Here is a 55926-nt window from a genome sequence, read left to right on the forward strand (position 1 = left end):
ATGTGTAAGGCATGCCGCCAGCGTTCAATCTGAGCCAGGATCAAACTCTATAGTTCGATCTTGAATTTTTTGCCCCTGACTTTTACCACCAGAGGCCACTCATAAATTGGAATTGACATGAACTTCATTTCTGATATTCACATCTTTTTTACTTCATGAGCGTTTGTAGTGCTATGCACTAGTTCCGAAGAACTTGGCAATCGCATTCAAACACCCACGCTTATCGGCTGTATATTTTTAAGGATCAGCACCGCGATTTTTACTTCGCTTTGCTTGACTCGCTGTGATCAGCGAAGCCTTGTATTCTAGCATGCTTTTTTGAAGCTTGCTGCAAAAAACTTTGTTTTTTGCCCGCCTGCCGCAACTCGCTTTTGTTTAAAACTTGGCGCTTGCTGCGTTTAGCAGAGCCTCGAATTATATACTGGTTTTCACCAACTTCCGAGCCATCTGCAACCTTTTGACTTACTTTCGTATCTTGCATATTTCTACGCATCATCAGGGCAGCCCATGACTTTAGCACCGTTTTGACGCGCTGCGCAATGCATATGGCAATTTCTCTCAACTACACCGGTATCGCAGCTCCATCTATATGAGACCTGTTTAACAGCCCTAGGCAGGCACAAACCCGTAGGCCGGATAATCCCCCCAACATGGCACTCATTACCCTACTCGACGCCCAACTGGCTTTTGGACACGTCGCACTTCTCGATAAAGCCGCTTTTTCCCTTGAAACCACGGAGCGCGTGGGCCTGATCGGCCGCAACGGGGCGGGCAAGTCGTCCATGCTCAAGATCCTGGGCGGGCTGGAGAAGCCCGATGACGGCACTATGCACGTACAGCAAGGTCTGCGTATCGCCTATGTGGCGCAGGAACCGCTGCTGGACCCAGAAGTCAGCGTATTCAAAGCGGCCAGTGTCGGCCTGGCCGCGGTGATTGAGGCACGCGACCAGTATTTGTCAGGCGCCGATGGCGTGGACCTGGATGCACTGCAGTCGCAGATTGAAGCCTTTGATGCCTGGAACTGGGAACAACGCGTCGAAGAAACCCTGCACCGCCTGCATCTGGACCCGGAGGCGATTGTCGGCACCCTGTCGGGTGGCACCAAGAAACGCGTGGCCCTGGCCCAGGCACTGGTCGCCAAGCCCGACGTGCTGCTGCTCGACGAACCCACCAACCACTTGGACCTGGACTCTATCGAATGGCTGGAAGACCTGCTGATCGACTTCAATGGTAGCCTGATCACCATCACCCATGACCGCAGCTTCCTGAACCGCGTAGCCACCCGGATTGTGGAACTCGACCGCGGCAAGCTCAACTCCTACCCCGGCAACTTCGAGCAGTACGTGCTGCAAAAGGAAGAGCAACTAGCACAAGAGGCAGTCATTTCCGCCAAAGCCGACAAGCTGCTGGCACAAGAAGAAATATGGATACGCAAAGGTGTGGAAGCCCGTCGCACCCGCAGCCAAAGCCGCATCAGCCGCCTGGAAGCGCTGCGCGACAGCCGCGCCAAACGCCGCGAAGCCCAGGGCAGCGTGAACCTGGATGTGGCCTCGGGCCAATCCAGCGGCAAGATCGTCGCCGAGCTCACCGATGTCAGCAAATCCTTTGGCGAGAAGATCATCGTCAAGGGCTTCAGCGATGTGATCCTGCGGGGCGACAAGGTCGGCTTTCTGGGCGCCAACGGTGCCGGCAAAAGCACCTTGCTCAAGCTCATCCTGGGTGAAATCCAGCCCGACAGCGGCAAGGTACGCCAAGGGGCGAACCTGCAAGTCGCCTACTTCGACCAGATGCGCAACGCCCTGGATCTGGACGCCACACTGGAAGATTTCATCAGTCCGGGGAGCGAATGGATCGAGATCGGCAACCAGCGCAAGCACGTGAAGAGCTATCTGAGCGACTTCCTGTTCTCCCCGGCGCGCGCCAACTCCCCGGTGCGCTCGCTGTCGGGAGGCGAACGCAACCGCTTGCTACTGGCACGCCTGTTCGCCCGTCCGGCGAATGTGCTGGTGCTCGACGAACCGACCAACGACCTGGACATCGACACGCTGGAGCTGCTGGAAGACCTGCTGCAGAACTACGACGGCACCGTGTTCCTGGTCAGCCATGATCGCGCGTTTCTGGACAACGTGGTGACCAGCATCATTGCCCACGAACCCGAGGAGCGGCCCGGTTTCTGGCGCGAATACGAAGGCAGCGTGCAGGACTGGCTGATCCAGAGCAAGCGCGCCAAGCTGATCGCCGAAACCAACCGTAAAAACACGCCACAGCGCACAGCAGATGCGCCCGTGGCGCTAGCAAATGCAGAGCAAAAGCCAGTTGCTGCGGTTGCCGCTACAAAAGCCCGCAAGCTAAGCTTCAAGGAACAGCGCGAACTCGACGGCCTGCCGGAGCAGATTGCGGCGCTGGAGCTGGAGCAATCCGCCATCACCGCCGAACTGACCGATGGCAGCATCTACAGCAAGGACGCCGCCCGTGCTGCGACCCTGGTGCAGCGCAATGCCGCGATCGACGAACTGCTGCTGGCGGCGCTGGAGCGCTGGGAAATGCTGAGCGCCTAAAGCTATTATTTACATAGCTGGTAGCGCTCATGGAATAAGCGCTAGATGCCGATTTTCCTCATGAAAGTTGGCATCAAATCCGGTTATGTAACCGATCGCCGCTCGCCCCGAGCTTGGCCAGCAGGGCCGGTGCGATCTTGTCGAGCGGCAGCACTTCATCCGCTGCGCCATGGGCAATGGCTTCGCGCGGCATGCCGAACACGACACAGCTGGCCTCATCCTGCACGTAGTTGTAGCTGCCCTTGTCGTGCATTTCGCGCATGGCGCGCGCACCATCGTTGCCCATGCCGGTGAGCATGATGCCGTAGGCGTTGCGGCCGACCATCTCGGCACAGGACAGGAACAACACCTCGACCGAGGGGCGGTGGCGGTTGACGGGTTCAGCATCTTCCACCACGGCCACGTAATTGGCACCGCTGCGGTTGATGCGAAACTGCTTGCCGCCCGGCGCGATGTACGCATGGCCGGGCAGGATGCGCTCGCCATGGGCCGCTTCTTTGACGGTGATCTGGCACAGGCTGTTCAAGCGCGCAGCAAAGCTGGTAGTAAAGCCGGGCGGCATGTGCTGAGTGATGACAATCGCCGGAGAGTCGGCTGGCATGTGGACCAAGATCTCCTTGATAGCTTCGGTGCCGCCCGTGGAGGCGCCGATGCAAATCATCTTCTCGGTCGACAAGCGGCCTATCAATGAGTTGGTGGAGCGCGCGGCCGAGGCCGCAGCAGGTACAGCCGTAGACCCGGGAGGGGTGAGCACGGGCAACAACGGACGGCGGAACTTGGCCACCGCGGCAACGCGCACCTTGTCGACGATTTCCGAGGCCAGCTCCCGCAAGCCGCTGGCCAAGCCGATGCGCGGCTTGGCGACAAAGTCCACAGCCCCCAGCTCCAGCGCGCGCATGGTGACTTCGGCGCCTTGGGCCGTCATGGTGGAAATCATCACCACCGGCATGGGCCGCAGGCGCATCAAACGGCCCAGAAAGTCGATGCCATCCATGCGCGGCATTTCCACGTCCAGCGTGATCACGTCGGGATCGAGGTCGCGGATCATTTCGCGCGCGATCAGTGGGTCGTTGGCCGCACCGATGCACTCCATATCAGGCTGCCGGTTAATGATTTCGGTCAGCAGACTGCGCACCAAGGCCGAGTCGTCCACCACCAACACACGGATCTTCTTCATCACTCTACCTGGCTAAAACAAATCGACAGAACCACCGGACGTTGACTGCACCACCGTGGCCACGTTGCCACGCCGCTCGTTGACCGCCTGGTCCGGATGGGCATGGGCCAGTCGCTTGACCATGGCCTTGCCGGTCACCGGAAAAAAACACACTTTGCGCGGATAAATATCCAACACGTCTTGCGACAACAGCGGAATCCGCTCGGTGTGCAAATAATCGATGACGAACTGGGTGTTGCGCTCGCCCACATTCATGGTGGTGAAGTTGGACATCACCTGGCCGCCACCAAAAATCTTGGCCTGCATGGTTTCACGGCGGGCGCCGTTCTTGAGCATTTCGTTGATCAACAATTCCATAGCGTAGGAGCCGTAGCGCCCGGCACCGATACCGTCTTCGCCATCGGGCAACATGAAGTGGTTCATCCCCCCCACCTGCGCCCGCGTGTCCCACAGGCAAGCGGCAATGCACGAGCCCAGCACCGTCATGATGACCAGGTTTTCGTCCGACACAAAGTACTCACCGGGCAAGACCTTGACGGCGTTGAACTGGAAGTGGTGGTCGGCGTAGAAAAACGACGCTTCCCCCGGCTTGCGCGGACGGGACTTGAGCTGCTCTATCGTACTGTGGCGCTCGCTCTGGGGCCGCCCAACGGGCGTGCTGCCTACGCGCAGCGCACGCCGGCGATCCGCGTCGGGACCAATCGGGAACTCGCCCGCCGCCATGCGCTGGGCAAGCGTGGGACCGGAGGTTCTAGGAATGTCCATAGTCTTTATTCGTCCAACGCAGCCGCGTGGCCCGCACATGGAAAGCCAGACCAGCGGGGGCGGTTGTTAGCAACGCTCATAGCTGGTCTTTCCCCGCAAAGTAAACAGATCGCGCGACTCACTGAAGTTTTCAGCGTGGCCCACAAACAACATCGCTCCCGGTTTCATCACGCGGTGGATGCGTTCCAGCACTGCGCGCTGGGTGGGACCATCAAAGTAAATCATGACGTTGCGGCAAAACACCACGTCGAACGGCTCACGAAACGGCCAATCGTCGCGGATCAGGTTGACGCTGATGAAATCGATCATGCGGCGCAGCTCGGGCTTGATACGCACCAGACCCGCGTTATCGCCTTTGCCGCGCAGCAGAAACTTCTGCATGCGCCCCTGGTCCAGCCCTTTTAAGTTCTCCAGTCGGTAAATGCCTTGCGCCGCCGACGCCAGGACCTTGGAATCAATATCACTGGCCACCAATTTAAAACTAGCATTCGTCCCCAGGGACTCCAACGCCGTCATGGCAATCGAATACGGTTCCTCTCCCGTCGACGAGGCGCTGCACCAGACATTCCACGGCGCCCCCGCAGGCTTGGACTTGAACAAGGTGGCCAGAATTTCGAAATGGTGCTGCTCACGGAAAAAGGCCGTGAGGTTGGTGGTCAAGGCATTCACAAACTCTTGCCACTCAGGGCCATCGGTTTGCTCCAGCCACCCCAGGTAATCCCGAAAGCTGCTGTGCCCGGTATCGCGCAGGCGGCGCGACAGGCGGCTGTACACCATGGCATGCTTGCCATCGTGCAGCTTGATACCGGCGTGCTTGTAGATCAGCGACTGGACGCGGGCGAAATCGGCGTCCGTCCAAACGAATTCACGCCCCTCCAGAATGGGGCCATTGCCGGCCGCGGCAGGGGAGTGGCTAGGCAGCATAGGCTAGGCAGCTCAGTCGGCCGACAAACCCATTTCCGGCCCGGACATGAGGCGCTCGATGTCCAGCAAGATCAGCATGCGGTCGCTGACCGAACCCAGGCCCAAGATGCAACCGTTGTCAATAATGCTCTCGATATCGGGGGCGGTTTTGATGCTGTCTGCCGCGAGCTCCAGCACATCGCTGACCGAGTCCACCACGATGCCGACGATGCGGCTGCGCAAATTCAGAATGATGACAACGGTGAAGCTGTTGTACTCGGCCTCGGAGCAGTTGAACTTCAGCCGCATGTCTACGATGGGCACGATGGTGCCGCGCAAATTGACCACCCCTTTGATAAAGGTGGGTGCATTGGCGATCCTTGTGGGCGGCTCGTAGCCCCGAATTTCCTGCACCTTCAGAATGTCGATGCCGTACTCTTCCTGGCTGAGCCGGAAGGTCAAATACTCGCGCGCTGCGGTGGTCAAATCACCAACCCGTTCCATTGCACCCATGTCACTCTCCTTCAACATCTACTCGTTTGTACTGCTTGCCCTGGCGCTCAATGGCGGGACCGGCGCACCAAGGCTCCGATGTCCAGAATCAATGCAACCTTGCCGTCGCCCATGATGGTGGCGCCTGACACATTCGACACCTTGCGGTAATTGGATTCCAGATTCTTCACCACCACCTGGTGCTGGCCCAGCAACTCGTTGACCAGCAAGGCCACCCGGCTGCCCTCCGACTCCACCACCACCATGATGTTGTTGGTCTTCTCGGCATCGGCGATAGGCACCTGGAAGATGCGTTCTAGGGCGATTACGGGCATGTATTCTTCACGCACCTTGACCAGCTGCGAACCTTGGGCAACGGTGCTTACCGCCTCGTCGTTGACCTGGAACGACTCGACCACGGACGACAGCGGCAGGATGTAGACCTCGTCACCTACGCTGACCGACATACCATCCATGATGGCTAAGGTCAGGGGCAAACGAACCGACACCTTCATGCCAAAGCCTTCGCTGGAATCAATATCCACCGTGCCATTCAGCGAGGCAATATTGCGCTTCACCACATCCATACCTACGCCACGGCCCGACACATCGGTCACGGTTTCAGCGGTAGAAAAGCCGGGGGCGAAGATCAGCTGCCACACCTCGGCATCGGTCATGCTGTCGCTGACATCCAACCCGCGTTCGCGGGCTTTGCGCAGGATTTTTTCACGCGACATGCCTTTGCCGTCGTCACGCACCTCGATCACGATGGAGCCGCCCTGGTGAGCCGCCGACAAAGTGATAGTGCCGTTCTCCGATTTGCCGGCAGCACGCCGCTCTTCGGGCATTTCAATACCGTGGTCGCAGCTATTGCGCACCAAGTGGGTAAGCGGGTCGGTAATTTTCTCGACCAGACCTTTGTCCAATTCGGTGGCTTCACCTTGAGTCACGAAGTCCACCTTCTTACCCAGGCGGTTGGCCAGATCACGCAGCATGCGCGGGAAGCGGCTGAACACGATGGACATAGGGATCATGCGAATCGACATCACCGACTCTTGCAGGTCGCGGGTGTTGCGGTCGAGATCAGCCAAACCGGCAAACAGCTGCTGGTGCATCGCCGGATCCAGCCCCTGGCTGTTTTGCGCCAGCATCGCCTGCGTGATAACCAATTCGCCGACCAAGTTGATCAACTGATCAACCTTTTTGATATCGACCCGGATCGTGGTGGCTTCCAGCGGGGTTTGCGCGGCCGCTTTAGGCTCAGCCTTCGCGGCTTTGGCGGCAGCATCTGCCGCAGGCACCACGGCCAGAGACTCGGACGGATGGCCGGGTGCGCCAGCGAAGAATCCATACTCCTCTTCGCCCGCCGCAGGAGCTACAGCAGCCAACTCTGGCTCCGGCGCAACAGCAGCCACTGCATCAGGAGTAGCCACCGCATCATCACGGTCGGAAATCTTGACAATTTCTTTGGCGACGTGGAAAACAAAAAGGTCCAGCAAATCCTCATCCGAGGAAGTTGTCTCGACCGCAAAAATACGAGTATCAGGGCGGTCGCTAGGCAGGCTGGACATGCTGCCCAAACCCGGAATGTCCCGGAAAAGCTCTTGCACCGCATCGGCCTGGTCAGGCCGTTCCAGCGGCCCAATGTGGATTACCAACGAGCGCGGACCGCCCGCCTTTTTGCTTGCAGCAACTGGCGCTGGCGCCGGAGGCGCTACCACGACCGGTGCTGCGACTGGAATCTCACCAGCAGCCAACACGCTGATGCGCTTGACCAAGGCCGAGGTGGACACAGCAACCCCCTCGCCGCCCGCCTGGTGGCGCGCGAGCAAACTGCGGGAAGCATCGGCCGACTCCAGCAAGGCATCGACCATAGGAGGAATCAACTTGAGCTCATGGCGGCGCAAGCGGTCTAGCAGCGATTCCATCTGGTGGGTCAACTCGGCCACGTCCGAGAAACCAAAAGTGGCAGCCCCGCCCTTGATGGAATGGGCGCAACGGAAAATACCGTTCAGCTCCTCGTCATCGGTATTCGCAAGGTCCAGATCCAGCAACATTTGCTCCATCTGGTCCAGGTTCTCCCCGGCCTCTTCAAAGAATATTTGGTAAAACTGGGTCAGGTCAAAATCGGCGCCTGAGCTCTCTTGGTGCATTTCAGCCATACGGACTCCTGTGTTGCCTCTATCCGAGCGCGTCGAATTTAGCGAATAACTTTCTGGATCACTTCAATCAACCGTGCCGGATCAAACGGCTTGACCAGCCAGCCCGTGGCTCCTGCGCTCCGCCCCGCCTGCTTCATCTGATCACTGGATTCCGTGGTCAAGATGAGGATGGGGATGGTCTTGAACTTAGGATGCTCCCGCAACAGGCGCGTCAAGCCAATGCCATCCAACCTGGGCATGTTTTGATCGGCAAGGACCAAATCGATAGAGTGCGACTGCGCTTTCTCAAAAGCATCCTGCCCATCCACCGCTTCAATCACTTGGTAACCCGCTCCGGTCAACGTGAATGACACCATCTTTCGCATTGAGGGTGAATCGTCAACGGCAAGAATCGAATGCATGAAAAGCTCCAGCTAAAGAAGAGAGTGCTTGAAAATTTCGAAGGATAGGCGTGTCAAAACAGCTCAATGGAACCTGCGTCCATTTCGCTTTGGGTCACAGGGTTAGGACGGTCGGGAACCATCGCCCCAAAGGGCGCAGCCTCTTCACCATCTTCCTGTCCCATGCTTTCTGATGCCAAGCGGAACGCACAGCCTTGCAGCATAAGCGTTGTGTGCACAATTAATTGCGAGGCCATATCTTGGAACTGCAGCTCTGTGACTGCTGCGCGCAGGTTGCTGCGCACATCGTCCACAGCGGGCAAATCGGGTAAAGCAACAGCATCCAGGCCTTGGTTCACGCTGTTGAAGCGCGCCATCAGGTTGTCCATGGTGTGACTCAGCAAACTTTCGAGTCGACTCAGGTCGTGCATCACCACCATCAGGGAGTCCTGTACCTCAGCGACCAACATCACCGGTAACTGGACGACAGGTCCCGTAGACATGGAAGGCTCTGTTTGCATGTATTCTCCGTCGCTGCAGGAAAGCCCTAGACAAATTGCCTCGTTATAGCCGGATGTTAATTCTATTTCACATTCTGTTACGAACAATCTGCAAATTGATTCGCAAGGCCCCAGCATATAACAGCCACCAGCTTATAGGTATTTGATTTTTATGTGGCTCATTTTTCCATGGATTTGAGGTTGGCATGACACCCTGGCTTGAGGCTCAATCTATCCGCATACTGCACTTAGAGGACTCCGTCATCGACCACCAAATTGTGGTGCATGCCTTGAAGAAACAAGGGCTTGCCTGCACGGTCAATCGGGTGGAAACACTGCCGGCCTTCGAACAGCTGACACGCAGCACACAGTTCGACCTCATCTTGGCCGACTACCGCCTGCCGGGCTTCACGGCCATTGATGCCTGGAACGCACTCCAACAACAGGAACAGCAACCACCGTTTGTGTTGCTGTCAGGCGCCATTGGTGAGGCAGCTGCAGTGGATGCGATTCGACTGGGGTTTAGCGACTACCTGCTCAAGGATGACATCAATAAGCTGGCGCACGTCATCGCCCGAGCCATCGAAGTAAGAGAGATCCGCCAAGCCAAAGAGCGCGCAGACAAAGACCTGGCCGCCTCTGAACGCCGTTTGGCAGAGCTGGCAGAACACCTGCAAAGCTCCATAGAACAAGAAAGGGCCGCGATTGCCCGGGAAGTGCATGACGATATTGGCGGCTCATTGGCCGCGGTCAAACTCGATCTTGCCTGGTTGGCCCGGCACCACAAAGACGTAACCACCGCCGCACATATTGGCTCGGCCTTGGAAATGCTGCAGCATGCGCTCGGCGCCAGCCAGCGCATCATGATGGATCTGCGCCCGCCCATCCTGGACCAAGGCCTCAGTGCAGCGGTACAGTGGCTGGCACAAAGCTTTCAAAAGCGCACCGGCATCAGCACCACGTTTCATGCAACCCATGAAAAGATCAATGTCGACAAGGCGATCCAGCTGGTGGCCTACCGCACAGCACAAGAAGCTCTGACAAATATATCGAAACACGCTGAATGCAGCGCCGTCAGCATTGAGCTGACCGACGGAGAGGGCGTTTTAACCCTCGAAGTTACCGACAATGGCCGCGGTGTACAAAAAAGCCAGCTCGACAAGCCGAAAGCTTTTGGACTGCGAGGCCTGCACGAAAGGGCCAAAACCGTCCAGGGCTGGCTGGACATCAGCAATCGGGGCGGCGTCGGCACATCCATTATTCTGTCTGTGCCGCTGCCCTCCGAGACAGCAGACCCAGCCAACGGGAATCCCCCATGATCCATGTAGTTTTATGCGATGACCATGCCATGGTCCGCCGCGGTATCCGCGACACCTTGTCCGAGGCAGTCGATATTCAGGTTACAGGCGAAGCGTCGGGCTACGCAGAAGTCAGGGGGCTGCTGCGTTCCGTCGCATGCGATGTACTGGTACTGGATTTGAGTATGCCCGGTCGAGGCGGCATGGAAGTACTGGCGAGCCTGCGGGAAGCCGATTCGCCTATCAAGGTGCTGATTGTGTCGATGTTCCCAGAGGACCAATATGCGATTCGCTGCCTGCGCGCAGGCGCACAGGGTTATCTGAACAAAGCCGGAGACCCCGAAGAGCTGGTGCTGGCAGTGCGTACCGTGATGCAGGGACGCAAGTATGTAACGCCCGAAGTCGCGCAAATGCTGGTTGAAAGCTTGTCGAAACCGGTACTTGAAGTACCGCATGCATCTCTGTCCGAGCGGGAAATGCAGACTCTGTTGAAGATTGCCTCCGGCAAGCGCCTGTCTGATATCGCGGAAGAATTGCTGCTGAGCCCTAAGACCGTCAGCGTCTACCGCACGCGGGTGCTGGAAAAACTGAAACTGACCAACAATGCAGAACTGACGGTGTACGCTATTCGGAACAATCTGGTCTGAGCCACATTACCGATAGAGATAGCCCTAACGTCGGGCGGAGAACAGGTCGATAGCGCGCTCCATCAAAGCCATCGTCGGCTGATCCAGCATGGGCAGGGTGACGGTAACCCCCACCAAACCCATGGTCAACGTCACGGGAAAGCCAATCGCGTAAATATTCATCTGCGGTGCGACCCGAGAGATCACCCCCATCGTCAAGTTGACGAACAACAGCATGCCCACCATAGGCAGTGCCATCCACAAAGCACTGGCAAACAGATCTGCTCCCAGGGTGTACATCTTGATGTGCTGCAAGGTGACCAGAAAATTGCCATCGACTGGAAAGCTGTCAAAACTCTTGATGACGGCCATCAACACCATCAGGTGACCGTTCATCACCACAAACAGCAGTATCGACATGTGGCCCAAAAAACGGGATACCGCGCTCACCTGGGCATTACTGGCGGGATCAAAAAAGGAGGCGAAATTCAGCCCCATCTGCAAGCCGACCAGTTCGCCCGCCAGCTCCACGGAAGCGAATACAAGGCGTACCGCGAAGCCGATCGCCAAGCCGACACCAACCTGCTGAACTACGGCCGCCAAGGCCTGGGGGCTGTTCAGGCTGATCATGGGCTGATTGGCCAGACTTGCTTGTGCGGCCAAGGCGACAAAAAAAGCCAAGGCCACTTTGGCACGCTGCGGTATGGCTTTCAACGAGAACACGGGCGCCACACTGAACATCGCCAGCACGCGCAAGAATGGCCAGACGATGGGAGACAGCCACCCCGCCAACTGCGCTTCGGTAAAAGTGATCACCGATAAGCCTTACGCTACAACACCAAGGTAGGAATGGATTCGATGGTGCGACGGATGTAGTCCACCAAGGTACTGAGCATCCAGGGGCCGGCGATAGCAAACACCAGTACGGCCGCAATCAGCTTGGGCACAAAGGACAGCGTGGCCTCATGGATTTGGGTGATGGCCTGGAAGATGCTCACAACCAAGCCCACCACCAGCACCGTCACCAAAATCGGGGCCGACACCATCAGCAACAACCACATGGCTTCCTGCCCTGTGGTGAGAACCATTTGCGAGTTCATACAACCTACTTCTTGCTACTGGATAAAGCTGGCAGCCAAGGAGCCGATCAACAGGTTCCATCCATCCGCCAGCACAAACAGCATCAGCTTGAAAGGTAAAGCGACCAAAACCGGAGACAGCATCATCATGCCCAAGGACATCAGCACACTGGCGACAACGATATCAATCACCAGGAACGGGATGAAGATCATGAAGCCGATCTGAAAAGCCGATTTCAGCTCGCTGGTCACAAACGAAGGCACAAGCACCCGCAAGGGTGCAGTTTCTGCCGTGACGCCCGCATCGAGTTTGGCCAATTTGGCGAACAAGGCGAAGTCCGACTGGCGGGTCTGCTTCAGCATGAACTGGCGCACAGGCGCCTCGCCTTTCTCCAGCGCCTGCTCAAACGACAAGGCATTGGTCGTGTAGGGGACGTAAGCATCGGTGTACACGCGGTCCAGCGTTGGCCCCATCACAAAAAAAGTGAGAAACAACGACAAGCCAATCACGATTTGATTCGGAGGCGCGGACTGGGTTCCCAGAGCTTGGCGCAGCAACGACAGCACGATCACGATGCGGGTAAAGCCCGTCATCATCAGTAACACCGCCGGCAGGAACGACAGCGCGGTAAAGAACAGCAGCGTCTGAATGGGTACGGAATAGCTGACCCCTTGACCCGGGGCGCCAATCAACAGCGGCAAAGTGCCGACAGCCTGGGCAAATACAGGAGCATGAATAAGACCCGCCAGCGCAAGCCCCCAGGTACGGACACGCAACTTAAACATTCGCCGTCCCACTCTGCACAGCAGATGCCACGGCTGCATAAGTCGCAGCTTGCCCCGCCACAGGAGCGGTATGCAGACAGGTGATGGCTTGCCCGGTAACCCCCAGCACCAGCCAAGCCCTCGCGCCCTCAGGCCCCACCTCGACCGTTACCACCCGTTGTTGCGGACCTACCGCCAAAACAGACACCAGGCGCGAAGCATTTAATGTTGCATTTGCGCCGCCCAGGGCACGCCGCTGTATCCACTTAACTGCGAAAGGAAGCATCGCCAAAACAATGACGAACAGCACCGCCGCGAGCAGCGTCTGGCTCATCATGCGCTATCAGCCTTTGCTCAAGCGCTTCAAGCGCTCAGAAGGCGTAACCACGTCGGTCAAACGGATACCGAACTTGTCATTCACCACGACGACTTCACCCTGGGCAATCAGGTATCCATTGATCAAAACATCCATGGGTTCACCAGCGAGCGCATCCAGTTCAACCACCGAACCTTGCGCCAGTTGCAAGATGTACTTGATAGGAACCTTGGTACGACCCAACTCCACCGACAAGGTGACAGGAATATCCAAGACCATATTGATGTCTTGAGAGGTTCCATCTTTAGCCTGTACGTTTCCGCCAAACAGAGGACCGCCCTGCCCGATATCCTCCACCTTGGCATCGGAAACCTTTTGCTCTTCCAAGGCCTCGGCCCAGGCGGCCATTGGATCTTCAGCTTCGTCGTTCTTGTTATCCGTTGCCATTTAAATCTCCTGGGGAATTGCTTTCACTGCCTCGCAAACACTCTTCAATACGAATCGCATACTTTGAATTGTGCGTTCCGTACTGGCACTCAAATATCGGCACTCCGCCGATAGAAGCCCGAATCCGAGGCTCCCTCTCCAGTTCTATGAAATCACCTGGCTTCATGCTCAAAAGCTGCTCCACCGTGGCTTCCGCCTGGGCCAACTCCGCTACCAACGTCACTTCAGCCGACTGGATCTCCCGGCTCAGCAAGGTAATCCAACGCCGGTCCACCTCGACGGAATCACCTTGCGTGGACGAATACAACACGTCCCGAATGGGCTCCAGTGTCGAATACGGCATGCAAATATGGATCGCGCCGGCGATATCGCCAATTTCGAGCTGGAACACAGTCGAAACCACGATCTCGCTAGGCGTTGCAATATTGGCAAACTGGGGCTGCATCTCTGAGCGCTGGTAGTCCAGCTCCAAGGGGTAGATACCATGCCAGGCTTTTTTGTACTCTGCGCAGACTACATCCACCAGGCGATTGATCACCCGCTGCTCCGTCATGGAAAACTCTCGCCCTTCGATGCGCGTTTGGAACTTGCCGACACCGCCATACAAGGTATCGATCACCCCGAACACCAAAGAGGGCTCACATACGATCAGGCCGCTGCCACGCAAGGGGCGGATCGCCATGATGTTGAAATTGGTGGGAACCGCCAGCTCCCGCAAAAATGCGCTGTAGCGCTGCACCGAAACCGTACCAACGGAGATTTCAGGGCTTCTGCGGATGAAGTTAAACAAACCAATTCGAAAATTGCGGGCAAACCGCTCGTTGACGACCTCCATGGTCGGCATGCGGCCCCGGACAATACGCTCCTGACTGGAGATATCGTAGTTGCGGATTTCACCCGCCTCAAAAACTTCCTCTGCCGCCTTTTGGCTTTCGCCAGTGACACCCTCCAAAAGGGCATCAACTTCTTCTTGCGATAAGAATGATTCACTCATGAAGCGACTCCATGGTGGCCCATCATTGGATGATGAAACTGGAGAACAGAATGCTCAGCACCGGATTGGCTGCTGCAGCAGATTTCTTCTTAGCCGCGCTCTTCTTCTTGGGGGGGGCATCTGCGGCAGGCTCTTCCTCGTGCTCTTCCACCTCGTAGCCCAGAGGCGTAGAAACCTCGCGCAGAATATCGCGAGCCAGCTTCTCTTTGCCTTCTTTGGTCAGGAGTTCGTCCGATGTGTGCTGCGAAATTAATAGCAAAACACCGCTACGAATGGTGGGTAAATTCGCCTTTACGGCATCCGAAGTCTTCTGGTCCACCACGCCAATGGTGATACCAATCTGCACAAACTTCTCCCCTCCAGGATCGGCCAAGTTCACGACCATATTGTCCATGGGAAGAAATACGGGGGGCACCATGTGCTTGGCTTCGGCATGGGCCGCTGGAGCGGCATCCTCTCCATCCTCTGAGGCTGGGGCGCGCAAAAAGACAAACCACCCACCACCGGCGAGCACCAATAACAAAATGACCGCCACAATAATGACGATCATTTTTTTGCCCTTGGCCTTAGGGGGCGCGGACGCTTCAGCGGCAGCAGGTGCAGACACAATAATTCCTTCCGGGGTGGGGCTTTTTATGGCCCACATTCGCCATCAACTCAACATGTATGGATGCATTATTTATCCAAACAAGTTTAGCGGCAGCCAGATAAGCGGTACAAAACCGCCGCATTCACACCACTCAGAACAACAAGAGCACTGACTACTGGCGCACCCAGCTATACAAATAAATCAACGGCACGCCCAGAAGTGCGCGCAGGCACCACTGCCCGAACCGCCACTTGATCCGACACATTGCGCGCAGCATTCTGCCGGTCTTCGGAAGGCGCACGACGCTCACGCGCTCCGGCACCACCAGCCCCCGAGGAGCCCACAGACAGACCAGAAAGCACCATGCCCTCTTGTTGCAGCAAATCCTTGAGGTGCGACGCGGCTCCAGTCAGCAGCTCCCGGGTTTCCACCTGGTCCGTACGAAACTCGACGTGGGCCTCGTTACCAGACAGGGAAATGCTGACCTGCACAGGCTCTGCACCCGCGCCATCAAATGTCAGCTCCGCATTCTGAATACCCTGGGATATCCAATAGTTGACCTGGTCAGCAATGGCCGCCTCCGGAGCCATTTGGGTGGCGTCCACCGCCACAGCCGTGCTGTCAAATTGCACCGTGGGGGTAAATTGATGCAGCCCCATGCCGCCCTCGTAGCTCTTCTCGCCCTTCACTGCCGAAATATCCTTGGTTTCCAGGGCGGCAGCCTTCAGCGCGGTAGCTGCATCGGACGCCAACTGGGTTGCCGAGGGCTCCGTCACCGGCATCACCCACATACCGCCTTCCGCCAAGCTAGCCAGGCGATCCGCGCGGACATCCGCAACCGCCGTACCCAATACGGGTTTGGCAGAACCCTTTTTACCTGCCTCCGCCAGACCAGCTGTTGGCTGCCCGGCCTCTACCGCAGCAGTACTGCCGACGGCCAAGCGACTTTGAATCTGCTCAAAAACCGAGGCGTAGTTCGCCAAATTGGCCGACTGGACCCGGTTATCCGGCGCCGTCAATTGCGGACCGCCCTTACCTGTATCTGCCACACCCGAAGCTGCTGCCTCAAGCTCGCCAACGAGATTTGAGGTCTCAGGCTGGCTAACCCCGGCTTGTGGCGTTGTCACCGGCGCGACTACTGGTACGGCTGGAGCCAGCCAGGTAGCGTCTGGCACCACTGTATCTTTCGCCGGTTTGCTAATGCCGGCTGACTTTTTGCGTGCCAACCCTTTCGCCTCGGAATCCTCGTCCGACGAAGCTTCTCCCACCTTCTCTGGCGAAGCCTCAGGCTCTTTATCCAGCCCATTCAACAAGTTGGAAAAAGCGTCCGGCTCCTTGTCGCCGTTTGCGCTGTCGGCTTTGGCCCTCGCGCCGCCTTGCTGGATCTCACTAGCCTTTGGCACCAGCGCAACGGGAACACTTTCGATACTCATGACAACCCCTCACCAAATTGCTGGTCTATTGATTTTCCAAACCGTAACGCCGCAAACTCATCAATTTGCTTTTGTTCACGGCGACTCTGTAGGCGATCCGCCTCCAGCTGCTTGTTTCGACATACCTGCTTCAACGTGGCGACCCGTATTTCTGCATCCGCCAATTGCTTTTTCGCAACGTCGACCCATCGGGCCTGGTCGGCCAAAATACCTTGCTGCATCTGGATCGCCTGCGCCAAACGCTCCATAAACTGGTAGTGGTGGCGCATCATCTCCGGCAATGCACAGTTCTGCGCCTGCACCATCCAGCGATCCTCGGTTTCGGTGGCGTAGGTTTCAAGCTGCTCCAACTGGTTCTTCGCCCCCAGGTACTTTTGCTGCGCCTGTCCCAATGCACGGCTTGCCTCGTCGCGCTTGAGATGCGCCACGTCAATCGCCACCGCCAATGTTTTCAGAAGCGTCATAGTGGCCCCAATTTACGCTTTTGCGGGCTCATCGGCTACCCGGAGCTTTGGAAATGCTCCGCTCCATATCGGTCAAACTCTGCTGCAGAGAGGCAGATACATACATGCCCTGCTGCAAGAAATCGGTCATGCCACCATTTAAGCGAATGGCTTCGTCCAGCCCAGGGTCCGATCCGCTCGCGTAAGCCCCGATTTGCACCAGATCCCGGCCCTTCTGGTAGCGTGAATTGATCACCCGGAACTTTCGGGCAATCTCGAAATGCGCCGGCGACACCACGTTGTGCATGACCCGCGATGCCGACTGCTCTATATCAATGGCCGGGAAGTGCCCCGCCTCGGCCAGGGAACGCGACAACACAATATGTCCGTCCAGAATTGCCCGGGCCGCGTCGGCAATCGGATCTTGCTGGTCATCCCCCTCCGACAGCACGGTATAAAAGGCTGTGATGGACCCCACACCGTTCAATCCATTGCCACTGCGCTCCACCAGCTGTGGTAACTTGGCAAAGCACGACGGCGGATAGCCCTTGGTAGCCGGAGGTTCGCCAATGGCCAAAGCAATTTCACGCTGCGCCATGGCAAACCGGGTCAGCGAATCCATCAACAATAAGACATGCTGGCCTTTGTCCCGGAAATGCTCGGCCACAGCCGTCGCATAGGCCGCTCCCTGCAAACGCAGCAATGGGGGCGCATCGGCCGGCGCAGCCACGACCACGGAACGGGCCCGGCCCTCCTCACCCAAAATATCTTCGACAAACTCTTTGACTTCGCGGCCCCGCTCGCCGATCAAACCGACCACGATGACGTCCGCCTTGGTATAGCGGGCCATCATGCCCAGCAATACGCTTTTGCCTACCCCGGAGCCAGCAAACAAGCCAATCCGCTGCCCCCGGCCTACGGTCAACATGGCATTGATCGCGCGCACACCCGTGTCCAGCGGTTCACGCACCGGATCGCGGTCCATGGCATTGATGGGCTGGCGATCCAAAGGCACGGCCATCACATCTTGTATCGGACCACCGTGATCCAAAGGAAACCCTTGGGCATCCACGACACGCCCCAGCAAGCCGTCACCCAGTGGCAAGCGCAGCACACCGGCCGTCGCAACTTTGTCCCGCGGCGCATCCCCCAACCGAGGTACTGCTATATAAGGCGCTGCAGGCACCACGCTGGCACCGCTGCGCAGGCCATGCACATCACCAGCGGGCATCAGGTAAGCACGGTCATTCGAAAAGCCCACCACCTCCACCAGTACGGAGGGGCCACCGTCCATGGAGACATTGCATTGCGACCCCACAGGGGTACGGATACCTACCGCCTCCAGCACCAGGCCGGCCAAACGGGTCAGCGTGCCACGTACCTCCAGGGTGCTTCCACTATCGACGCGCTGCTGCGCATCCGCCATAAAGCGTGACCACAGGGGTGCGGCTTCAGGCTCCATCGTCAACATCCGTCCAGGCCGATACCAGCCCTAGATTGGCGACCGCACGCTCCCAACGCTTAGACAAGGTGCCGTCGATGACCGTGCCGCCAGACTCCACCAAACAGCCCCCGCGCTCAACCAGCTCATCAGCCAGCCAGGTCAATGTCGGAGAAGGAAAAGCTTCTTGCAATGGTTCGCGCAGCACCTCGAGATCCAGGGGGTGCAACTTGATGACGGCCCGCTTACCGTCCATAACCAGCATACCGAGTGCTTCTCGAATCACGGGCTCCAAGGCAGCCTTGTCGATCGCCAGCTCACGTCGCACTACCTGGCGGGCCAAACTGCACGCAAGTGCCAGTACCTGTTGCGCAATGTCCTGTTCTGCCTGGGTCAAACGCTCCTGCATGCCAGACAAGATTTCCGCCAAAGCGCGCGCCGTCTCGACGCCCTGCCCCTGCACGAATGCGTCCAAGCGCTGGTTTCCCTCGTTCATTGCCTCGGTATGGCCTTGCGCATACCCGGCCGCATGGCCATCCTCCCAGGCCCGGTCCAGACGGACCTGCTCGGGCTCTTCTGGCTCTGGTTCTGGTTCTGGAAGTTGCTCTACCACCAAAGCCGGCGGGCCAACCGAACCAAACTGCCACTCCGATACAACACCCAATTCTTCACTGCGAATGAAGCGGGAGTGGGTCCGGGCTTTAGACGAAGCTGTCATCGCCACCCGTTCCCAATACAACCTGGCCTTCATCCACTAAGCGGCGCACAATTTTGAGCACTTCCTTCTGCTGGGTCTCAACTTCCGACAGCCGCATCGGGCCACGGGATTCCAGATCTTCGCGCATCGTTTCTGCCGCGCGGGACGACATATTGGCCAAAATTTTCTCTTTCAGCTCGGGGCCCGCGCCCTTCAGGGCCACGATCAAGGTCTCCGATGCCACTTCTTTCAGCACCAGCTGGATCGACTTGTTATCCAGCTTGATGACGTCGTCAAAGACAAACATCTTGTCGACAATTTTCTGCGCCAGATCGGAATCAAAGCCTTTGATCGACTCGATGACCGTACCTTCGATATTGGCACCCAACAAATTGATGATTTCAGCCGCCGCCTTGACGCCACCCAGGGAGGTCTTGCGAATCTTGTCGCCACCAGCCAGCACCTTGAACAAGACCTCGTTCAAATCCTTCAACGCAGTAGGTTGGATACCCTCCAGCGTGGCCACCCGTAGCAGCACCTCGTTGCGCTGGCGCTCCGTCAACTGCTTCAGCACCGCCGCTGCCTGTTCATAGTCCAGATGCACCAAGATAGCCGCCACGATTTGGGGATGCTCATTGCGCAGCAGCTCGGCGACAGACAGCGGATCCATCCACTTCAGGCTTTCAATACCCGATACATCACCGCCCAGCAAAATGCGGTCAATCAGCAGCGAGGCCTTGTCGTCCCCCAGCGCACGCCGCAGCACCGCCTTGACATAGTCGGCGGTATCGGTCACCAGCAGGCTTTGGGCAGCCGCCGCGCTGGTGAACCGCACCAACACTTGATCGACCTTTTCCCGCGTCACGACCTTGGTCTTGGCGATCGTTTCGCCCAGCTTCTGCACCTCTTTCGGCGACAAATGCTTAAAAACCTCGGCCGCCTCTTCTTCGCCCAGAGACATCAGAAAAATGGCTGCGTCGGTGAGACCTTGTTCATCCATGGTGCTCTTTCATACGCCGGCCTTTCAGCCCGCGGACTCCCCGTTGATCCAGTTTTTCACGATATTGGCGACTGCCGTAGAGTTGGTTCGGGCCAGTTCCCGCGCATCTTCCAGCCGCAACTGGTGCTCGGTGGGTGCCAATACCTGCACACCGTCTTCGTTAAAAGTCGTCGGCCGCTGCGTATCGTTGGCAACCAAGGCATCCAATGGCCCACCCAGAGAGCCCATCGCCGGCGAGCCATCGGGCCCGAAGCCACCACCCACAGGGCCGCCTGCAGGGGAAGCCTTGGGCGCCGCCATGGCCTTCAAGCCAGGGCGCACCAAGCCCAGAATGACCAGAGCCGCCAGCAACAGCGTGCCCACCGGCCAAGCCAGACTGCGCGCCATCTCCAGCGTCTGCGGTTGCTTCCAGAGAGGGGTGTCATCCACCACCGGGGCTTGCACCATAAACGGCGCATTCATCAGGTTCACAGAGTCGCCACGGTCTTTGTTGAAGCCTATCGACTCCCGCACCAAAGCAGTCATTTGTTCGATTTGCTGCTCGCTCAGGGCCTTGGTGACAGGTTTGCCTTTGTCATCTTCGGTAGTGGCGTGGTTCACAACCACGGCGGCGCTCAAGCGCTTGATAGCACCAGAGCCACCCCGCACCACCCGCACCGTCTTGTCCACCTCGTAATTGGTAACAGACTCACGCTTCATGGTGCCGCCATTGGCACCTGCCGCCGCATTGGCACCGCCGGCTGTCAAAGGCACAGCCGCCCCATTGATAGGCGCCGCTGCAGATGCTGGCGGCTGGTTAGAAGTTGCACCAGGAACACCGCTCGGACCCGCGTTGGCCGCGTTACCGCTGCTTTCCACCACTTGCTGGCTACGTACCGCGCTTGCATCGCTGGCCAGATTCGGCTTGTGCATCTCGGCAGTCGACTCGGTCTGCGAAAAATCGACTTCCGCGGTGACCTGGGCTTTTACGTTCTGCCGCCCGACGATAGGCTCCAGCATGTCCAGAATACGGCGGCTGTATTGCTGCTCGATCCGCTGCACATACTGCAGTTGCTCAGCATCGGCACCACCGGTGGTGCTATCGGGCGACTGCGACAGCAGCTTGCCCGTGTCGTCCAGCACACTCACGGCACTGGGCTGCATCTCGGGCACGCTGGAAGCTACCAGGTGCACGATGCCCGCCAACTGGGTACGGTCCAAGGACTGGCCCGGGTGCAGACTCACCAAAATAGATGCCGAAGGCTTTTGCTGTTCTCTGAAAAAACCATTCTGGTTGGGCAACGCCAAGTGCACGCGGGCACTGGAAACCGAGGACAAAGCCTGTATAGAACGGGTCAGCTCCCCCTCAAGCCCCCGCTGAAACGCCAAACGCTCCTGGAACTGCGTCATCCCGAAACGGTTGGCCTCCATCAGCTCGAATCCAGAGACCGAGCCCTTGGGCAAACCCAGCGACGCCAGCCGCAAGCGGGTGTCGTGCACACGATCGGTAGGCACCAAGATGGCTCCGCCACCCTCGGTGTACTTGTAGGGGACATTCATTTGCGACAGTTGCGCCACGATGGCACCGCCGTCTTTGTCTGCCAGATTGGCATATAGCACCTTGTACTCGGGTTGCCGGCCCAGCACCAAGGCCGCAATCACGACCACCACCAGCAAGGCGACACCCGCACCCAAGCGCATACGCTGCGGGCGGTCCAAATTGGCCAGCCTTTGCGTCAACGGTGAACTAACGGGTATTTCGGCGACTGCAGACATCATGCTTTCCGGATCGGTATGGCGCGAGCTTGCTCCACGGACAATGGAGATTATTCGGGCTGGCCGCCAAACCATCGACCCAATAAGCTGGGGATTTGGCAACCATTTCCCCGCAATGCTACAGCGTCGGTGTCGCTACGATCCAGGCATTGCATCCATCACCAGGAGGAACCGCCATGGATCTCCGCTTGTCACCCATTTCTCCCAGCCTGCCCAGCCGTACCGGGGCTACCTCGCGCATCGGCCCAGCAGCCACGCCAGACACCAAAAGTGCAGGCTTTGCAGGCGCACTGAAAGGCGCACTCACCGAGGTCAGCGCAGCGCAAAACAACGCCACCCAGCTGCAAAAAGAAGTGCAGATGGAAAACCCGAACGTCAGCTTGGAAGAAACGATGGTGGCGATCCAGAAAGCGCAAATCGGCTTTCAGGCCACGTTGCATGTACGCAACCGCATGGTGCAGGCGTACAGCGACATCATGAATATGCAGGTCTAACACCTGCTTGACTGGGCCCTCCCTGGTGGGAGTGCCCTCCCGTCCCTCAATGCAGCAGTTGGGGGCGGCGCTCCAGAATCTGTTCAAACTGCTGAATCCAAGGCTCGGTCAAACAACGGATTTGCGCGTCGTTGCGCAAAATGCGTTGCATGATGCGGGCCTTTTCTGTTTTGTGCTCAGGGGTCAGCTGTTCCGCCAAGGACTGGTGGCGCAGTTGCTCGATCAACACCGCACAAGCCCCCTCATAGCGCACCACCTCATCCCAGTTTTCGTGCTGGGCAGCCTGCAGCATCTTGTGGCTGCTGTCTTCAATGGCTTTGTAGTAGTCAATCAGAATTTGCGACATAGTCTGGGTCCGGCACGATAGGTGAATTTAGATTTTTGCGACAGGAGACACAGCGATGCTTTTCCAGGCATCAAATACAGGGGCAATCAATTGCACGACCTCATCAACCAAAGCCGCATCATTTTTGAGATTGGCCGTCGTCAGCTGCAAGATGCTGTAGTTGTATACACCACGCAGATTGAGCGCCAGGTCACCGCCAGACTCGATGTCCAGCGATAACTTCAGACCCTCATCCAGAATGCGCACCGCCTTGGACAGCGCATTCCCCTTGCCTTCCAGGTCGCCGCGGTCAATACAACCGCGGGCTGCATACAGGGATTGCATCAAGGCTTCAAACAACAAGCAAACCACTTGGTGCGGACTGGCTCCCTCTACGCTGGTTTGAGCGCCGACTCGCTTGTAAGCAGATGCAGCTCGGGCGCTAACTGGAGTAAACATGGTCGTGGATTCCATTGGACTTGATACTTTAGTTATCGGCATTGCCCATAGAAACTCAAATCAAAAATTGGCATTTGGAAAAATTCAGGCAACCGAGTGCACAACAGCGAGCAGCGCTGCTGCTTAATTAGAGTTGCTGCTATTCCAGACCTCCACCTGCTGCGTGATGTAGGTGCTGAGCGCACTCAAGGTTGCCATCTTGGTATCCAGCGCGGTATAGGTGGCACGCAAACGCTTCTCCACAGCCGCCGCGCGCGCAGTCACCTTGTCTTGCTCAGCTGTATTGCGCTTGGTCTCAGCGGCCAGCGCATCTGCCTTGTTGTTCATCGCACCACTGAAGGACAGCAAATCCGTCGTGAAGGCCTTCACCTTGCGCGCCAAGCCATTGCTGGCGGTGTCGTTGTTGTTCTGGGCAAAAAAGGTTTTGACCTTGTCCGGGGTATCCAGTGCCGTACTCAGCTTGGCTGCATTCACAGTCAAATTTCCGTCTTGACCCATGCTGATGCCCAGTTCATACAAGCGGGTCACGCTGCCGCCTGTCGTAGCCGTTCCCATCATCGAACGCAAGCTGTTGCGCAGGCCAATCGCCGTCGCATCACCCTGCAAATCTCCTGATGTTTTCGAGGTAGAGTCGTAAGCCGTGGCATCGGCCAGGTATTTGTTAATAGCGTTGTAGGCATCCACAAAAGCCTGGATATTGGTCGTCAATGCCTCTTTGTCGTTGGTGGCGGATATCTCCACATTGCTACCGGTCACCTCGGACGCAGTGATCGTCAAGCCCGCGATCACGTCCTTGAACTTGTTGGTCGTGGAGGTCACGGCAATGCCGTTGATCGTGGCCTTGGCGTTCTGCCCGGCCTGGTAGGTGTTGGCGCCCATGCCGTATGCGGTAGTCGCGGATAAATCAAAGCCCAGGCGCGACAAACCACTGCTGTCCGTGTCGTTACCATCGCCATCGGTGGCCAGAATACGAAAACCTGCGGCCTCCCCCGTGGCAGACGAACGCAGCATCAAACGGTCGCCCGATGCATCGGTCAACACTGTGGCCACCAAGCCCGAGCCGGAATCATTGATTTTGGTTGCGATCTGGGCCATGGTGTCGGTAGCTGCCACGGTCACGGCGACACTGGGAGCCGATCCCGCCGTGAAAGCATTGCTGGCCCAGGTACCCAGTTGCAAGGTCAGGGTGCCCGAAGATCCGAGCGCCGCGCCAGCCGTCACCGCTGTAGACACCGTAGACTGGGCTTTGGCCAGCTGCGACACCCCCACGCTGAAACTGGTCGCCGTGGCCAGCCCGGTCACCGCAGCCGACACCGCCGCGCTATTCGAGGACGACACCGACAGGCTGTTCCAGCCGCTATCCAGCGTCATTTTCGAAGCCGCGTCCGACAAGGTAGACACCAGCGACTTGATCTGCGAATAGTCCGAGATTTTGGTCTGGATAATCGCAGCCTTGGTCTGCAGCGTGGTTAACGGCTGCTTTTCCAAAGTCACCAGTTTGGTGATGATGGACTCCACCTCCAAACCACTGCCAATACCGGTTGATGAAATACCCATGATGACCTCCGAGAGCGGTGCCTGCCACGCTGAATGCGAATAGCCGTATTTGTATCCGCATTCCAGAAGGCAAAACGGCGGATAAAGGGGGTTCCTTTATCCGCCTTCGAGTTTTAGCACCTTTTTACCAATAAGCAACCTGCATATCGGGGTCGCCTTGGCAACCCGAACCTGCAGACCGCGGTGCTTACAAACTTATTGCAGCAGAGACAGCACGCTCTGTGGCAGCTTGTTGGCCTGGGCCACCATGGCGGTACCAGCCTGTTGCAGGATCTGCGTACGCGACAGATTGGCGGTTTCCGACGCGAAGTCAGCATCCACAATCCGGCCACGTGCAGCGGAGATGTTTTCCACGCTGATCGCAATATTGCCCACGGCGCTTTCAAAGCGGCTTTGCAAAGCACCCAGATCCGCACGTGCCGAGTTCACCTGGTCGATAGCGGCATCGATCTTCTTCAGGGCCACCCAAGAATTGCGCTGTGTGTCCACCGACAGGGTGTCAATACCCAGGGCATCGGTAGTGGTATTGGTCGCATTGATATTGGATGCCAATGCGCCGCCGGCCAGGCCGGTGGTGGCGGTGGTGAAACCAGCCAGCGTCACGACCTTGGCATCGCCAGCCGAATCCAGCTCGCTGGACATCAGATCGATACGATAGGTCTGGTCGTCGTTTTGCGACAGGAAAGCCGTCACACCGGTATCGGCAGACTTACGGTTGATCGCTTCAACGACTTGACCCATGCGTTCTTCGCCAGAGCTGGCTGCGGCAATCGCACCCAAATCGAAGGCAGCAGCATCACCGGTCACCGACACCGTCAACACGTTGGTTGCGATGGAAGCCAGTGTGCTCACAGCAGAAGCGTCCACGTTGCTGGCGGTTTGGTCGAAGGCGTAAGACACATCGGCCAAGCCCTTGGCGCTGGAATTGGTCAAAGCGCCCACAGAAATGTTGTCGCCGGCATTGGCGCCCACTTGGAACACCGCACCAGCGAACGAACCGTCCAGCACTTTTTTGCCGTTGAAGGTGGTTTGCTTGGCAATCCGATCCACTTCGTCGGTCAGCTGGGAAACTTCAGATTGCAGCGCGGCGCGGTCGGCCTTGCTGTTGGTGGCATTGCTGGCCTGGACAGCCAGTTCACGCATACGTTGCAGCATGTCGCCAACCTTGCCCAAAGCGCCTTCAGCGGTTTGCGCCAGCGAGATACCGTCGTTGGAGTTACGGGCACCGACCGTCAAACCTTTGGCCTGGGTCAGGAAACGCTCGGAAATCGCCAAACCGGCGGCATCGTCCTTGGCGCTGTTCACCCGCAAACCCGAGGACAAACGTTGCATAGACGTCGCCAACGAGTTGGCCGACGACATCAAATTGCGCTGCGCATTGAGCGAATTGATGTTCGTATTGATAGAGGTGGACATTTCAAAGCTCCTGAAGGGTTGAGTTCAATGACGAACCAGTGAAAAGGCCCGTTGAGTATGTTTTCGGGTGTCCCACAGAAAACTTTAGGCCTGACATGTAAATAACCCGGCTTTTCTGCCGCTTATCGCGCCACTGCATTTTCCCCCGATGTCCACAATTTACTTACCGCTCATGGTCGTTGGCCAGCTGAGCTGACCCGAACTGGCATAGGCCAACTTTCATCTGAAAAAGGAGCTCCGTAATGGCTGCAACGATCAACACGAATATCAATTCGCTCAATGCGCAGCGCAACCTGGCAACCTCGGCCAACTCGTTGGCGACGTCTATGCAACGCCTGTCCTCCGGCTTGCGGGTGAACAGCGCCAAGGACGATGCCGCCGGTTTGGCCATTTCGGAGCGCATGACCACCCAGGTGCGCGGCCTGACTGTCGGCGCGCGCAATGCCAACGACGGTATTTCGCTGGCACAAACCGCTGAAGGCGCTTTGGGCAAGGTTGGCGACATGCTGCAACGTATGCGTGAACTGGCTGTCCAGGCCAGCAATGCCACCAATAGCAAGGCCGACCGTGCCGCGCTGCAGGCCGAAGTGACCCAGTTGACCGACGAAGTGGACCGGATTGCCAAGCAAACCTCGTTCAACGGTAAAAAGATTCTCGACGGCTCGTTTGCCGGCGCAGTGTTCCAGGTGGGCGCCAACTCAGGCGACGTGGCATCGCTGGGCGCCTTGACCAACTCGACCGCCAAGGGATTGGCCGACGTGGCCTACGCCTTCGACCAGACCGCCAGCAACGTGGACGCTTCCGGCGTCAGCACGCTGACCTCCCTCGCCAGCAACACTTTGACGATTTCGGTCACCGGCGACACCGCAGCCTTTGATCTGGGCGCGATTGCCGCCGCCAATTCCGGCGAAGAACGCATGGGCCAGGTCATCGAAGCGATCAACCGCAAATCGGCTGACACCGGCGTCACCGCCTTCCTGTCGCAAAACGACGACCAGACCTACCGCATCGATCTGATGTCCAGCGAGCTGGATTCGGCGGGCGATGCCAAGGTCGTGACGCTGGCTGGTTTCACCACCGCCACCACCGGTCTGGCCGGCGGCGTGCTGGCTTCCAACATCAATTCCACCGACACCACCACAGACGCCTTGGGTATCGACACCTTGACGGTGGACACGCAGCGCAACTCCTGGGTGGCGCTGAAGAAGATCGACAAAGCCATCGACCAGGTGAACTCGGCCCGCGCCGGCCTGGGTGCTTTGCAAAGCCGCTTTGAAAGCGCGGTCAGCAACATCAGCATCCAGATCGAAAACCTGGCTGCTGCCAAGGGCCGGATCGTGGACGCTGACTTCGCCCAGGAAACCGCCAATCTGTCGCGCACCCAGATCCTGCAACAGGCCGGTACCGCCATGGTGGCCCAGGCCAACAAGCTGCCACAAAGCGTGCTGACCCTGCTGCAACAATAATCAGGCACCCGCGCCCCCAACAAAAAAGACCCCTCGGGGTCTTTTTTTGTTTGGGGCTCAGTTTTTAGACAAAATAGGGCTCCAGCGCTTATTTAGATTGCACCAGCAGCTATGGATAACATAGCAACTGGCGCTTTTGCATACAAACGCTTGCCTAGCCCACGCGCTTCAGGAAGCCTTCGGGCGCCACCGTCACCATCAACCGCGCCTCGGCGGTCGGGTCCACCGCAAACTCCGGGTGGCTCTTCAGCCACTGGCGGGTGGCGGTCTTGGGGTTGTTGCCGATGTCCCAGGGGCGGTCGGCAAAGAATTTGGGCGGCATGTCTTCCACAAAGGTGTCGAACACCACGCAGTAGCTGCCCGGGGTGACCAGCGGCGCATAAGCATCCAGCTCGCCCAGAACATGGTCGTGGGTGTGCATGGAGTCCAGAAACACCATCACTTTTTTATAGCCCTGCGCCGCTTCCCGTACCTGGGCCACCACATCGGGCGCGATCGACGAGCCTTGCACCATCTGGATACGGCTGGCCATGGGGTGGGCTTCGATGGCCGCACGGTTGTGCTCGCGGATGTCGATGTCGATGCCAATCACCTTGCGCGCCGAAACCCGCGGATCGATGCTGCTGCCGCTTTCAATCGCATCGCACATATCGAGCATGGCCAGCATGGACGCGCTGAGTATCAGCGAGCCACCGTGGGCAATGCCGGTTTCGATGATCAGATCGGGCCGCACCGTCCACACCAGCTCCTGCATGGCCACCATGTCCTGCGGATACTGGATGATGGGCCGACCCAGCCAGTCAAAGTTGTATACATACTTTTTATCCATCGACGTTTGCAGCCATTGGCGCGACAGGTCTTTGAACGCGGCGTCTTGCGCGTAGGCGCTGAGCCGCTCTTGGCGCTCGGCAGCGAATTGCTGTTCTGGGGTCATGTTTGCTCCTAATATCAACGCTTAATAACCAGGCCTTGGCCTGTGGGGAGCTCCAGCACGTGGTAGCCCCGGGCCGCAAACCAGGAATCTTCGGCCAGCTTTTGGCCGCGGTAGGCAATCCAGCCGTAGTCGTCCAGCACCAGCAAGGCGCCGGGCACCATGCGTTCGAACAAGACCTCCAGCGCGCTGACCTCGGCCGGAGCATTGTTCATGTCCAGATGCATGAAGGCAATTTTCTCCGGTGCAACCTGTTCCAGCACATCGGGAATTTTGCCTTGCGTCACCACCACGTTGGGCATGTCGGCAAAGCGGTCGACCACCGACTTGGCCAGCTGTTTGCTGTGCTCGGGCATGGCATGGTGGGGCATGGTGGGGTCGTGGTCGAACAAGTCATACAAAAAGTAGCGCTTGCCCACCTTGGCGAAGTCGACCGTCTCGCAGACGATGCGCACGCTCGTGCCTTTGTAACAGCCACCTTCCACAAAATCGCCCTCCAGCCGCAGGCCGTTGCGCACGCCCCACAGCAGCACGGAAGTCCGCCAGATGATCGCCCGCTCGACCTCGGTGGTCACGTTTTTCTCGACCGCTGCCATGAAAGGCGCGTCTTCCAGAAAGCTCAGGTTGCGGTTGTAGGTAAAAAGATTGTCGCCCGCATAAATGCCAACCTGCGCCTTGACGGCATTGATGCAGTGCTGCACGCCCTTGGTGAAGTCATCCGGGTCGGTGGTCCCCCAGAACATGGTGCTCAGGTGGTTGTTTGTCAGATTCGCCATAGTGGGTCAGGTCCTCGTTAAAGATGGGTGCTCAACCAGGGCGGCCAGGCCCTGCTCCAGCGTAAAGGCAGGTCGCCAGCCGGTGGCCAGCAAGCGGGTGTTCTCGCCGACCAGCATCGGCGGGTCGCCAGGGCGGGCGGTCGCCAGGGCCAGCACCGGGGCCGGGTCGGCGTTACATAAACCGGCCAGGGTCTGCACCACGTCGCCAATCAGCGCCGGCTGGCCCGAGCAGATATTGAAGTTGCCTTTGCAACCCTGCACCAGCAGGGTCACCAGCGCATTCGCCGCATCCGGCACGTACAGCATGCCGCGGTAAGCCGCCAGATTCACGCCGAACGGCGCCGCCTGACCGCGGAACACCCGCAGCAGCGAGGGCAGCATGCGCTGGCTGGCCTCGCCCGGGCCGAACGGAAAGAAGATATGGCCCCAGGCCAGCGACACACCACGGGCTGCACACAGCGCCGCGGCCATGCGGCGGGTCGCATCCTTGGCCACACCGTACAAGGTGGCGGGCGCATAGGGCGTGGCGTCTTCGCGCAGATAACCGGCTGCCCAGTCGTATTCGGCACAGGTGCCGGCGATGGCCGCATGCCGGCCACCGGCGTCGCAAAAGGCCTGCAGCAGGCGCAGGGTCGCATCGACCCAACGGAAGTTCAGCGGCGACGCCCAGTACACGCCGTATTCGGTGGTCCAGGCCAGGTGCATTAGGTGGGTGGCGCCGGCCTGCTGTACCGCCGCAGCCAGATTCGTGCCGTCGAGCAGGTCGCAGTGCACCAGCGGCACATCTTCAAAACCGGCCGGCAGGCTGCGCCCCAGCACCACCACCTCGCAGCCCTGCGCGCGCAGGCTGGCCAGCACGTAGCGGCCCAGGTAGCCGCTGGCGCCGGTGAGCAGTACCTTCACGGCCACACGACCAGTCCCGGCACCGCGGTGATGAAACGGCCACCCCAGTCGCGGATATAGGCCAGCTGTTCCATCACCTCGGCCTGCAGGTTCCACGGCAGTATCAGCACATAGTGCGGCTGCTGGGCGCGCAACTGGGCTTCATCGACGATGGGGATGCGGCTGCCAGGCAGGTACTTGCCCTGCTTGGCAGGGTTTTTGTCCACCACATAGGGCAGCAGGTGCGGGCGCACGCCGGCAAAGTTCAGCAAGGTATTGCCCTTGGCTGCGGCTCCGTAGGCCGCAATGCTGTGGCCGGCATGTGCGGCACTTACCAAAAATGAGAGCAGCTCGCGCGCTATCCGCCTGCTCTGGGCACCGAATTGGCTATAAAAATCGGGGGTCCGCATGCCCACGGCCTCCTCGGCCTGCAGCACCTGCTGCACTGTCGGGCTCAATGGCTGGGTGCCGGTATCGGCACGCTGGGCGTAAACGCGCAGGCTGCCGCCGTGGGTGGGCAGCTCTTGCACATCGAACACCTGCAGGCCGTTGGCCGCAAAAATGCGCTGCACGGCGGTGAGCGACAAATAGGAATAGTGCTCGTGGTAGGCAGTGTCGAACTGGCACTGCCGCACCATTTGCTGCAGGTGCGGGAACTCGAAGGTCGCCACGCCCTGGGGCTTGAGCAGTACGGCAAAGCCGGCGACGAAGTCGTTGATGTCCGGCACATGGGCCAACACATTGTTGGCCGCGGTCAGATCCGCCTGCTGGCCTTTTGCCGCCAGCTCCTGCGCCAGTTCCACGCCGAAGAAGCGCTCCACCACAGCAATGCGCTTGGCCTTGGCCGCGGCCGCGGTGCTGGCGGTCGGCTCAATGCCATAGCAGGGCACGCCAGCGGCCTGCACGTACTGCAGCAGGTAGCCGTCGTTCGACGCCACCTCGACCACCATGCTCTGCGCGCCGAGCGCAAAGCGCTGCTGCATCGCATCCACATAGCTTTTGGCATGGGCCAGCCAGGAGCTGGAGAAGCTGCTGAAGTAAGCGTAGTCGTCGTTGAACAGCGCGTCGCGGCCCGCATGGTCTTCGGTCTGCACCAGCCAGCAGTTCTCGCAGACCAGCAGGCGCAGCGGATACCAGAGCTCAGGTGCGTTCAGCGTGGTCTCGGTCAAATAGGCGTTGCTGGGCGGGGCGCTGCCCAGGTCCAGGAACGGCAGGCTCAGCGCACTGGCGCAGTGGCGGCATTTCACAAATGCACTCCTTCAAAATCGTCGCTTATCAAAGCATGTTGGGCGTCGCGCGGTGACAGGCCTTGCACCGGCAACGGCCAGGCGATGGCCAGGTGCGGGTCTTGCACATGCAAGGCGGCCTCGCTCTGTGCCGCATAAGGCTGGGAATGGCAGTAGAGCATTTCCACGTTATCGGTCAGCGCCTGGAAGCCGTGGGCAAAGCCGGGGGGAATCAGCAGTGCGCACTGGTTGTCGGCGGACAGGCGTTCGGCATGCCATTGCAGAAAGGTGGGCGAGCCGCGGCGCAGGTCCACTGCCACATCCCAGACTTCGCCCTGCAAGCAGTTCACCAGCTTGGTCTCGGCATGCGGCGGGTGCTGGAAATGCATGCCGCGCACCGTGCCCCGTTGGGCGGTAAAGGTATGGTTGATCTGGGCAATGGGGCCGGTCCACCCCGCCAGGGCTAACTCTTCGGCGCAGAACAGGCGCGACAGAAAACCCCGCGCATCGCCCAGGCGCTGGCGCTGCACGCGCTGCAGCCCGGCCAGGGGGGTGGGTTGGATGTCAAACCGACTCATAGGTCAAATAGGCCATTGGCGCAGTCATACATTGCACCAGCAGCTACAAATAAAATAGCAAGCATATTACAGCAGGCCATAGGCGGCAATCTGCGCGCGGCTGACCGCCGCCATGTCTTTGCCCGCCAGCCAGGCGCGCTGCCAGGCCACGGTGTACTCCAGCGCCTGGTCCAGGCTCCAGCGCGGCTGCCAACCGAGTTCGGCGCGGGCGCGGGTGATGTCCAGCCGCAGCTGGCCGGCCTCGTGCGGATGCACGCCACCATCTGGAATTTCAACCTGGGCGCCCTGCCCCCAGAGCGCGGCCAGGCGCTGCGCCACCTGGCCAACGGTGGCGTCACCCCGCGCATCGGGGCCAAAGTTCCAGGCGCTGGCGGCGTGGCAAGGCTGTTGAAGCAGCGCCTCGGCCAGGCGCAGATAGGCCGATAGCGGCTCCAGCACATGCTGCCAGGGACGCACCGCGCCGGGGTAGCGCAAGTGCACCGGCCGCTGGGCGGCAAAGGCCTGCAGGCAGTCGGGCACCAGGCGGTCTGCCGCCCAGTCGCCGCCGCCAATCACGTTGCCCGCGCGGGCGGTGGCGATCTGCGCTGCACCGGCCGCATGGAAAAAGCTGGCGCGGTAGCTGGCGGTGACGATTTCCGCCGCCCCCTTGCTGGCGCTGTACGGGTCGTGGCCGCCGAGCGCATCGCTTTCGCGGTAGGGGTAGACCCATTCACGGTTGTCGTACACCTTGTCGGTGGTCACCACCACCACGGCCCGCACACTGGGAACGGAACGCACAGCTTCGAGCAGATGCGCCGTGCCCATCACATTCGTGGCAAAAGTACCCAAGGGATCGGCATAGCTGGCGCGCACCAGCGGCTGGGCCGCCAGATGGAACACCACCGTGGGCTGGGCGGCGGCCAGCGCGGCCTGCAAGGCCACCAGGTCGGCCAGATCGGCACGGGTGTCGCTGGCCAAGGTATCGGCCACGCCTGCCACCTCGAACAGACTGGGCTGGGTGTTGGGGTCCAGCGCATAGCCGTGCACCTGGGCACCCAGCGCCTGCAGGCACAGGCTGAGCCAGCCGCCCTTGAATCCGGTGTGGCCGGTGAGGAAAACGGGGGTATCGGTCCAAACGCCCATTACCAGCGCTTCCAAGGGGCTTTGCCGGAGGACCAGAGTTCTTCCAGCAGGTTTTTCTCGCGCAGAGTGTCCATGGGTTGCCAGAAACCGGTGTGTTCATAGGCCATGAGCTGGCCCTCTGCGGCCAGCCCGGCCAATGGCTCGGCCTCCCAGCTGGTGGTGTCGCCGGCGATGCGGTCCAGCACCTGGGGGGAGAGCACGAAGAAGCCGCCGTTGATCAGGCCGCCACCCGCGTCACCACCGCGCGGCTTTTCGGTGAATCCCTGCACCACGTCGCCGTCCATGCGCAGCGCGCCATAGCGGCCCGGGGGCTGCACGGCGGTGACGGTGGCCAGCTTGCCGTGCTGGTGGTGGAAGGCGATGCTGGCGCTGATGTCCACGTCGGACACGCCATCGCCGTAGGTGAAGCAGAAAGCAGCCTCGTCTTTCAAATAGTCGGCCACGCGCTTCAGACGGCCGCCGGTCATGGAGTCGTCGCCGGTATCCACCAGGGTCACCTTCCAGGGCTCGGCATGCTTGTGGTGCACTTCCATGCGGTTGCTGGCCATGTCGAAGGTCACGTCGGACATGTGCAGGAAGTAGTTGGCGAAGTATTCCTTGATGATGTAGCCCTTATAGCCGCAGCAGATCACGAAGTCGTTCACGCCGTGGGCCGAGTACATCTTCAGGATGTGCCAAAGAATGGGCTTGCCGCCGATCTCGATCATAGGCTTGGGGCGCAGATGCGTTTCCTCGGAAATCCGGGTGCCCAAGCCCCCGGCCAATATCACTGCTTTCATTTTTGCTGCTCCTTCCAGCGCGCAAACATCTGGCCATAGGCCTGCTCGACCTTGCGCGTAAAACCCGCCTCGTCCATCAGTTGGCTGGCCTGCATCTGGGCACGCAGCGTGCCGCGCAGCTGGGCCAGGGCCGGCAGGTCCGACGCCAGGGCGACGACCTTGTCTACATACTCCGCTTCGGTCTGGGCAATCCACTCCGGATGGCCCACCCCGTGCAGGATGGCGCTGCCGATACGGCCTACGCTGGGCCGGCCGGCCAAGGTGACGAACGGCAGACCCATATACAGGGTCTCGAACAAGGTGGTGCCCGAGTTGTGCGGGAAGCAGTCCAGGCCGATGTCGATGCCGCGCAGCACGTTCCACGGCGGGCTGCTGTAGTCGATGTGCAGCCGATCCCGGTCTATGCCGTAGGCGACAAACTTCTGGGCTACCGATTCCTGCACCACCTGGTCTTTGAACGAGCTGCTGTCCATCACCAGATGGGCCGTGGGCAGGCGCTGCAGTATCTGCGCCCAGACGCGGATAGTGTGGTGGTTGATGCGCACGCCGCGGGTCAGGGTGCCTAGGGTGACATAGCCACGCTCCAACGCCGGCAAAGTGCTGACTTCGCCCATGCTCGGGCTGGGGCGGTAGGCGGCATAGCTGCCGTCGGGCAGGCGCCAGGGTTGCTCCGAGAACAGATGCTCACAACCGGCCGGAGCGCTGGCGGCGTCGGTCAGGTAGTAGTCGATGGCCTTCAGGCCGGTGGTGTAGCCAAAACCCATCCAGCTCAGAGATACCGGCGCCGGCTTGCGCGCAAACACGCCCAGGCGGTTGCCGGCGGTGTGGCCCGCCAGGTCCACCAGGATGTCGATACCGTCAGCGCGGATGCGCTGGGCCAGTGCGTCGTCGCTCATGCCGCGGGTGGGTACCCAGTGCTCTACGTATTGCTTGTAACGCTGAGTGGCCGCATCTTCCTTCACCAGATCGGCGTAGGCATAAACATCCACCACGCTGCGGTCATGCTGGGACAGCAGCGGCTCCATGAAGAAGGTACACGCATGGCCTTTGAAGTCAGGCGACATGTAACCGACCTTCAGCCGGCGCCCGGCTGCGGACGGATTGCTGTGCGGTAGCCAGGCCGACCGGTGCGGAGCACCAAAAAGCCGGTCGAACTCGGCGTAGTTGGCGTAGATCTCCTCCGCCGTTTTATCGGCGTCGTAGTTCAGCGCAAACAGCAGGCTGGAGAAAATACCCACCAGTTGCGGCTCCAAGGCCATGGCACGGCGGAAACTCACCTCCGCCTCGGCCAGGCGCCCCTGCATCAGCAGGACCACCGCATGGTTGGCCCAGCCGGCCACAAACTCGGGCTTGATTTCCAGAGCCTTGACGGCGCAGACCTCGGCCTCCACCAGTCGGCACTGCTCCTTGAGAATGCCGCACAGATTGCTCCAGGCCTCGGCGGCCTGGGGTTCGATCTCCACAGCCCGGCGCAAATCAGCCTCGGCTTCGGCCAGCAAGCCCAGCTCACCCAGGAAATTGCCGCGGTGGAAGTAGCCCACATGGCTGTCGTCCGACACATCGACAGCTTTGCGGAAGCTGACCTCGGCCTCGGCCCGCCGTCCTTGCTGCTGCAAGACCCGGCCCAGATGCAAAGCCGCCTGCATATCGTCGGGCTTGAGCCGCAGCAGGCTGCGCCAGACCGATTCCGCCTCGACCAGCCCTCCCGACTCCTGCAGCAAACCGCCCAGGCTTTGGTGCGAGGCCTCGAAGTCGGGTTTGAGCCGCAGGGCTTCGCGGTAGCAAGGAATGGCCTCGTTACGCCGCCCCTGGCCCACCAGGGTATTGCCCAGGTTGTGGTGCGCCTCGGCGTCGCCCGGCTGCAGAGCAATCAGCGCTCGGTAGCAGGGCTCGGCCTGCCGCATCAGACCCTGCTGCTCATAGGCCATGGCCAGGTTGAACAGCGCCTCGGTGTCGTCGGGCAGGAGCTGCACGGCGCGTTGCTTGGCCTGCAAAGCCGCATCGACATGGCCACACTTTTGCGCAAACGAGCCCAGCAGCTTCCAGCTGTAGCCGTGGCGCGGATAGCGAGCGACCAGGGCTTGCGCAGCTTGCTCGCCTTCCACAAAAGCCTGCTCCTGGTACAGGCGCACCAGGCCGTTCATCGCGTCTGCACTGGGCGCGGCCTCGACCGCCCCCTCGGCAGTACGACTGACCCAGCGCTCGAACATCTGGCCATAGGCCTGCTCGACCTTGCGGGCAAAGCGTTTTTCATCCATCAATTGGCTGGCCTGCATCTCTGCGCGCAAACCGGCGCGCAGCAGGGCCAGGGCCGGCAGATCGGATGCCAGGGCGACGACTTTTTCTACGTATTCGTCTTCGGTCGTGGCAATCCACTCCGGGCGGCCGAGACCGTGCAGGATGGCACTGCCGATACGGCCCACGCTGGGGCGGCCGGCCAGGGTCACATAGGGCAGGCCCATGTACAGGGTCTCGAATAAGGTGGTACCCGAGTTGTGCGGGAAGCAGTCCAAGCCGATGTCGATGCCGCGCAGCACATCCCAGGGGGGGCTGTTGAAGCCGATGTGCAGGCGCTCGCGCTCTATGCCCAGGGCCACAAATTTCTGCACCACGTCTTCTTGTACCGCCGCGTCTTGGAAAGACCGGCTGTCGACCACCAGATGGGCCGTCGGCAAACGTTGCAGCACCCGGGCCCAGACGCTGACCGTGTGGTGGTTGATGCGCACCCCGCGGGTCAGGGTGCCCAGGGTGACGTAACCGCGCTCCAGGGCAGGCAAGGGGTTCACCTCCCCCATGCCGTCGCCCGGGCGGTACACCGCATAGCAGCTGTCCGGCAGGCGCCAGGGCTCCTCGGAGAACAGAGCTTCGCTGCCCACCGGGGCGCTGGCCTCGTCCGTCAGGTAGTAATCGATGGCACGCAGGCCGGTGGTGTAGCCGTAGCCCATCCAGCTCAAGGACACCGGTGCTGGTTTGCGCGCGAACACGCCCAGGCGGTTGCCTACGGTATGGCCGGCCAAATCGACCAGGATGTCGATGCCGTCGGCCCGGATACGCTGGGCCAGATCGGCGTCGCTCATGCCGCGCGTGGGCACCCAGTGCGCCACATGGCGCTGGTAACGCTGGGTGACCGCATCTTCCTTGTTCAGCTCGGCGTAGGCCGTGACCTCGACGACGGCCGGGTCGTGCCACGCCAGCAAGGGCTCCATGAAGAAAGTGCAGGAATGGCTGCGGAAGTCGGGCGACACATAGCCGACCCGCAAGCGCCGGCCCAGGCTACGGTCATTGCCATGTGCGACCCAGTCACCCCGGTACGGATCACCAAAGCGCCGCTCGTATTCGCGGTAAGCCTCAAAAATGGTTTCAGCGCTGTGCTCGGGGTGGTAGTTCAGTGTGAACAAAAAATTGTCGTACACCCATTTGTGCTGGGGTTTCAGCGCCAGCGCCGCCCGGAAATTGGTTTCCGACTCGGCAATACGACCCATTTTTTGGTACGTGATGGCGAGGTTGTTATAGGCTTCTGCGTAATCAGGGTTCAGCGCCAAGGCCCGCTGCAAAGCGGCCTCGGCCAGCATGTAGTGCCCCTGGTCTTGCAGCGACTGGCCCAGGTTACAGGCCGCCTCGGCGTCCTGCGGCATCAGCTCCACGGCCTTCTTTTTGGCTGCCAGCGCCTCGTCCACCAGACCCAAGGGGTGCAGCATGGCGCCAAGGGCTTTCCAGCCAAAGCCTTCGCGAGGGTACAAGCGCACCATTTCGCGTGCGGCCTCAGCCCCCGCCACAAAGTCACGCGACTCGAAGAACGAGGCCAGCAAGCGCATCTCGTCCGCGCTAGGCGCATCGCGGCGCGTCACCAGCGATGTGTTGTCCACCTGCGCTACAGGGCTCTGCTGGGCCCAGCGCGCAAACATCTCGCCATAGGCCTGCTCGACCTTGCGCGTAAAACCCGCCTCGTCCATCAACTGGCTGGCCTGCATCTGCGTACGCAGCGTGCCGCGCAGCTCGGCCAGGGCCGGTAGGTCCGACGCCAGGGCGACGACCTTATCCACATATTCGTCTTCGGTCTGCGCAATCCATTCCGGATGGCCGACCCCGTGCAGGATGGCGCTGCCGATACGGCCTACGCTGGGGCGGCCGGCCAGGGTCACATAGGGCAGACCCATGTACAGGGTCTCGAATAAGGTGGTACCCGAGTTGTGCGGGAAGCAGTCCAAGCCGATGTCGATGCCGCGCAGCACATCCCAGGGGGGGCTGTTGAAGCCGATGTGCAGGCGCTCGGCCGCAATTCCATAGACGCCAAATTTGCCTATCGCAGCGTCTCGCACAGTCGCATCTTTGAAAGAGCTGCTGTCGATGACGATGTGGGCCGTGGGCAGACGCTGCAGTATCTGGGCCCAGACACGGATGGTGTGGCGGTTGATACGCACGCCGCGGGTCAGGCTGCCCAGGGTGACATAGCCGCGCTCCAGCGCGGGCAAAGTGCTGACTTCGCCCATGCCGACGCCTGGGCGGTACACGGCGTAGCTGGAATCGGGCAAGCGCCAGGGCTGTTCAGAGAACAAATGCTCGCAGCCGGCCGGTGCACTGGCGGTGTCGGTCAGGTAGTAGTCGATGGCCTTCAGGCCGGTGGTGTAGCCAAAACCCATCCAACTCAGGGACACCGGCGCCGGCTTGCGTGCAAACACGCCCAGGCGATTGCCAGCAGTATGGCCAGCCAGGTCCACCAGGATGTCGATGCCGTCGGCGCGGATGCGCTGGGCCAGCGCGTCGTCGCTCATGCCGCGGGTGGGTACCCAGTGCTCTACGTATTGCTTGTAACGCTGGGTGGCCGCGTCTTCTTGCGTCAACTCGGCGTAGGCATAGACATCGACGAGATTGCGGTCGTGCTTGGACAGCAGCGGCTCCATGAAGAAGGTGCAGGCATGGCCCTTGAAGTCGGGCGACACATAGCCGACCTTCAAGCGCCGCTGTGCATTGCGCGGATTCTGGTGCGGAGCCCAACTAGCGCGGTGCGGCAATCCAAAGCGCTCCTCGTACTCGCCGTAGGTCTGAAATATGTCTTCTGCGCTCTTGTCTGGGTGGTAATTCAATACAAACAGCAGATTGTCGAAGGCGATACGGTAGTCGGCCTTGGCCGCCACTGCCTTTTGCAGCACGGCAACGGCCTCATCCACCTGGCCATGCACATTGAAAATGCCGCTCAGGTTATTCAGCGCCTCCGCGAAACCGGGTTGTATGGCGATTGCGCGCTCAAAACAGCGGTGCGCCGCATCCACCTGGCCGTCTGCGTTCAAGGCCAAGCCGAGGTTATTGAAAGCCTCAGCGTAATCCGGCTTGACGGCCACACAGGCCTGTAAAACTTCGATGGCCTGCTGGGTCTGGCCCAGCTCGAAATACGAGCGGCCCAAATTGCACAGGCCTTCTGCGTCCTCTGGCAAAAGCTGTACGGCTTTTAACTTGGCTGCCAAAGCCTCTTCCTTCTTGCCCTGCGGCTGCAGCATGGTGCCCAGCGCCTTCCAGGCGAAACCATTTTCCGGGCAGCGCTGCACCAGCGCCCGGGCGCGCGCTTCGCCCTGCGCATAGTCACCTTGGTTGAACAGCTGCACCAGGGCCTGCATCTCTTCGGCCGACGGTTCAGCTGGCACAGGCGACGCGGTATGTAGCGACAGCCGAGGCAGCCGCTCACTCAAGGCGTTCATGGCAGCCAATTGCAAACCCTGGGCCTGGGCCAGCGGCAGCACCTCGCGCGCCAGATCGAAATGTTGGCAGCGGATCAAGGCGTCGATGTAGCTAAACCAGAACTGCGGACGCCCCGCGTCCGCATTCAGTGCAGCCTCGAAATGTGGCAATGCTTCTTGTGGCCGCAGCAGCTGCACGGCCAGCAAAACCCCCAGATTGTGGTGCGCATCCGCATGCAGTGGCTCCGCTTCCAGCACTGCGCGGTACAAGGCTTCCGCAGACCCGAACTCCCATTTTTTATGGGCCTCCAACGCCTGCTGCAAGGTATCCTGCGTCGCGTCCGCATCGGGCAAGACAAGACTGGCAGCGTCCGTCAAATCAGTCATAGTCAATCAGCCTTGCGTAAGAGATGGTTTACAGGACATCCGTCTCATGGGAGGATAAACCTTCAACTCCCTGCAGCAAGGCCCGATTAAATGCCATTTTGTGGTCCTTATTTTTAAAGTAAGGTGCAACAAATCCGATACATTTAGACAGGTTAAAAGCCGCTTTTGATAACGATGCATCCCTATACCGCCCTAACTCTTGCGCGACCCCAGACATGATCGTCCTCATCGGCTATGCCGTCTCCATGGGTTGCATCTTCGGTGTCTACATCTTCCACGGTGGCAACATCGCTGTAATTTTGAAGGCCTTGCCGTTCGAGCTGATCACCATTTTCGGCGGCGCACTGGGGGCCTTTGCGGTAAACAACCAGCCTAAAGTACTCAAAGCCACCATGGCCCTGCTGCCGCAGGCGCTCAAGGGCTCAAAGTACACCAAGACCCGCTACCTGGAGCTGCTGTCCCTGCTGTATGACATCCTGCAAAAGGCCCGCAAAGAAGGGTTGATGGCCATCGAGGGTGACGTGGAGTCCCCGCACGAATCAGAGCTTTTCAAAAAATACCCCACGGTGGGCAGCGATCACCACGTGGTGGAGTTCATGACCGACTACCTTCGGATGATGGTGTCCGGCAATCTGAACGCCCACGAAATCGAATCGCTGATGGACAGCGAGATCGACACCCACCACGCCGAAGCCCACGCACCCATCGCAGCCATTGCGCGGCTGGCGGGCGCTTTGCCCGCTTTCGGGATTGTGGCGGCGGTGCTGGGGGTGGTGAACACCATGGGCTCAGTAGGCCAACCGCCGGCGGTGCTGGGCGGCATGATCGCCTCCGCTCTGGTAGGTACCTTCCTGGGGATCTTGCTTGCATATGGCGTTGTGGAACCTCTTGGCGGGCTGCTGGAGCAAAAAACCGAGGATGGCGCCAAAGAGCTGCAATGCATGAAATCCACCTTGCTGGCCAGCATGCAGGGCTACAACCCCGCTACGGCCATCGAATTTGGCCGAAAAGTATTGTTTTCAACGGACCGCCCCAGTTTTGCGGAGCTGGAAGGCCATGTCCGTGGCAAAAAATAACTTAGCAGAAAGCGGGTATGGCGAGCGACGGTAAAAAGCTCCAACCGATCATCGTCAAGAAGATCAAGAAAGGCGGCCATGCCGTGCATGGCGGCGCCTGGAAGATTGCTTACGCCGACTTTGTGACCGCCATGATGGCGTTCTTTTTGCTGATGTGGCTGCTGGGCTCCACCTCGGAGGGCGACAAAAAGGGCTTGTCTGACTTTTTCAACACCCCGCTGAAGGTGGCCATGCAAGGTGGTAGCGGCGCCGGTGCGAGCAACAGTATTTTGTCTGGCGGTGGTTCGGATCTGACCAAATCGGCCGGCCAAGGCACACGCGGCACAGGGGACGATCCGGCCAAGAAGAAAATGGATGATGCCGCGGCCAAGGCAGAGATTGCCAAGCAGGATGCCCAACGCATCTCCAGCTTGCGCGCCAAAATCGACTCCTTGATCACCAGCAGCCCCAGACTGAGCGAGTTCCGCTCGCAAATTCGCCTAGAAACCACACCCGATGGGTTGCAGATTCAAATCGTGGACGAACAAAATCGCCCCATGTTTGACAGTGGCAGCGCCCTGGTAAAACCCTATATGCGTGAGATTTTGCGAGAAATCGGCAGCGCCCTCAACGAAGTCGAAAATCGCATCAGCCTGGCCGGACACACCGACAGTACCCCCTACGGCAACGGTGAACGGGGCTACAGCAACTGGGAACTATCCGCCGACAGGGCGAATGCGTCGCGCCGAGAATTGGTGGCCGCTGGCATGCCAGATGCGAAAATGGCGCGCGTCGTCGGCCTGGCTGCCAGCAATTTGATGGACACCAAAAATCCTTTGGCCCCCGTAAACCGCCGGATCAGTATTACGATCATGACCAGAGAAGCAGAGGAACGGCTAATGGGCAATGCCACAATAGCTGATCCTGTAACAATTGAAACACCATCCGTTACCAACATGACATCCGCACCAACGCCCGCACGAGGCGTGCAGAAACCATGAGAACGCCGAGAACCCTCACAATGCGCCTTATTTCAGCAACCTCCATCGAAAGGGTCACACGTGGCAACTGACCTGCGTTTCCTCATTGTTGACGACTTTTCAACCATGCGTCGTATTGTCCGCAACCTGCTCAAGGAAAGCGGATTTCCTGACGCAGAAGAAGCCGAAGATGGCGTCGCCGCCATGCAAAAGCTTCGCAGCGGCGTACATTTCGACTTTGTTGTCAGCGACATCAATATGCCGAACATGAACGGCTTTCAACTCCTTGCGGAAATCAAGGCAGATGAGAAGCTCAAGCATCTCCCTGTATTGATGGTCACCGCCGAGGCCCGCAAAGAAGACATCGTGGCAGCTGCCCAGGGTGGCGCGGCCGGCTACATCGTCAAACCCTTTACCAAAGCCACGCTGGAAGAAAAGCTTGTGCACATTCTCAAAAAGAATGGGCTGATTCCAGCATGAGCGCCGCAGCCCTTCCCGCCGACGGGGACCTTCAACCGGCAGTGCACCAAAAGCTGGGCATGCTGACGCGGCAGCTGCACGACTCATTGAATGAACTGGGCTATACGGACAAGCTAAAAGGTAGCGTGGAAGAGCTACCCGACGCGCAAAGCCGCCTCACCTACATCGCGCGCCTGACGGGCGAGGCGGCCGAAAAAGTACTTAGCCGCGTCGACCTGGCCAAGATTCAGCACGACTTCATTGCCGCAGAAACCAGCCGCCTGGCCGCGCTGATCGTAAAAGATCCGGTAGCAGCTGTGGCAACAGGTGCTGTATACAATTTTGTAGCAGACGTAGACCGCGCGAGCAAAGAAATTGATTCCCATCTGACCGAAATCATGATGGCGCAAGATTTCCATGATCTGACCGGCCAGGTAATTGCCCGTGTAGTCAACCTGACTGCCACGATTGAACGGCAATTGATCGAATTGTTAATCCAGACAGCCCCCGCGACACAGCTTGTGGCCAAGGTACCCGAGGGATTGGCCGGCCCCGTGGTGGACCCTAATTCGCGAACCGATGTCGTAACCGACCAATCGCAGGTCGATGATTTGCTGGCCAGCCTAGGCTTCTAACTTCGCTAACAAGCCCTTCTAAATCCCGTTTATCGGGCTTTAGAAAAATGGCCGGATGCAGACAATGGGGTTTCATAAAACTCCAGTGCCATGGACTCATCCAGCCAAGACAAAAGCCTACCCGCGACCGAGCGCAAGCTGCAGCAAGCGCGCAAGGACGGGCAGGCGTCACGCTCCAAAGACTTGTCGCATCTGGCGGTTCTGGGTGCGGGCTCGGCGGCATTGCTGGTTTTGGCGCCGACCTTCCTGGAGCGTTTCAAGTTGGCCATGAGCCAACAACTCTCCTTTACCGCCAGCACGCTGGCAAACAACGGCAGCATGCTGGATCGCCTGCAAGACATGGTGCTGATCGGCATGATCGCCAGCGCCGTTTTCGCAGGCATCGTAATGGTTGCGGCAGTGGGAAGCGCAGTTGCCGCTGGCGGATGGGTGACCAGCCTGAAACCCATCATGCCGGACTTGAGCCGCCTGAACCCGATCTCCGGTTTCGGCCGCCTGTTCTCCAAAGAGCAAGTTACAGAAGTTATCAAATTGATAGCAATCACCGCAGTACTGATAACGGTCGCATGGACATTTTTATCCAATAGTCTGAATACGGTTGCACTCCTGGTGCTGCAGCCTTCCGCAGCTTCAATCCAGCAGTTGGCCAACTGGATTACCTCGGGCATGAGCCTTTTACTGCTGGTCGTTTTTGCATTGGCAGCCATCGACGTACCTTTGCAGACCTTTCTGATGAAGTCGCGGTTGAAGATGTCGCACCAGGAAGTGAAGCAAGAACACAAAGAGTCCGATGGTAATCCGCAGATGAAGGGCAAGATGCGCGCTCGAGCCCGTGAAGTAGCCCAGCGCAGCAGTGTCGGCGCGGTGCCCAAGGCGGACTTCGTGCTCATGAATCCAACGCACTTTGCGGTCGCCCTGCGCTATGACGAAAAAACCATGCGCGCGCCGCAAGTCATTGCCAAAGGCGCCGACCTGGTGGCCATGAAAATACGGGACGTGGCCAACGCCAACGCCGTGCCGGTGTTCCAGTCCCCCATGCTGGCCCGCGCACTGTATGCCCATGCCGAGATCAATGGCGAGATTCCGTCAGCCCTGTACACCGCAGTAGCCCAGGTGCTGGCCTATGTATACCGGGTCAAAGCCGCCATGCGTGGCGAAGGCACCATGCCCGATAGCTTCCCGCAGCCCGATGTTCCGCCTGAGCTGGACCCCCTGAGTAAAACCATTCTGGCCGAGGCCACACCGTGAACCCGCAACTCAAATCAGCCCAACAGTGGTTCAACACCAACCGGTCGCTGATGCAGGGCGTGTCTGCGCCCATCATGGTGATGACCATTTTGGCCATGATGGTCCTGCCCATGCCTGCATGGCTGCTGGACACCTTCTTCACCATCAATATCGCCGTTGCACTGATGGTGATGATGGTCGCCGCCTACATGGTGCGGCCCCTGGACTTTGCCGCCTTCCCATCTGTTCTGCTGCTCACCACGCTGATGCGCTTGTCGCTCAACGTGGCGTCCACCCGGGTTGTGCTGCTGGAAGGCCATACCGGCGCGGGCGCTGCAGGCGCGGTGATTGAGGCCTTTGGGCACTTCCTGATCGGCGGCAACTTTGCGGTGGGTTTGATTGTTTTCGCCATTTTGGTGGTCATCAACTTCATCGTCGTGACCAAAGGCGCAGAGCGTATTGCGGAAGTTTCTGCGCGCTTTACGCTGGACGCGATGCCCGGCAAGCAAATGGCCGTCGACGCCGACCTGAACGCGGGCTTGATCAATGACGCAGAAGCCAAACGCCGCCGGGCCGAAGTGGGCGAAGAAGCCGACTTTTTTGGTTCGATGGATGGCGCATCCAAGTTTGTCCGGGGTGATGCGATTGCCGGCATTTTGATTCTGCTGATCAATATCGTCGGCGGCTTCACCATCGGCGTGCTGCAACACGGTTTGACGGCATCCAAGGCCGCCGACACCTACATCCTGCTGGCGGTAGGTGACGCCCTGGTTGCGCAGATCCCCGGCCTGCTGATCTCCATCGCAGCCGCCATGGTGGTGTCGCGAGTGGGCAAGGACGACGACATTGGCAAGCAGATCATCCACCAACTGTTCGACTCCCCCAAGGTCTTGGGCATCACGGCCGGCATCTTGGCGTTCATGGGCATCATTCCCAACATGCCGCACACGGTGTTTTTGTCCATGGCTGCCGTCTTGGGCTATAGCGCCTGGGCCATCTCCAAACGCCCTGCCCCGGTGGATTCCACCGCCATCGTGGCGCCTCCGCCAACCGATGGCGAAGCTACCTGGGACGACCTCCAGCCCGTCGATCTGCTGGGACTGGAGTTGGGCTACCGCCTGATTACGCTGGTAGATAAGACCCGCCCTGGCGATCTGCTCACCCGAATCAAAGGGGTACGTCGCAAGTTCGCACAAGAGGTGGGCTTTCTGCCGCCGCCCGTCCATGTGCGTGACAACCTCGACCTCAAACCCAGCGCTTACCGCATTACTTTGCGCGGCGTTGTAGTGGGCGAAGGCGAGGCCTTCCCTGGGATGTACCTGGCCATCAACCCCGGCGGCATCACCACCCCACTGATTGGCACGGCCACCACCGATCCGGCCTTCGGTCTGCCCGCACACTGGATCGACGAACGGCAAAAGGAAGCGGCACAAATGGCTGGCTTTACCGTGGTTGATTCGGAAACCGTGATGGCTACACATTTGTCACACTTGATGCAAGTGCAGGCGGCCAGGTTGCTGAGCCGCACAGAGACGCAACAACTGGTGGAGCATGTCAGCAAGCTGGCCCCCAAACTGATCGAAGAAGTGGTTCCCAAAATGGTGTCTATCGCCACGTTCCAGAAAGTCTTGCAGCTCTTGCTGGAAGAGTCTGTGCACATCCGCGATATCCGAACCATTGTGGAATGCCTGGCCGAGCATGCTGGCAGCACCACCGATCCGGCCGACCTGGCCCGCCGCGTACGCATTGCGCTGGCTCCGGCCATCGTGCAACAAATCTACGGCCCGACCCGCGAACTGAACGTGATCGCCATCGAGCCCGGCCTGGAACGCATGCTGGTGCAAGCCCTCGGCAATGCCGCCGGCCCGGCACTGGACCCCGGCGTTGCCGACCTGCTGACCCGCAATGTGGCGGACGTCGCCCTCCAGCAAGAAGAGCTGGGTGTACCCGCCTGCCTGCTGGTTCCAGACCAAATTCGCAATGCCATTTCGCGGCTGGTGCGCCGGGTAGCCCCCCGCCTGCAAGTGCTGGCGCACAGTGAAATTCCAGAAACCCACACCATCCGCATTGGCCCCATTCTCAAAGGTGCACTCACATGAACATCCAACGCTTTCACGCTGCTACGTCCCGCGAAGCTTTGGCCAAGGCCCGCGCGGTTTTTGGTGAGGGCACGCTCATCCTGTCCAACCGCCCGACCGCCACAGGCGTTGAAGTGGTAGCGACCGCAGAAGATGCCCTGTCCTCACTAGACCGGGCATCAGAGCCGTCCGGCCTGGGCCAGACCCATGCGGCACCGGCCTCGTCTTCCGCGGCCACCCAGGCTATGGCCCAGATACCGGTGGAAGAAGACACCGAGCAACTGGCCATGAGCACACTGTCGTTCCAGGACTATGTGCGCGAACGCATGCTCCGCCGCCGCCATGAAACCAGCACGGGTTTGCGGGACGAAATCTTCCCCCCCAAGGTGGATGCACAACCCAGCGTTGCAACGCCCGTTCCGCAAGCCCAACGCGCGCAGCATGCCGCGCCCTTTGCAACGGCCCCGGTGGCTCGCCCCAAGCCAGCGCCCGCATCGGCAGTGATGAACTCCAAGGGCATCGTGGACGAACTGCAAGCCATGAAGGACATGATTGAAGAGCGCTTCAACACCATGGCCTGGCTGGGCAAAACCAAACAGGATCCCATCCAGTCCAATTTGATGCTGAAGATGATCCGTGCAGGCTACTCGCCAGCCTTGGCCCGCGCCGTGATCGAGCGGCTGCCAGAGGATGCCAACCCTGCAGAGGCCGTACGTTGGCTGATGGAGGTACTGGAGCGCAATCTACGCACCGATGCCGGAGCCAAACCCTTGTTTGACCAAGGTGGCATCTATGCACTGGTCGGCGCCACCGGCGTAGGTAAAACCACCACCGCCGCCAAGCTCGCAGCCCATTGCGTACGGGTTCATGGTGCCAACAGTGTTGGCCTGATCACGCTGGACACTTACCGGATTGCCGCACACGAACAACTACGCGCTTTTGGTCGCATGCTGGGCGTGGTGGCGCATCTGGCCCACGACCGGGCCGCTCTGCAAGACCTGCTTGGCTTGCTGGGCAACAAGAAGATGGTGCTCATCGATACCACAGGCATTGCCCCCAAAGACCCACGCAAGCGGGACATGATGGATGTGCTGGACCTGCCTGGTGTCAATCGCCTGCTGGTGCTCAATGCCGGCAGCCACGGCGACACCATGGACGAGGTGCTGACCTCTTTCAAGACCCGGGGCGTACAACAAGCCATCCTGTCCAAAATCGACGAAGCAGCCAAGCTGGGCCCTGCATTGGACGCCATCATCCGGCACCAACTGGTGCTGCGCGGCGTGTGCAATGGCCAGCGCGTGCCCGAGGACTGGGAGGCGGCTGACGCTAAAAAGCTGGTTCGGGCTTCCATGCGCTCCACCACCAAATCCGCATTTGACCCCAAGGCGGTGGATCTGAACTTCTTCTTTACCCCCGCTTCGCCTTCCCCTGCCCGCAAGGAACGGGTACATGCTTGAGTCGTGTATCGACCAAGGCGAAAGCTTGCGCCGAATGGCGCCGCAGGCCGCCTGGAGTGTGATTGCCATGGTGACCCGGGGGGACTCCGACACGGAGCTTCCCCTGCTATGGCAAATCTGCGCAGTGTTACAGAGCTTCAACTACCGCATCACCGTACTGGACGCAAGCTCAACGGAAACCGATGACAATCCAGGTTTACAGAACTTACTGGATCACGCACACTGGCTGGAAGATGTGCCATCAGACACCTCTCCATGGCATATCGTGCCAGCCCGCTTAGGGCTTGGCCGCATAGCAAGCCAATATAGTCGGGGACACCGCATGCCGCTGCAACCCTTGGGCCACTTGTTTCGCAACTGCGACCTTGTCGTGGTGTATGCGGACGCCCACATGCTGGCCGCTTTGTTGCCGGGTAGCCAAGTGCGGCCGTTGCTGGCGGTCGCTCCAGGCAGAGCATCTATCATTGGTGCCTATAAAAGCTTCAAGAAATTGCTCCTGCAAGCCCAGTTGGTACCCCTTATCGCATCCGTGGTGAGCAATCCGTTTAAGAATGCGGAAAATTTGGCCAAAACCACCGGCCGCGCGCTACAGCAATGCGCCCAAATCCATCTGGGCTGCCATACAGAATTCATGACGGTTCGCACCTTTCCGCAACAGCACAAGCATTGGAACGACGCCCATCCGCTCGCGCTGCGCTTGATGGCCAATGCGATTCCGATAGCGCACAGCCTGGCGGATGCAGGTAGAGCGCCGTCCCCCACCCCTTTCGGCTATCGGGCAGGGGCATATTGATGTACACCGCGAAAGGCCATCTGGACCGGGAGCACATGATCCGCCAGTATGTCCCTCTGGTTCGACGGTTGGCGCACCACATGATCGCCAAGCTGCCGCCGAATATCGAGCTCGACGACCTGATCCAGGTTGGCATGATCGGATTGTCCGAAGCCCTGACCCGCTACGAAGTTGCCCAGGGCGTGCAGTTTGAAACCTTTGCGACGCAACGCATCCGCGGCGCAATGATTGATGAATTGCGCGAGGGTGACTGGATGTCCCGGGGTTCACGCAAGAGCCAGAAGGAAATCGAGCGTGCAGTGCAGCGCCTGGAGCAAAAGCTCGGCCGCAGCCCACTGGAATCAGAAATCGCCGCCGAGCTGGAAATGGATCTGGCCGATTACCAGGAGCTGCTGGGCAAAGTCCGCGGCACCCAGTTGGTATATCTAGAAGACATGACCGGCGGTTCTGACGAGGAATCCAGTTTCCTGGACCGGCATATCGCCGACGAAAGCGCCGACCCTGTCCATTTGCTGCGCGACCACAGGCTACGCGCGTCCCTGGTAGAAGCCATCAAAACCCTGCCAGAGCGGGAGCAGTACATCATGAGCATGTACTACGAAAACGACTTGAATCTCAAGGAAATTGCAGCCGTACTGGAGATTACCGAATCCCGGGTCTGCCAGCTGCACAGCCAATCGATTGCCCGACTGCGCGCCAAGATGCGTAGCCACTGAGGTGTTTTTACACTCGCCCATAAAAAATCGCCCTGGTGGGCGATTTTTTATGGGCGAGGCCGGGGCATATCAAGTGGCAACCGCCGCATAGATACGGGCAGAACCGCCACGGTAAGCAGCCGCCTTTACGCCTCCTGAATAAGTTGCCAGCGACTGCGCCTGGGGCAATACGGTCACCAAGGTGCGGTCCACCACTACTGCACGCCGGATCAAGCTCTCGCGCTGCTGTGTCAAAGTCAGTGAAATCTTTGCCAAACGCAGGCGCATGTTCGCATCCAAAGATTTCAAACCCGTAGCAGCCGGTACTACGCGCGCCATATCGACCATCGCCTGGCGCAATGAGGTGCTGGCAGCTTCCAGCACCAGCGGCTCACCAGCGAGTAGGGCGGAAGAGACATCGTCGAGCAGTTGCTCGACTGTGGACAAACTGGCTTCTAGGCCAAGGGATGAATGGTTAGCAGCCATATTCAAAGACCTCGCCCCAAAACCAGCCCTGAAAACCTTACTTTTCCGTTACGTCCAGCATCTCCTGGGCATTGGCCAGCAATTTGTCGGCAATCGCCTCTGGATTGACGGAATAAGTGCCGCCCTTGATCGCGGCACGGATGTCCGCTACTTTCTTGGCATCGAAATCGGCTCCAACGCCCCGATCGGTTTGTTCCAGCGTACGTGCCAGCGTGGAAACGGACACCGAGGCCCCCGCCGAAGGGGTCGCACGCGCGCCCTTTTGCGCCAAGCTGGCGGGCGCAGCTTCCTTGTCCTGCTCGGTCTTTTTGACGTTTGCAGAACTGACTGCTACCGGCAACTCTAGCCCTTGTCCAATTTTCATCACACTCTCCAACAGCCTTGAAGTTAAGGCATCGTAGCAATGGTTTCGACCGATCTATCATTTTCTTTAGCCCAATTCTTGCGCAATGGCAAAAAGAAACCACTTTTTACATGTCGACGCGGATGGTGCGTGCGTCCTGCACCACGCCGGACATGACCCGGCCGCTCTCCATCCGCACCCGAGCAGGCTGGCCAACCACCCCGGCAGTCATGGCCTGGCCATCTGAGGTCACCTGAAAACCCGGTCCCTGGGCCAAAACCCGGATCTGAGTTCCGGCCTGGAACACCTGGGGTGCCCTGACCATCGATTGGCGAATGGCCTGTCCAGCCGCCCAGGAGCGTGTGGCAACCTGGCCTATCCATTGCTCTGGCAGCGCAACAACCGGCGACGCATCCTCGGCCCAATCCACTTCCGCCTCCATGGCGTCATCAGGCATCAGCACCGCACCCGCGTTGATATTGTTCTTGGCGACCCACGCCGGGCCGAAGGCTTTGACGGTGACGGGCAAGAACACGCTCCAACGGGTAGCCCCATCCAGGCAGCGCAAACCCACACGGCTCCGGCCCCATAGACGGGTACCTTGCGGCACAAAAGGTTCCACTTTGGCGCAAGGAGACAGACGCAAACGCGCATCCAGCGCCCCCACGGCAACTTCCATGCGCAACGCCATGCCATTTGCAGACGCGGCAGGAGACACCTGGGCCACCGTGGACTCCAGCCAACGCTGGCCGACCTGTACCACGTCCGCCTCTACCTGTGCCACTGCCCCCAAAGCCTGCGCACACAACACAAGGCCGGTCGCCCTCGCGCGGTAGCGCCACAACTTCGACAAAATTTGTAACATAAAAACTCCTTGCCTGAAGAGCACTGCGCAGCTGGCTGCACCCAGGCGCTCCATGACACCACAAACTATAGGCAGCACCCGCCCTGGCAAAGGGCCGAACTGACCACGAATCACCCGCTTCTTTGGGGACTAGAAAGACTCAAGTTTTCCCATAATTTGCCCAACGCGAGAACCGGGATGGCACCGGCTGCCTCGCCAGAGATAACGCGAGGTGTCGCATGTTGGACAAAATGGTTGGTGGAATGGACTTTCAAAGCAAGGCATTGGTGCTACGCGCCGAGCGCCAGCGTGCCATCGCCAGCAATATTGCCAACGTGGACACCCCGGGCTACGTAGCAAGGGACTACAACTTCAAAGACGCAATGACGGCTGCGACATCGGGCCAGAAATTGATGGCAGGCGAGAAAACCAGCGCCCAGCACATGGACCTCCCCGGACTGGACAGCAGCCTGAGCAACGCCCAGAAGCTGGGCTACAGCGTGCAAAGCCAGCCCAATATGGACAACAACACAGTCGATCTGGACCGCGAGCGGGCCAATTTTGTCGACAACTCCGTCCGCTACGAAGCCACCCTGCGCTTTATCAATGGCCAGGCCAAGACCATGCTCGCCGCCATCACCGGGCAGTAAGCCGCACAGTACCTAAAGGATCACCATGTCCATGTTCTCCATCTTCGGCGTTTCTGGCAGCGCCATCAGCGCCCAATCGCAGCGCCTCAACGTCGTGGCCAGCAATCTGGCCAACGTGGACGCCGTGGCCGGGCCCGACGGGCAAGCCTACAAAGCGCGCCAGGTCGTGTTTCAGACTACCTTGATGGGCGCCGAGAGCTCGGCAGGGGTACGGGTCAAAGAAGTCACCGAAAGCCAGCAGCCCGGCCGCAAGGTGCTGGACCCCAACCACCCCTCCGCCGATGCAGATGGCTATGTCACCCATTCCAACGTGAATGCGGTGGACGAAATGGTGAACATGATTTCGGCCTCCCGTTCGTACCAGAACAACGTGGAAGTCATGAATACCGCCAAATCCCTGCTGCTCAAGACGCTGCAGATGGGTCAATAATTTTTAGGAAAGCCGCACCATGGATTTCAACACCATCAATGCCACCAGCAGCTCACTGACCTCTGCGGCCAGCAACAAAAACGCCACCACATCGGAAGCCTCACAAGACCGCTTCCTGAAACTGCTGGTCGCCCAGTTGAACAACCAGGATCCGATGAATCCTATGGACAACGCGCAGATGACCAGCCAGCTGGCGCAGATCAATACCGTGTCCGGCATACAGACGCTGAACGACACCATGACCAGCATGGCCTCGCAAATTGCGGCCCTTCAGTCGCTGCAAGGCAGCACCACCATCGGCCACGAGGTACTGACCGAAGGCTCCACCGTCAGCGTCACCGATGGCGTGGGCAAAGGCGCGTTCGACCTCAGTGGCAATGCCGATACCGTCAAGGTGGAAGTTCGCAATGCCGCCGGCACCGTGCTCGGCACTGTGAACATGGGCGCGCTCGAATCCGGCCGCCAATCGTTTACCTGGGACGCATCGCAGTACGCCAACGCGGGCGAGCTGAGCTTCAAGGTGGTGGCCACCAATGGCAGCACCGTCGTCACCAGCACAGCCCTGGAACGCAACAAGGTGGTGTCGGTCAGCAACGACAACAACGTCCTCAATCTGCAACTGCAGAACGGCGAATCGGTCGCATACAGCGCCGTCAAAGCCATTCTCTAAGCCCGCACACCCCCACCGCATTTTCAGGAGCACCCCATGAGCTTTCAACAAGGTCTGTCCGGTCTGAACGCATCCAGCCAGAATCTGGACGTGATTGGCCACAACATCGCCAACGCGAACACCACAGGGATGAAGTCCTCGCGGGCCGAGTTTGCCGAGTTGTATGCCTCCTCGCTGGGCAGTTCCGGCGGCATCAGCAACGGCATCGGCGTCGAGGTTTCGACCGTGTCGCAGCAGTTCACCCAGGGCAATATCAGCATTACCAACAACTCGCTGGACGTAGCCATCAACGGCAACGGCTTCTTCCAGGTCCAGTTGCCCAATGGCAGCACGGCCTACAGCCGCGACGGCGCATTCAAGCTCAACGACGACGGCGAAATCATCACCAACACTGGCGGCCACCTGATGGGCCTGGCTGCAGCAGCCGACGGCAGCATTCCTACAGGCGGCGCCATCGGCCCGCTGCTGCTGCCTGCGGGTGGCGAAATTCCGGCCGAAGTCAGCACCAAGATCGACCTGACCTTCAATCTGGACTCGGAAGCGGCCATCGCCACCGGCACTGCACCCGGCGCCCTGGTCCCGCCACTGGCCACCTACGGCACTTCCGCCCAGGCTTACAACGAACAGGGCGTAGCGATTCCCGTCAGTTTCTATTTCACCAAAACTGCCATCAACACATGGGATGTCTATGCCAGCGTAGACGGCGCCACCCCGGCTTTGGTAACGCCGCCTCTCGTCTTTGACACCAACGGCGGTACCACACCTGCCTCGTTCACCCTGGGCACGCTCAATCTGCCCAGCGCCGCAACCACACCCGGCACCTTCTCGATCGATATCGACATTACCAATGCCACCCAACATGGCTCCAAGTTTTCCGTCACCACGGCCAAAGGCGACGGCCAGGCCCCTGGTACGCTGACCGCGATCAATATCGATGAAAGCGGCATCATCCAGGGCACCTATTCGAACGGCAAGTCCCTGGCGGCCGGGCAGATCCAGCTCGCCAGCTTCACCAATGTGCAAGGCCTGGCGCCGATTGGCGGCAACTACTGGCTGGCCACCGTGTCCAGCGGTGAGCCTTCGGTCAAAGGTGCGCCCGGCACCGGCAACCTGGGAAGCCTGCGCGCCGGGTCGCTGGAAGACTCCAACGTCGACCTCACCAAAGAGCTGGTCAACATGATGACCGCCCAGCGTGCCTACCAGGCCAACGCCCAGACCATCAAGACCCAGGACCAGGTGATGTCCACCCTGGTCAATCTGCGCTAAGCCCGCTAAACGCGCTGCCCGCCTGAGAAAGCCCCGCCATGGACCACATCATTTACACCTCGATGACGGGGGCCAACACGGCTGCCAACCGGCAGGCCGTGCTGGCCAACAACCTGGCCAACGTCTCTACCGGCGGGTTCCGTGCCGAGCTATCCACCTACCGCTCCGTGCCACTAAACGGCCCTGGCGCCAGCACCCGGGTTTTCGCACTGGAAGCCACCGCAGGCCATTCTGAAACTCCGGGGCCAATACAACGCACCGGCCGCAACATGGATGCCATGGCACAGGGCAATGCCTGGTTCACCGTGCAAGGCCTGGACGGCACCGAAGCCTATACCCGGGCCGGCTCCTTTGAGGTTTCGCCCAACAACACCCTGGTCACGCCGATGGGCCTGCCCGTGCTGTCCGACGGCGGCGCCCCCATCGATGTGCCGGCCAACTCCGAAATCACCTTTGGCACCGATGGCACCATCAGCGCCAAGGTCGCCGGCCAGGCGCCGACCAACCTGGGCCGCCTGAAGATGATCACACCCGACGTGGACAACCCCATCAAACGCGGCGACGACGGCCTGTTCCGCGGTGCCACCGGCGACCCGCTGCCGGCCGATGCCAACGCCAAGCTGCTCTCCGGCGCGGTCGAAGGATCCAACGTCAACGCCGTGGAAACCATGGTCGGCATGATCCAGGTCGCCCGCCAGTTTGAAACCCAGATGCGCCTGCTGCAAACCGCAGAAACCAACGACAAATCGGCCAGCCAGTTGCTGAACGTACAGGGCTAATCGCCCCCAAAAAAGGAATCGCCATGATCAACTCCCTGTGGATCTCCAAGACGGGTATGGAAGCCCAGCAAACCCAGCTGGACGTGATCTCGCACAATCTGGCGAACGTCTCCACCACCGGCTACAAGCGCGCCAATGCGGTGTTTGAAGACCTGATCTACCAAAACCTGCGCCAGGTCGGCGCCAACAGCACCGAACAAAACCAGCTGCCCACCGGCCTGCACCTGGGCCTGGGGGTGCGCACCGTGGCCACCACCCGTTCCTTCGCCCAGGGCAGCCTGCAATCGTCTGGCAATGCACTCGACGTGGCGATCAACGGCAACGGCTTCTTCCAGATCAACCAGACCGATGGCACGATTGGCTACACCCGCGATGGCTCGTTCCAGGTCGACTCCCAAGGCCGCCTGGTGACCGCCGCCGGCCTCACCGTCGCCAGCGGCGTAACCATCCCCGTTACCGCCCAAAGCGTCACCATCAGCACCGACGGCTCGGTCACAGTCATGCTGCCGGGCAACAGCACCCCCCAGCCCGCCGGCAATATCGCGCTGGCTAACTTCATCAACCCGGCCGGCCTGGAGCCCAAAGGCGGCAACCTCTACACCGAAACCCCGGCCTCTGGCCAGCCCACCACCGGCACGCCCGGCGTCAGCGGCATGGGCGTGGTCAAACAGGGCTTTGTGGAAACCTCCAACGTCAATGTGGTGCAGGAGCTGGTCACCATGATCCAGACCCAGCGCGCCTATGAAATGAACTCCAAGGCCGTGCAGACCTCCGACCAAATGCTGCAAAAACTGGCCCAGCTCTAGGAAGAAAGCCATGTACACCGCATCCCTTACTGCTGCTCTGCGCTGGTGTGCCGCCGTGGCGGCCATCGGCCTGCTCTGCACTGGCTGCGAAACCCTGCAGCCCGCACCCAAAGTGGATTTCGTCGAATCCACCCTGCCCCGGGCCTTACCCCCGACCGCAGCGGCGACAACGGCGCGCCCCACCGGCAGCCTGTTCACCTCGTCGGCCTACCGGCCGGTTTTCGAGGACCGGCGCCCGCGCATGGTGGGCGACAGCCTGACGATCCAGATCGTGGAAAACGTCAGTGCCAGCCAGAAGTCCTCCAGCACCGTCAACCGCTCGGCGGAAAACGAAGCCGGCATCACCGCCTTGCCATTCCTAAAAACACCGCTGCTGAACAAGC

The 55926-nt window shown here is 59.6% G+C and carries 58 protein-coding genes (1 of these 58 only partly in view); 22 read left to right on the forward strand and 36 right to left on the reverse strand.

Annotated elements, in window-relative coordinates; translation table 11 throughout:
* Window positions 1–259: 259 nt before the first annotated feature.
* The gene (locus tag BLT66_RS26635; protein ID WP_143029297.1) at window positions 260–481 is read right to left on the reverse strand and encodes a hypothetical protein; all 222 of its coding nucleotides are present in this window, start codon (window positions 479–481) and stop codon (window positions 260–262) included.
* 169 nt (window positions 482–650) lie between these two features.
* Between BLT66_RS26635 and BLT66_RS25210 the strand changes: the two genes are divergently transcribed.
* Complete coding sequence (locus tag BLT66_RS25210) at window positions 651–2558, forward strand: ATP-binding cassette domain-containing protein (protein WP_092762520.1); 1908 nt, start codon at window positions 651–653, stop codon at window positions 2556–2558.
* Window positions 2559–2631: 73 nt separating this feature from the next.
* On the opposite strand, the gene BLT66_RS25215 is transcribed toward BLT66_RS25210, so the two are convergent.
* From BLT66_RS25215 to BLT66_RS25245, 7 genes are all read right to left on the reverse strand, one after another.
* Window positions 2632–3738: a protein-glutamate methylesterase/protein-glutamine glutaminase gene (locus BLT66_RS25215; RefSeq protein ID WP_092762522.1), complete on the reverse strand. Its 1107-nt coding sequence runs from the start codon at window positions 3736–3738 to the stop codon at window positions 2632–2634.
* 9 nt (window positions 3739–3747) lie between these two features.
* Window positions 3748–4458, reverse strand: a complete 711-nt coding sequence (gene cheD, locus BLT66_RS25220; RefSeq protein ID WP_092762524.1) for a chemoreceptor glutamine deamidase CheD — start codon at window positions 4456–4458, stop codon at window positions 3748–3750.
* A 108-nt stretch (window positions 4459–4566) separates the two neighbouring features.
* Window positions 4567–5424 (reverse strand): CheR family methyltransferase, encoded by an 858-nt coding sequence (locus BLT66_RS25225; protein ID WP_092762526.1) that lies wholly within the window; start codon window positions 5422–5424, stop codon window positions 4567–4569.
* Window positions 5425–5436: 12 nt separating this feature from the next.
* Window positions 5437–5916, reverse strand: a complete 480-nt coding sequence (locus BLT66_RS25230) for a chemotaxis protein CheW (RefSeq protein WP_092762528.1) — start codon at window positions 5914–5916, stop codon at window positions 5437–5439.
* Window positions 5917–5963: 47 nt separating this feature from the next.
* Window positions 5964–8057 (reverse strand): chemotaxis protein CheW, encoded by a 2094-nt coding sequence (locus BLT66_RS25235; protein WP_092762530.1) that lies wholly within the window; start codon window positions 8055–8057, stop codon window positions 5964–5966.
* A 38-nt stretch (window positions 8058–8095) separates the two neighbouring features.
* Window positions 8096–8458, reverse strand: coding sequence for a response regulator (locus tag BLT66_RS25240; protein WP_092762532.1), 363 nt, complete (start codon window positions 8456–8458; stop codon window positions 8096–8098).
* A 53-nt stretch (window positions 8459–8511) separates the two neighbouring features.
* Window positions 8512–8940, reverse strand: coding sequence for a hypothetical protein (locus BLT66_RS25245; RefSeq protein WP_369821638.1), 429 nt, complete (start codon window positions 8938–8940; stop codon window positions 8512–8514).
* Window positions 8941–9143: 203 nt separating this feature from the next.
* Here BLT66_RS25245 and BLT66_RS25250 point away from each other — a divergent pair, with 203 nt between their 5' ends.
* Window positions 9144–10256: a hybrid sensor histidine kinase/response regulator gene (locus BLT66_RS25250; protein WP_092762536.1), complete on the forward strand. Its 1113-nt coding sequence runs from the start codon at window positions 9144–9146 to the stop codon at window positions 10254–10256.
* The gene (locus BLT66_RS25255; protein WP_092762538.1) at window positions 10253–10882 is read left to right on the forward strand and encodes a response regulator; all 630 of its coding nucleotides are present in this window, start codon (window positions 10253–10255) and stop codon (window positions 10880–10882) included. The genes BLT66_RS25250 and BLT66_RS25255 overlap by 4 nt, the downstream gene beginning before the upstream one ends.
* Before the next feature lie 24 nt (window positions 10883–10906).
* Here BLT66_RS25255 and fliR read toward each other — a convergent pair whose 3' ends face one another.
* The 13 genes from fliR to fliF all read right to left on the reverse strand — a co-directional run bounded on the left by fliR (window position 10907) and on the right by fliF (window position 21820).
* Window positions 10907–11677 (reverse strand): flagellar biosynthetic protein FliR, encoded by a 771-nt coding sequence (fliR, locus tag BLT66_RS25260; protein WP_092762540.1) that lies wholly within the window; start codon window positions 11675–11677, stop codon window positions 10907–10909.
* A 14-nt stretch (window positions 11678–11691) separates the two neighbouring features.
* Window positions 11692–11961 carry a flagellar biosynthesis protein FliQ gene (fliQ, locus tag BLT66_RS25265; protein WP_092762542.1) on the reverse strand — a complete coding sequence of 90 codons (270 nt, stop codon included), beginning with the start codon at window positions 11959–11961 and terminating at the stop codon, window positions 11692–11694.
* Between the two features lie 15 nt (window positions 11962–11976).
* Window positions 11977–12726: a flagellar type III secretion system pore protein FliP gene (fliP, locus tag BLT66_RS25270; RefSeq protein WP_092762545.1), complete on the reverse strand. Its 750-nt coding sequence runs from the start codon at window positions 12724–12726 to the stop codon at window positions 11977–11979.
* On the reverse strand, window positions 12719–13042 hold the full coding sequence (locus BLT66_RS25275) for a FliO/MopB family protein (protein ID WP_369821639.1): 324 nt from the start codon (window positions 13040–13042) through the stop codon (window positions 12719–12721). Before BLT66_RS25275 ends, fliP begins: the two co-directional genes overlap by 8 nt.
* 6 nt (window positions 13043–13048) lie before the next feature.
* Complete coding sequence (gene fliN, locus BLT66_RS25280) at window positions 13049–13468, reverse strand: flagellar motor switch protein FliN (RefSeq protein WP_092762547.1); 420 nt, start codon at window positions 13466–13468, stop codon at window positions 13049–13051.
* Entirely contained in the window at window positions 13455–14462 is a 1008-nt protein-coding gene (gene fliM, locus BLT66_RS25285) for a flagellar motor switch protein FliM (protein ID WP_092762549.1), read from the reverse strand. Before fliM ends, fliN begins: the two co-directional genes overlap by 14 nt.
* 22 nt (window positions 14463–14484) lie before the next feature.
* Entirely contained in the window at window positions 14485–15069 is a 585-nt protein-coding gene (gene fliL / locus BLT66_RS25290) for a flagellar basal body-associated FliL family protein (RefSeq protein WP_255407086.1), read from the reverse strand.
* A gap of 170 nt (window positions 15070–15239) precedes the next feature.
* Window positions 15240–16484, reverse strand: a complete 1245-nt coding sequence (locus BLT66_RS25295; protein ID WP_092762553.1) for a flagellar hook-length control protein FliK — start codon at window positions 16482–16484, stop codon at window positions 15240–15242.
* Window positions 16481–16948, reverse strand: coding sequence for a flagellar export protein FliJ (fliJ, locus tag BLT66_RS25300; protein WP_092762555.1), 468 nt, complete (start codon window positions 16946–16948; stop codon window positions 16481–16483). The genes BLT66_RS25295 and fliJ overlap by 4 nt, the downstream gene beginning before the upstream one ends.
* A 28-nt stretch (window positions 16949–16976) precedes the next feature.
* Complete coding sequence (fliI, locus tag BLT66_RS25305) at window positions 16977–18353, reverse strand: flagellar protein export ATPase FliI (protein ID WP_369821641.1); 1377 nt, start codon at window positions 18351–18353, stop codon at window positions 16977–16979.
* Window positions 18354–18378: 25 nt separating this feature from the next.
* A complete protein-coding gene (locus BLT66_RS25310; RefSeq protein WP_092762559.1) occupies window positions 18379–19086 on the reverse strand; it encodes a FliH/SctL family protein in 708 nt (235 codons plus the stop codon).
* Window positions 19070–20065: a flagellar motor switch protein FliG gene (gene fliG, locus BLT66_RS25315; protein WP_092762561.1), complete on the reverse strand. Its 996-nt coding sequence runs from the start codon at window positions 20063–20065 to the stop codon at window positions 19070–19072. Before fliG ends, BLT66_RS25310 begins: the two co-directional genes overlap by 17 nt.
* 24 nt (window positions 20066–20089) lie before the next feature.
* Window positions 20090–21820: a flagellar basal-body MS-ring/collar protein FliF gene (fliF, locus tag BLT66_RS25320; protein WP_092762563.1), complete on the reverse strand. Its 1731-nt coding sequence runs from the start codon at window positions 21818–21820 to the stop codon at window positions 20090–20092.
* 176 nt (window positions 21821–21996) lie between these two features.
* Here fliF and fliE point away from each other — a divergent pair, with 176 nt between their 5' ends.
* Window positions 21997–22314 (forward strand): flagellar hook-basal body complex protein FliE, encoded by a 318-nt coding sequence (fliE, locus tag BLT66_RS25325; protein WP_092762565.1) that lies wholly within the window; start codon window positions 21997–21999, stop codon window positions 22312–22314.
* A gap of 46 nt (window positions 22315–22360) precedes the next feature.
* Here fliE and BLT66_RS25330 read toward each other — a convergent pair whose 3' ends face one another.
* Together BLT66_RS25330 and fliS are read right to left on the reverse strand one after the other, a co-directional pair.
* Window positions 22361–22660: a flagellar protein FliT gene (locus BLT66_RS25330; RefSeq protein ID WP_092762567.1), complete on the reverse strand. Its 300-nt coding sequence runs from the start codon at window positions 22658–22660 to the stop codon at window positions 22361–22363.
* Window positions 22661–22687: 27 nt separating this feature from the next.
* The gene (gene fliS / locus BLT66_RS25335) at window positions 22688–23140 is read right to left on the reverse strand and encodes a flagellar export chaperone FliS (RefSeq protein WP_369821640.1); all 453 of its coding nucleotides are present in this window, start codon (window positions 23138–23140) and stop codon (window positions 22688–22690) included.
* Between fliS and BLT66_RS27335 the strand changes: the two genes are divergently transcribed.
* Window positions 23097–23225 carry a hypothetical protein gene (locus BLT66_RS27335; protein ID WP_255407087.1) on the forward strand — a complete coding sequence of 43 codons (129 nt, stop codon included), beginning with the start codon at window positions 23097–23099 and terminating at the stop codon, window positions 23223–23225. The two genes, fliS and BLT66_RS27335, sit on opposite strands and share 44 nt — an antisense overlap.
* Here the strand turns inward: BLT66_RS27335 and fliD are convergent.
* On the reverse strand, window positions 23222–24655 hold the full coding sequence (gene fliD / locus BLT66_RS25340) for a flagellar filament capping protein FliD (protein ID WP_092762569.1): 1434 nt from the start codon (window positions 24653–24655) through the stop codon (window positions 23222–23224). The two genes, BLT66_RS27335 and fliD, sit on opposite strands and share 4 nt — an antisense overlap.
* A 195-nt stretch (window positions 24656–24850) precedes the next feature.
* On the reverse strand, window positions 24851–26071 hold the full coding sequence (locus tag BLT66_RS25345) for a flagellin N-terminal helical domain-containing protein (protein WP_092762571.1): 1221 nt from the start codon (window positions 26069–26071) through the stop codon (window positions 24851–24853).
* A 242-nt stretch (window positions 26072–26313) separates the two neighbouring features.
* Here BLT66_RS25345 and BLT66_RS25350 point away from each other — a divergent pair, with 242 nt between their 5' ends.
* Complete coding sequence (locus BLT66_RS25350; protein WP_092762573.1) at window positions 26314–27537, forward strand: flagellin; 1224 nt, start codon at window positions 26314–26316, stop codon at window positions 27535–27537.
* A gap of 154 nt (window positions 27538–27691) precedes the next feature.
* Here BLT66_RS25350 and BLT66_RS25355 read toward each other — a convergent pair whose 3' ends face one another.
* From BLT66_RS25355 to BLT66_RS26995, 8 genes are all read right to left on the reverse strand, one after another.
* Window positions 27692–28471: a cephalosporin hydroxylase family protein gene (locus BLT66_RS25355; RefSeq protein ID WP_092762575.1), complete on the reverse strand. Its 780-nt coding sequence runs from the start codon at window positions 28469–28471 to the stop codon at window positions 27692–27694.
* A gap of 14 nt (window positions 28472–28485) precedes the next feature.
* On the reverse strand, window positions 28486–29244 hold the full coding sequence (locus tag BLT66_RS25360) for a class I SAM-dependent methyltransferase (protein ID WP_092762577.1): 759 nt from the start codon (window positions 29242–29244) through the stop codon (window positions 28486–28488).
* Window positions 29245–29250: 6 nt separating this feature from the next.
* Window positions 29251–30153, reverse strand: coding sequence for an NAD-dependent epimerase/dehydratase family protein (locus BLT66_RS25365; protein ID WP_218922663.1), 903 nt, complete (start codon window positions 30151–30153; stop codon window positions 29251–29253).
* Window positions 30144–31373 carry a class I SAM-dependent methyltransferase gene (locus BLT66_RS25370; protein ID WP_092762579.1) on the reverse strand — a complete coding sequence of 410 codons (1230 nt, stop codon included), beginning with the start codon at window positions 31371–31373 and terminating at the stop codon, window positions 30144–30146. Before BLT66_RS25370 ends, BLT66_RS25365 begins: the two co-directional genes overlap by 10 nt.
* Entirely contained in the window at window positions 31370–31930 is a 561-nt protein-coding gene (locus tag BLT66_RS25375; protein WP_092762581.1) for a dTDP-4-dehydrorhamnose 3,5-epimerase family protein, read from the reverse strand. The genes BLT66_RS25370 and BLT66_RS25375 overlap by 4 nt, the downstream gene beginning before the upstream one ends.
* Window positions 31931–31996: 66 nt before the next feature.
* Complete coding sequence (rfbG, locus tag BLT66_RS25380) at window positions 31997–33052, reverse strand: CDP-glucose 4,6-dehydratase (protein ID WP_092762583.1); 1056 nt, start codon at window positions 33050–33052, stop codon at window positions 31997–31999.
* Window positions 33052–33831 (reverse strand): glucose-1-phosphate cytidylyltransferase, encoded by a 780-nt coding sequence (gene rfbF, locus BLT66_RS25385; protein ID WP_092762585.1) that lies wholly within the window; start codon window positions 33829–33831, stop codon window positions 33052–33054. The genes rfbG and rfbF overlap by 1 nt, the downstream gene beginning before the upstream one ends.
* Window positions 33828–39890 carry an O-linked N-acetylglucosamine transferase family protein gene (locus tag BLT66_RS26995; RefSeq protein WP_218922664.1) on the reverse strand — a complete coding sequence of 2021 codons (6063 nt, stop codon included), beginning with the start codon at window positions 39888–39890 and terminating at the stop codon, window positions 33828–33830. The genes rfbF and BLT66_RS26995 overlap by 4 nt, the downstream gene beginning before the upstream one ends.
* Window positions 39891–40105: 215 nt before the next feature.
* Here BLT66_RS26995 and motA point away from each other — a divergent pair, with 215 nt between their 5' ends.
* The 9 genes from motA to BLT66_RS25440 all read left to right on the forward strand — a co-directional run bounded on the left by motA (window position 40106) and on the right by BLT66_RS25440 (window position 49290).
* A complete protein-coding gene (motA, locus tag BLT66_RS25400; RefSeq protein ID WP_092762587.1) occupies window positions 40106–40966 on the forward strand; it encodes a flagellar motor stator protein MotA in 861 nt (286 codons plus the stop codon).
* A gap of 17 nt (window positions 40967–40983) precedes the next feature.
* A complete protein-coding gene (gene motB, locus BLT66_RS25405; protein WP_092762589.1) occupies window positions 40984–41946 on the forward strand; it encodes a flagellar motor protein MotB in 963 nt (320 codons plus the stop codon).
* Between the two features lie 60 nt (window positions 41947–42006).
* Window positions 42007–42405 (forward strand): chemotaxis response regulator CheY, encoded by a 399-nt coding sequence (gene cheY, locus BLT66_RS25410; protein WP_092762591.1) that lies wholly within the window; start codon window positions 42007–42009, stop codon window positions 42403–42405.
* Window positions 42402–43019, forward strand: coding sequence for a protein phosphatase CheZ (locus BLT66_RS25415; protein WP_092762593.1), 618 nt, complete (start codon window positions 42402–42404; stop codon window positions 43017–43019). The genes cheY and BLT66_RS25415 overlap by 4 nt, the downstream gene beginning before the upstream one ends.
* Window positions 43020–43109: 90 nt before the next feature.
* Window positions 43110–44267 (forward strand): EscU/YscU/HrcU family type III secretion system export apparatus switch protein, encoded by a 1158-nt coding sequence (locus tag BLT66_RS25420; protein ID WP_092762595.1) that lies wholly within the window; start codon window positions 43110–43112, stop codon window positions 44265–44267.
* A gap of 50 nt (window positions 44268–44317) precedes the next feature.
* Window positions 44318–46345: a flagellar biosynthesis protein FlhA gene (gene flhA / locus BLT66_RS25425; protein WP_255407089.1), complete on the forward strand. Its 2028-nt coding sequence runs from the start codon at window positions 44318–44320 to the stop codon at window positions 46343–46345.
* Complete coding sequence (gene flhF, locus BLT66_RS25430; RefSeq protein WP_092762599.1) at window positions 46342–47781, forward strand: flagellar biosynthesis protein FlhF; 1440 nt, start codon at window positions 46342–46344, stop codon at window positions 47779–47781. Before flhA ends, flhF begins: the two co-directional genes overlap by 4 nt.
* A complete protein-coding gene (locus BLT66_RS25435) occupies window positions 47774–48574 on the forward strand; it encodes a hypothetical protein (RefSeq protein ID WP_092762601.1) in 801 nt (266 codons plus the stop codon). The genes flhF and BLT66_RS25435 overlap by 8 nt, the downstream gene beginning before the upstream one ends.
* Complete coding sequence (locus tag BLT66_RS25440; RefSeq protein ID WP_092762603.1) at window positions 48574–49290, forward strand: RNA polymerase sigma factor FliA; 717 nt, start codon at window positions 48574–48576, stop codon at window positions 49288–49290. Before BLT66_RS25435 ends, BLT66_RS25440 begins: the two co-directional genes overlap by 1 nt.
* 69 nt (window positions 49291–49359) lie before the next feature.
* Here the strand turns inward: BLT66_RS25440 and BLT66_RS25445 are convergent, their stop codons facing one another.
* The 3 genes from BLT66_RS25445 to flgA all read right to left on the reverse strand — a co-directional run bounded on the left by BLT66_RS25445 (window position 49360) and on the right by flgA (window position 50963).
* A complete protein-coding gene (locus BLT66_RS25445) occupies window positions 49360–49755 on the reverse strand; it encodes a hypothetical protein (protein WP_092762605.1) in 396 nt (131 codons plus the stop codon).
* A 37-nt stretch (window positions 49756–49792) separates the two neighbouring features.
* A complete protein-coding gene (gene flgM, locus BLT66_RS25450; protein ID WP_092762607.1) occupies window positions 49793–50119 on the reverse strand; it encodes a flagellar biosynthesis anti-sigma factor FlgM in 327 nt (108 codons plus the stop codon).
* 106 nt (window positions 50120–50225) lie between these two features.
* Window positions 50226–50963, reverse strand: coding sequence for a flagellar basal body P-ring formation chaperone FlgA (gene flgA / locus BLT66_RS25455; protein WP_092762609.1), 738 nt, complete (start codon window positions 50961–50963; stop codon window positions 50226–50228).
* A 218-nt stretch (window positions 50964–51181) separates the two neighbouring features.
* On the opposite strand from flgA, the gene flgB reads away from it, so the two are divergent.
* The 7 genes in view from flgB to BLT66_RS25490 are tightly spaced (at most 38 nt apart) and all read left to right on the forward strand, a layout consistent with a single transcriptional unit that may run on beyond the window.
* Window positions 51182–51592 carry a flagellar basal body rod protein FlgB gene (gene flgB / locus BLT66_RS25460; protein WP_092762611.1) on the forward strand — a complete coding sequence of 137 codons (411 nt, stop codon included), beginning with the start codon at window positions 51182–51184 and terminating at the stop codon, window positions 51590–51592.
* Between the two features lie 25 nt (window positions 51593–51617).
* Window positions 51618–52022, forward strand: coding sequence for a flagellar basal body rod protein FlgC (gene flgC, locus BLT66_RS25465; protein WP_092762613.1), 405 nt, complete (start codon window positions 51618–51620; stop codon window positions 52020–52022).
* A 19-nt stretch (window positions 52023–52041) separates the two neighbouring features.
* Window positions 52042–52692, forward strand: a complete 651-nt coding sequence (locus BLT66_RS25470) for a flagellar hook assembly protein FlgD (protein WP_092762616.1) — start codon at window positions 52042–52044, stop codon at window positions 52690–52692.
* Window positions 52693–52728: 36 nt separating this feature from the next.
* Window positions 52729–53958 (forward strand): flagellar hook protein FlgE, encoded by a 1230-nt coding sequence (flgE, locus tag BLT66_RS25475; protein WP_092762618.1) that lies wholly within the window; start codon window positions 52729–52731, stop codon window positions 53956–53958.
* A 38-nt stretch (window positions 53959–53996) separates the two neighbouring features.
* Window positions 53997–54737, forward strand: coding sequence for a flagellar basal-body rod protein FlgF (gene flgF, locus BLT66_RS25480; protein WP_092762620.1), 741 nt, complete (start codon window positions 53997–53999; stop codon window positions 54735–54737).
* Window positions 54738–54760: 23 nt separating this feature from the next.
* Window positions 54761–55543, forward strand: coding sequence for a flagellar basal-body rod protein FlgG (gene flgG, locus BLT66_RS25485; RefSeq protein ID WP_092762622.1), 783 nt, complete (start codon window positions 54761–54763; stop codon window positions 55541–55543).
* A 10-nt stretch (window positions 55544–55553) separates the two neighbouring features.
* Window positions 55554–55926: the 5' portion of a flagellar basal body L-ring protein FlgH gene (locus BLT66_RS25490; protein WP_092762624.1), read on the forward strand. 335 nt of this gene lie beyond the right edge of the window; 373 of the gene's 708 nt are visible here — the first part of the coding sequence; its start codon is at window positions 55554–55556; its stop codon lies beyond the right edge, outside the window.

The organism is Rhodoferax sp. OV413 (assembly GCF_900104385.1).
Lineage (GTDB): Bacteria > Pseudomonadota > Gammaproteobacteria > Burkholderiales > Burkholderiaceae_C > Rhodoferax_B.

Bases quoted from the DNA above. Each gene is read 5' to 3' on its own strand.
- fliD (WP_092762569.1), bottom strand. From the start codon at position 24,655: ATGGGTATTTCATCAACCGGTATTGGCAGTGGTTTGGAGGTGGAGTCC.
- fliJ (WP_092762555.1), bottom strand. From the start codon at position 16,948: ATGACGCTTCTGAAAACATTGGCGGTGGCGATTGACGTGGCGCATCTC.
- rfbF (WP_092762585.1), bottom strand. From the start codon at position 33,831: ATGAAAGCAGTGATATTGGCCGGGGGCTTGGGCACCCGGATTTCCGAG.
- BLT66_RS25295 (WP_092762553.1), bottom strand. From the start codon at position 16,484: ATGAGTATCGAAAGTGTTCCCGTTGCGCTGGTGCCAAAGGCTAGTGAG.
- fliP (WP_092762545.1), bottom strand. From the start codon at position 12,726: ATGTTTAAGTTGCGTGTCCGTACCTGGGGGCTTGCGCTGGCGGGTCTT.
- BLT66_RS25225 (WP_092762526.1), bottom strand. From the start codon at position 5,424: ATGCTGCCTAGCCACTCCCCTGCCGCGGCCGGCAATGGCCCCATTCTG.
- BLT66_RS26995 (WP_218922664.1), bottom strand. From the start codon at position 39,890: ATGACTGATTTGACGGACGCTGCCAGTCTTGTCTTGCCCGATGCGGAC.
- BLT66_RS25230 (WP_092762528.1), bottom strand. From the start codon at position 5,916: ATGGGTGCAATGGAACGGGTTGGTGATTTGACCACCGCAGCGCGCGAG.
- BLT66_RS25310 (WP_092762559.1), bottom strand. From the start codon at position 19,086: ATGACAGCTTCGTCTAAAGCCCGGACCCACTCCCGCTTCATTCGCAGT.
- BLT66_RS25235 (WP_092762530.1), bottom strand. From the start codon at position 8,057: ATGGCTGAAATGCACCAAGAGAGCTCAGGCGCCGATTTTGACCTGACC.
- BLT66_RS25470 (WP_092762616.1), top strand. From the start codon at position 52,042: ATGGATTTCAACACCATCAATGCCACCAGCAGCTCACTGACCTCTGCG.
- BLT66_RS25275 (WP_369821639.1), bottom strand. From the start codon at position 13,042: ATGATGAGCCAGACGCTGCTCGCGGCGGTGCTGTTCGTCATTGTTTTG.
- BLT66_RS25255 (WP_092762538.1), top strand. From the start codon at position 10,253: ATGATCCATGTAGTTTTATGCGATGACCATGCCATGGTCCGCCGCGGT.
- BLT66_RS26635 (WP_143029297.1), bottom strand. From the start codon at position 481: ATGCAAGATACGAAAGTAAGTCAAAAGGTTGCAGATGGCTCGGAAGTT.
- BLT66_RS25360 (WP_092762577.1), bottom strand. From the start codon at position 29,244: ATGGCGAATCTGACAAACAACCACCTGAGCACCATGTTCTGGGGGACC.
- flhF (WP_092762599.1), top strand. From the start codon at position 46,342: ATGAACATCCAACGCTTTCACGCTGCTACGTCCCGCGAAGCTTTGGCC.
- BLT66_RS25435 (WP_092762601.1), top strand. From the start codon at position 47,774: ATGCTTGAGTCGTGTATCGACCAAGGCGAAAGCTTGCGCCGAATGGCG.
- BLT66_RS25445 (WP_092762605.1), bottom strand. From the start codon at position 49,755: ATGGCTGCTAACCATTCATCCCTTGGCCTAGAAGCCAGTTTGTCCACA.
- motA (WP_092762587.1), top strand. From the start codon at position 40,106: ATGATCGTCCTCATCGGCTATGCCGTCTCCATGGGTTGCATCTTCGGT.
- BLT66_RS25415 (WP_092762593.1), top strand. From the start codon at position 42,402: ATGAGCGCCGCAGCCCTTCCCGCCGACGGGGACCTTCAACCGGCAGTG.
- BLT66_RS25245 (WP_369821638.1), bottom strand. From the start codon at position 8,940: ATGTCTACGGGACCTGTCGTCCAGTTACCGGTGATGTTGGTCGCTGAG.
- fliI (WP_369821641.1), bottom strand. From the start codon at position 18,353: ATGGCGGATGCGCAGCAGCGCGTCGATAGTGGAAGCACCCTGGAGGTA.
- fliN (WP_092762547.1), bottom strand. From the start codon at position 13,468: ATGGCAACGGATAACAAGAACGACGAAGCTGAAGATCCAATGGCCGCC.
- BLT66_RS25240 (WP_092762532.1), bottom strand. From the start codon at position 8,458: ATGCATTCGATTCTTGCCGTTGACGATTCACCCTCAATGCGAAAGATG.
- fliS (WP_369821640.1), bottom strand. From the start codon at position 23,140: ATGCCGATAACTAAAGTATCAAGTCCAATGGAATCCACGACCATGTTT.
- fliM (WP_092762549.1), bottom strand. From the start codon at position 14,462: ATGAGTGAATCATTCTTATCGCAAGAAGAAGTTGATGCCCTTTTGGAG.
- flgG (WP_092762622.1), top strand. From the start codon at position 54,761: ATGATCAACTCCCTGTGGATCTCCAAGACGGGTATGGAAGCCCAGCAA.
- BLT66_RS25350 (WP_092762573.1), top strand. From the start codon at position 26,314: ATGGCTGCAACGATCAACACGAATATCAATTCGCTCAATGCGCAGCGC.
- flgB (WP_092762611.1), top strand. From the start codon at position 51,182: ATGTTGGACAAAATGGTTGGTGGAATGGACTTTCAAAGCAAGGCATTG.
- BLT66_RS25345 (WP_092762571.1), bottom strand. From the start codon at position 26,071: ATGTCCACCTCTATCAATACGAACATCAATTCGCTCAATGCGCAGCGC.
- BLT66_RS25330 (WP_092762567.1), bottom strand. From the start codon at position 22,660: ATGTCGCAAATTCTGATTGACTACTACAAAGCCATTGAAGACAGCAGC.
- BLT66_RS27335 (WP_255407087.1), top strand. From the start codon at position 23,097: ATGGTCGTGGATTCCATTGGACTTGATACTTTAGTTATCGGCATTGCC.
- BLT66_RS25355 (WP_092762575.1), bottom strand. From the start codon at position 28,471: ATGACCCCAGAACAGCAATTCGCTGCCGAGCGCCAAGAGCGGCTCAGC.
- flgC (WP_092762613.1), top strand. From the start codon at position 51,618: ATGTCCATGTTCTCCATCTTCGGCGTTTCTGGCAGCGCCATCAGCGCC.
- fliQ (WP_092762542.1), bottom strand. From the start codon at position 11,961: ATGAACTCGCAAATGGTTCTCACCACAGGGCAGGAAGCCATGTGGTTG.
- motB (WP_092762589.1), top strand. From the start codon at position 40,984: ATGGCGAGCGACGGTAAAAAGCTCCAACCGATCATCGTCAAGAAGATC.
- flgF (WP_092762620.1), top strand. From the start codon at position 53,997: ATGGACCACATCATTTACACCTCGATGACGGGGGCCAACACGGCTGCC.
- flgE (WP_092762618.1), top strand. From the start codon at position 52,729: ATGAGCTTTCAACAAGGTCTGTCCGGTCTGAACGCATCCAGCCAGAAT.
- fliE (WP_092762565.1), top strand. From the start codon at position 21,997: ATGGATCTCCGCTTGTCACCCATTTCTCCCAGCCTGCCCAGCCGTACC.
- BLT66_RS25440 (WP_092762603.1), top strand. From the start codon at position 48,574: ATGTACACCGCGAAAGGCCATCTGGACCGGGAGCACATGATCCGCCAG.
- BLT66_RS25250 (WP_092762536.1), top strand. From the start codon at position 9,144: ATGACACCCTGGCTTGAGGCTCAATCTATCCGCATACTGCACTTAGAG.
- flhA (WP_255407089.1), top strand. From the start codon at position 44,318: ATGCAGGGCGTGTCTGCGCCCATCATGGTGATGACCATTTTGGCCATG.
- BLT66_RS25210 (WP_092762520.1), top strand. From the start codon at position 651: ATGGCACTCATTACCCTACTCGACGCCCAACTGGCTTTTGGACACGTC.
- rfbG (WP_092762583.1), bottom strand. From the start codon at position 33,052: ATGGGCGTTTGGACCGATACCCCCGTTTTCCTCACCGGCCACACCGGA.
- cheD (WP_092762524.1), bottom strand. From the start codon at position 4,458: ATGGCGGCGGGCGAGTTCCCGATTGGTCCCGACGCGGATCGCCGGCGT.
- flgM (WP_092762607.1), bottom strand. From the start codon at position 50,119: ATGAAAATTGGACAAGGGCTAGAGTTGCCGGTAGCAGTCAGTTCTGCA.
- BLT66_RS25420 (WP_092762595.1), top strand. From the start codon at position 43,110: ATGGACTCATCCAGCCAAGACAAAAGCCTACCCGCGACCGAGCGCAAG.
- fliG (WP_092762561.1), bottom strand. From the start codon at position 20,065: ATGGATGAACAAGGTCTCACCGACGCAGCCATTTTTCTGATGTCTCTG.
- BLT66_RS25375 (WP_092762581.1), bottom strand. From the start codon at position 31,930: ATGAGTCGGTTTGACATCCAACCCACCCCCCTGGCCGGGCTGCAGCGC.
- fliF (WP_092762563.1), bottom strand. From the start codon at position 21,820: ATGTCTGCAGTCGCCGAAATACCCGTTAGTTCACCGTTGACGCAAAGG.
- flgA (WP_092762609.1), bottom strand. From the start codon at position 50,963: ATGTTACAAATTTTGTCGAAGTTGTGGCGCTACCGCGCGAGGGCGACC.